This is a genomic window from Asticcacaulis sp. YBE204, from assembly GCF_000495855.1.
GTDB lineage: Bacteria > Pseudomonadota > Alphaproteobacteria > Caulobacterales > Caulobacteraceae > Asticcacaulis.
Window position 1 is genome coordinate 173,014 of record NZ_AWGF01000002.1, and the last position, 55,691, is coordinate 228,704.

Below are 55,691 nucleotides of genomic sequence, written 5' to 3' on the forward strand. Positions count from 1 at the left end.
CCAGACAGATCAAGGCGGCAACGGCGACGGCGGATTTCAAGGCAAGCTTCATGGCACGGACTTTCGCAAACGAATGCCCAATCAACCCTTTAAAGGTGACCGGATCAAGTCCAAATCCGCTACATATTGGGATAGTTCGGGCCGCCACCGCCTTCGGGCGTCGTCCAGACGATATTCTGCGTCGGGTCCTTGATATCGCAGGTCTTGCAGTGGACGCAGTTCTGGGCGTTGATCTGGAAGCGCGGTTTGCCCGCGTCCTCGACGATCTCATAGACCCCGGCCGGGCAGTAGCGCTGCGCCGGTTCGGCGTATTTCGGCAGGTTGATGGCGATCGGCACCTCCGGGTCCTTGAGGCGCAGATGGACCGGCTGATCCTCTTCGTGATTGGTGTTCGAAATGAACACCGAGGACAGCTTGTCGAAACTCAGCTTGCCGTCGGGCTTGGGATAGGCGATCGGCTTGAAATCCGCTGCCGGTTTAAGCGACTGCGCATCTGACTTGCCGTGTTTCAACGTCCCCCAAGGCGACCAACCGCCGAACAAGCCCGTCGTCATCATCTCCACCCCGCCCAACAGCGTGCCGAGCGTCGTGCCGAATTTTGTCAGCAACGGCTTGACATTGCGCACGGCATACAGTTCGCGGGCGATGTTCGACTCTTTATAGGCGGCATCATAAGTTTCCAGCGTGACAGGCGCATCGCCCGACGCAATCGCTGCATAGGCGCCATCCGCGGCCAGAATCGCCGATTTCATGGCGTTATGGCTACCCTTGATGCGCGGCACATTCATGAAACCCGCCGAACAGCCGATCAGCACGCCGCCGGGGAAGCTCAGTTTCGGCACCGACTGATAACCGCCTTCGGTAATCGCCCGCGCGCCGTAGGACACGCGCGTTCCGCCTTCCAGATGCTCGCGCACGACCGGATGCTGCTTGAAGCGCTGGAATTCGTCGAACGGCGACAGGTACGGGTTCTGATAGTTCAGGTGAACGACGAAGCCGATGGCCACGAACTCATCGCCGAAGTGATAAAGGAACGACCCGCCACCCGTCTTGTCATCCAGCGGCCAGCCGAGCGTGTGCTGGACATAACCCGGCTTGTGCTGCGCCTTGGGCACCTTCCACAATTCCTTGATACCAAGGCCGTATTTCTGATAATCGCTGTCCTTATCCAGGTCGTATTTGCGGATAACCTGCTGCGACAGCGAGCCACGAACACCCTCAGCGAAAAAGGTGTATTTCGCGCGCAGTTCCAGACCCGGCTGATAGTCGCCCTTGGGCTCGCCTTCACGATTGAGGCCGAACACGCCCGCCACGACTCCGACCACCGCGCCGTTATCGTCATACAGCACTTCGGAACACGCCATGCCGGGGTAGATTTCAACGCCCAAGGCCTCGGCCTGTTCGCCCAGCCAGCGCGTCAGATTGCCAAGCGAGGCGATATAGCAGCCGTGGTTCTTCATATAGGACGGCATGGGCAGGGCCGAGATGTCGAGCGCGCCCTGCGGCCCCAGATAGATGAAACGATCCTCGGTCACAGCGGTTTCCAGCGGCGCCCCCAGCTCTTTCCAATTGGGGAACAGTTCCGACAGGCCCGACGGATCGATCACTGCGCCCGACAATATATGGGCACCGATTTCCGAGCCCTTTTCGAGCAGGGCCACGGAGATATCACCGCCGTCGGCCTGCGCTTTTTGCTTGAGCCGGATCGCCGCCGATAGCCCCGCCGGTCCGCCGCCGACGATGACGACGTCGTATCCCATCGATTCGCGTTCAACTGCGGCGTCGGACATGTCTCTAAACCCTCGGTCGCCCCACTTGATCCAGAATGTCTGCTGCGGAGCGTTTAATTATGATGTTTGATCTTTTGGCACAGTTTCCGTAAAGACTGTAAAGACCTTCATCGGTTCTTTTTTCACAAAGTGTCCGCGCCGCCATGCCGCCAAGCCCCCAACAGATTCGGGAGTGGGAAAGCTATCTCAGCTTTCTGAGCGACCATGAGCTGGAAGACACCTTCGAGCCAGAGCCTACTAACCGTCTTTTGGCGGAAAATAAATCGCGTTTTGCGGCAGGCCTGACTAATTCAGCGCCAGCAACGGTTACGCCCCTGCCCGTCAATATACGCGTTAATGCACTGAGGCCGGAAAATCTCAAAAATTTCAACCTCGATCAGGCCGTGGCCTTTGCCAGCGCGCTGGCGTCTCAGGCGCAAACCATAGACGCCCTTTATGCGGCGATCGATGGTTTTGCCGATGCGCCCCTGCGTTACGAAGGCGGCAAGGGCGTGATCCGTGGTCGCGGCGCTAATCAGGCTGACGTACTGATCATCGGTGAAGTGCCTGATGCAGATGAAGACGAGGCACTGGAAGCGTTCGCGGGTAAGCCCGGCCGTCTGGTCGATGCGGCGTTGAAGGCATTGAGTCTGACCGAGCGCGCCACCCTGCTACCCGGTCTGTTCTGGCGTCCGGCAGGCAGCCGTCCAGCGACCGATGAAGACGTGGCCCTGACCGCGCCATTCATGACACGTCTGATCGAACTGAGCGCCCCGAAGACCGTGATCCTGCTTGGCGGCACCGCCATTCGCGTGACGCTGGGGACCAGCGACAGCGTTCAGAAATTGCGCGGCAAAGCGCAGGATATCGCCCTGCCCGGCGGCCACAAAGTGCCCGCCTACGCCACTTTCCCGGCGGCGTTTTTACTGACGCAATCCTTGGCAAAAAAGGCGTTCTGGGCCGATTTCCTCGCCGCGACGGCCCATCTCTAAAGGCCGCTCACATAAGCGTGCAAGCCGTCAGACTTGCTTTTACATTAAGATTTGATTAGGCTTTCAATCGCATCCTTGATGGGCATCATGGCCTTACGTCATCTGGGGGATGCATCTAGTACATCGTGATTTCGCGCCGCGATTTTCCGGCCTGACGGTGGACACTCTACGACTCGGATCAACAACGACGGAGAGCCCCCTTGACCAGAGACGCGATGCGCGCCCGTACTTTCCGTGCCTTGATCACGACGGCCACCGCGCTGACCGGCCTTTGCGTGGGTTCCCCCCTCCTCGCCCAGACGGGCGATAAAACCGTCGACGCCATCCTCAATGCACCGCAGAACGCCTATAAGGGCGTGGTGCAACTGGTCGCCGCCGCTGACACCCCGAAAAAACCCGTCGCCTATACCAGCCTGAAGAAAGCCGCCCCCGCCAATCCGGCGCTGGAGTCCGGCCTGTCCCCATGGGACGCCCAACTTTATCAGGCGGCGTTCGACGCCATCGAAAAAGGTGATTTCGCCACCGCCGACGCCTCGATCGAAAAGATCACCGACAAGAGCCTGATGGGCTATGTCGAGTTCAACAAGCTCTTCCACGCCGGGTATACGGCCTCCTACGAAGAGCTGATGAGCTGGCTGGAGCGCTATCCCGACCATCCTCAGGCCATGCGCGCCTGGAACCTCGCCAAGCGCAAGAAGCCCGACGGTGCCGAAGACCCGCCGTTTCCGAAGCTTGACGGCGCGCAGAAACTGTCCGGCGTCAGCTTCAATCAACCGCAAAAGTCCGAAGTCAAGGCCGCCACTGCCGGGCCCGACTCGGCCCTGACGCCCAAATCGGCGCGCTCGGCCTATAATGACGGCAAGCTGGAACAGGCGATCAAGCTGGGCGTCCAGATCGGCGACCGCTGGGTCGCGGGCCTCGCCGCCTTCCGCCTCAAGCGCTACGACGAAGCACTGAAACACTTCGATTTCGTCGTCAACGACCCCAGCCAGAGCGCGTGGAGCCAATCCGGCGGCGCCTACTGGGCCGGTCGTATCGCCACCAAGCTGGGGCGCAAGGACGACGCCGACCTCTATTTCAAATTCGCGGCGTCCTACCCCTTTACCTTCTACGGTCTGCTGGCCGAACAGCGTCTGGGCGTCGAACCCGCCGTCATGCGCGCGCAAAAAGGCCTGCCGCCGGTGTTTCAGGAAGGCACGCGCGGCAGTTATGCCGCCACGCTGAACGCCGATTTCGACTGGGTTAAGGGCAATCCGCAAGCCCGCCGCGTCTCCATGCTGGTGCAACTGAACCGCAAGGGCGAGGCCAAGACCGAACTGCAAACCGCCATCCAGCGCTCGCCCGATCAGGATACGCGCAACAACTGGCTGGCGCTGGCCTCGGCGCACGACCTGTCGGTCAATCAGGTCAAGACCTCCGACCGCCTGTTCGACGCCTCAAACTACGCCATGCCGGATTTGGCCCCGACTGAAGGCTATAAGATCGACAAGGCCCTGCTCTATGCTTTCGCCAAAAAAGAGAGCAAGTTCAACGCGAAAGCCAAGAGCTATGCCGGGGCCTATGGCCTCTTGCAACTGATGCCGGCCACCGCCTATGTGGTGACCAAGGATTCCAGCTTGATGAGCAAGCCGGATCAGTTGCTCGACCCGGCGGTCAATCTTCAGGTCGGTCAGGATTACGTCCTGAAACTGTCGTCATCGGGGATTATCGACGGCGACCTGCTGCGCGTCGTGGCCGCCTATAATGCCGGTGAAAAGTGGGTGCAGGACGCGGTGCGCTCGGTCGGCGACGATGCCGATTCGCTGCTGGTCATGGAATCCATCCCTGTGGCCCAAACCCGGCAATATGTCGAAGAGGTCGTGGCCTCTTACTGGATCTATCGTCAACTGATGGGCAAACAGAGCAAGTCGCTGGCTCAGGCCGCGTCGGATTCAAAGATTATCGACGTGCTGGCGGATCACTAAACCTTCTTCACCGGCGGTTTGGGCGGAAAACCCAGCAAATAGGCAATAAAACCGAAGAACTTCCCGAACAGCGACAGGTACCAGCTCCCCTTGCGGAAGCGCTCGCCATTGGTCGTCAGGCTGACCGGAATCGACCGCAACCGCGCCCGGCCCAGCGCCAGATCGATGCTCAGATCCTCAAACGCCACCTGATCCTTATAGCCGCCCACCGCGTCGTACAGCGCCCGTGACAGGAACAGGCCGTGGTCGCCCGACGGAATGGCCATCCAGCGCGAATTGAAGGCCACCACCTCGGCCCAGATCGTCGCGAACCACGACGGATCGTCGAAGGCCAGCCGGAAATAACCGGCGCGCAGCGGATGGTGCTTCATGTGGGCGCGAACGTGTTCCATCCAGCCATCGCCGAGCAGCGAATCCGGATGCAGGATCAGCAGCCAGTCGCCTTTGGCCTCTTTACAGCCCTGCCACAGTTGCAGACCACGGTTGGCGTCGGCGCGGATGATCGTGCAGCCGGTCGAATCGGCGATTTCCAGTGTCGAATCTTCTGACCCGGCGTCGACGATGATCACTTCCTTGATCAGGCCTTCGACCACGGCAGGTACCAGCGCGCCCAGCGTGCGCACCAGCGACGCTTCGGCATTGAGAGTCGGAATGACGACGGAAATCAAAAACGTTTACCTAGCGCGAAAAAACCCCGACCAGCTCGACATGGCCGGACCACAGGAACTGATCTATAGGCGTGACGTGGTCCAGTTTAAAGCCCGCCGCCGTCAAAATCTTCGCATCGCGGGCAAAGGTTTGCGGGTTGCAGCTTATCCCCACCACGCGCCCGGCTTTGGAGCGGGCGATCTGCTGGGTCTGGGCCTCGGCTCCGGCGCGCGGCGGATCGAAGACGATGGCGTCGAAACCGGTCATTTCCTCGGCGATGACGGGCGCGCGGAACAGGTCGCGGACCTCCGCCGTGATGGGCTTGAGGCCCGGTGTCCGCCCGATGGCCGATTTCAGCGCCTTAACCGCCCCGCCCGCCGTGTCGGCGGCATAGACCGAGGCCGTCTCGGCCAGCGGAAAGGTAAAGGTCCCCGCGCCGCAGAACAGGTCGGCGACCGATTTCGCGCCGCTGACCGCCTCTTTCAGCAGGCGCACCATATCGGCTTCGGATTTCGGCGAGGCTTGCAGGAACGATCCCGTCGGCAGTTCGACCATCGCCTTGCCGAAGCGCACAGCGGGCAAACGCGTCTGGTAGAGGATTTCATCGGACAGCGAGATGCGCGCCAGATCGGAGGTTTGGGCGATCATGGCGATTTCCATCCGCGCCTGCGCGCTCAGGCCGCCGCTTTTGGTGCGTTCGACGCCGCGGATGTCGATGTCGAGCCCGGTCTGTGACACCGTCACCGACAGGATCGGCGCGGATTTCGGATGCTCGAACAGGTGCGAAGCGATCTCTGTCAGGACGGGGATGGCCGACACGATAATCGGATCGGCGATCGGACATTCCTCGATGCGAACCTGATCCCACGACCGGCGCAGCTTGTACCCCAGCTCCGTGCGCACCACACCCTTGGCACCCTTGAACTGCTTGGCGTGCAACCCGACCCGGCGACGCGTCCCCGGCGGCGTGGTCAGGATCGACCGCACCTCGGTCTCAAGGCCCGCACGCGCGAGCATAATCTCCAGCGTCTCCTGCTTCCAATGACTATAGGGCAGCATATCCCAGTGCTGGAGGCTGCACCCGCCACAGACGGTAAAGTGCTTACACGCCGCTTCGACGCGCTCCGGCGACGGCGTCAAGACCTCCAGCAGCTTGGCGTGGTCCTTGTCCGCGCGAACCCGAACCTCCTCGCCGGGCAGAGTCAGGGGCACGAACAGGCCCTCCGCCGTCACACCGTCGCCCTGAAAGCCGACCTTCTCGATTGTACACGTCATTTCATTCATAGGCTGGCATTAGACAGTCTGTGAGAAAACCTGAACAAAAATCTGAAAAAAAGTTTCAACGGCTCAGTGGGCCTGATGCGTCTCGCATAGCCATCCCGCCCCGTAAGCATTGTTTTCTTACGGCAATTTCGCGATTTTAACCTTAATCGACGCCGTTTGAAAAAAGCCAACCTGAACGAAGATGAACGGACTTCTCAAAAACCGTTCAGGTTCGGAGGCTTATAAAGGGTGTCATCAACGGCCAAGGCGATCCCGCCGACGCTCACGAAATTGAGGAATAACCACCATGACCAAGATCAACATCACCAAGAAGATCATTCTGTCGGCCGTGGCCTCGGGTATGCTCCTGAGCGCCGGTATGGTCGGCACCGCATCCGCCCGTGATCGCTACGACGACCGTCGCTACGCTGAAAGCTGCGGCGATCAGAAAAGCAACAACAAGACCAATGGCGCCATTCTGGGCGCGGTTGCCGGTGCCACTGTCGGTAACGGCGTCTCGGCCCGCAACGCCCGCACCGAAGGCACCATTCTGGGGGCCGTGGTCGGCGGCATGATCGGTGCCAAGGTCGGCTCGGACAACACCAAGTGCCAGTATTACAGCAACAGCCGCGACCGCTATGACGACCGTTACGATCGTCGTGACCGTTACGACGACCGCTATGACCGTCGCGATCGCTACGACCGTCGTTACTAATCCTTCCTCGTGAAGGCTATCCCTCCCCAAGGGACTCCAGATAAACTTAGCCCCGCCTCCCGTCCCCCGGAGGCGGGGCTTTTTTTGATCTGAATGAAGAGCTTAAATCCCCTTCTTCTGGTTCCAGGCCAGCGCCTTCGCGCCCCAGTAGTTCCATACCCCGCTCAACAGCGCGGCAGAAATCCCGGCGGCAAACCAGTGGAAGCCGAAATAGTCCTTCAGCAGAATCGCCACGCCGAGGCTGAGGATCGCGCCGATCGAACAAGCGAAATAGAAGCCGAGAAGCCCGGTCAGCATGGGCCAGCCTTTGAGGCGCTTGTCGCGGAAGGTGAGAATATTGTTGAGCCAGAAATTCCACGTCATCGACAGCCAGATCGCCAAACCGTAATTGATGATGTCGTCCCAGCGCACCTGATAGCGATAGAGTGGCAAGGCCCCTTCGACGCGAAGCAGATAGTGGCTGATCGCCAAAACCAGCGCGTAGACAAAGGCGCCGGACACGCCGACCAGCCCGAACAGCACGAAACGCGCCGTGATGATGCCATTGGTGGCCTTTTCGACCAGCAACGCCGCCAGATCCAGAACCACGCGGATATCGAGCTTCGATTCGCCGCCCTGACGTTGACGCAGCGCCGCCTTGACCTCCCCGAAGCGCGGCTTGACCTTGGTCGAGGCCACGACATCGACCAGAATCTTGAAACCGACACCGGTCAGGTTCGGACGCGCCGTATCGTACCAGTCGCGCGTCATCATGAAACAGCCGCTCATCGGATCGGTCAGCGGCACCTTGAGCACCAGCCCTGTCGCCAGCGTCGCGGCCTTGGACCCCAGATCGCGGATAAAGCTCAACCCGGTCTCGGTCTTGCCGATATAGCGCGAGGCGCAGACCAGATCCTTATCGCCCGCCAGAATCATGTCCGCCAGAGCGCGAATCGCGACCGGGTCGTGCTGACCGTCGCCGTCCATAATGCCCAGCACCCGGCCCTTCGCGATATCCCAGCCCTTGATCGCCGCCGACGACAGGCCGCGCTCGCCCTTACGGACAAACAGGCGCACGCGCGGGTCGGACTTGCCCAGATCGAGGACTTCGGCCGCGGTGTTGTCTTTCGAATCGTCGTCGACTACGACAATTTCGTAGTCGATGCCGCTCAGGTGTTCGCCGATTTCGGTAACCACCGAGCGAATCGCCGCGCCTTCGTTCAGGGTGCAGATGATGAGGCTGAGAGCGGGGGCATTGTCAGCGGCAAATTTTGCGTCTGGCAAAAAGAACTCCTAAAACATAAGGTCGGCGCGTTGCCATGGATTGCAGGCCTCTCGCCTGCTATGGCGGCAATAAAATGTCCGTCCGCTATATCGCGGTTTACAAAGCAAAACCAGAGGGCGGTTGCCCTGAAGATGCTTTCAAGGGGTTAAGGCTTAGATGTCTCTGTTTTCGGTGCCGGTAAAGCGCGCCCTGCTCATTTTCCTGTTCGCCCTGCCATTGCTGAGCGGCGTGGTCGGCAAGGTCAGCAAGTCGAACGCCTGGTTCGGCGACTACCGCGCCGTGGCCTGCGGCGCTCAAAAGGTTATCGACGGTGGCGCCCTTTACGACATGAACCTCAAATGCGCCGGGATGGAAGGCACGACGGCAGTCTATGTCTATCTGCCCGTCGTCGCCGAAACCTTTGCCGCCGTGGTGCGCTTCGTCGGTCAGGACGGCCTGTTCTGGATCTATGCCGCACTGTACGTCCTTAGTCTGGTAGTGCTGTTTTGGGGGATATATTGCCGCCTGCCCGGTACGAAGACGGAGGATGCCGTCGCCCCTACTCTCATGCAAAAACTACCCTTCGCCGCCTTCCTGACCGGCAGTGCCATCGTGTGGGGCAATATCGCCGTCCTGTGCCACGCAGCTGTGCTGGTCTCGGCGATGGCTGCCAAACGGTTTCCATGGCTGTTCGTGGCCGTCGTTGTCTTATGCGGTGTGGTCAAACCGGTATTCCTGACCTATCTGGCCGTGGTGCTGTTCCTCGATTTCAGCCTTTGGAAGCGGCTTGGTCTGTTTATCGCAGGTGCCGTTGCAGGCGTTTTACCGACCGTCCTCTTCGCCGCGCACCACAGTGCGTTGTCCGAACAGTGGCGGCAAACCCTGTCCTATTTCGTCTATAGCCTGACTCCCGGCGAAAGCTTCTATGGCTGGTTGTCGCTGATCGGCATCCGCGCCGACAGCCCCGTCGCCTCAATCGGCTGGCTGATTTTTGCCGGCCTGATAACCCTGAGCGGGCTCGCCATCGCCGAAGGGTTGAGGCTAGGGTCGCGCGCCCGTATCTGGCTTGGGCTGAGCCTTGGCGTCCTGATGATCCCGCGCCTGATGTCACAGGACGTGTTCCTGATCGGCGTCGGTGTCGCCTATATTGCGCTATTCGCCCGCAGCCTGGTGGTCACCGCAAAACCGCTGATTTTCCTCAAGGATCGTGGCATGACGATCCTGACCGTCATCTGTGCGTTCTGCCTGATCGGCGGCGCGGTGGAACTCGGCGACTATACGACCAAGCTGGCCACGCTGGCCCTCAGCCTTTACGTTCTGGCGATCGGCGGCCTGACCTTCGCCCAGCGCCGCAACGATATCGTAGCCGCGCTCTGGCCGCGAAAGGCCTGAGCATGGATTGGCTGAGCAAACGCGCGCAAAAACCGTGGCAGGTCGGCCTTTGGGCTTTTTTCCTGACCCTGCCGGTATGGTCGAGCCTGCTCGGTCGCCTGACCAAGGGCAAGTGGTGGTTCAACGATTTCGACGCCCTGATCTGCGGCGCCGACCACCTGCGTCGCGGTCTGTCGCCCTATAGTCTGGAGCCCGTCTGCGAAGGGTTGAAACCCGCGCCCTACGTCTACGCGCCGCAAGTGGGCAAGGCGCTGGTGCCGCTGATCGAGATGTTCGGGCTTGGTGGTTTGAAGGCGGGCTATGCGGTCGTTCTGATCGCCCTGATCGCCTTCACTTTCTGGTTCGCCCTGATCAAAAAATGGCCGGGCGTCCCGCTGATCTGGCGGGTGCTCGGCTTCGGCCTGCTGACCGGCTCCTCCATCGCCAGCGGCAATATCGGCCTGTTTTTTCACGCGCTTCTGCTGATCGCCGCACTCAATATAAAGCGCTCGATCTGGCCGTTTCTCGCGCTCGTGCTGATCGGCGCCGTCATCAAACCGTTCCTGCTGACCTATCTGATCGTACCGATGCTGCTGGATCGGCCCTTATGGCAAAGATTGGCCATCAGCGTTCCCGCGGCCATTGCGGGCATCGCCGTCGTCGGCCTGACCTTTGCGACCGCCGGACCGTTGAGCGTCGAGTGGCATGCCCTGATGTCGTCGGTCGTCGTCAATGAACAAACCGGCATGAGTTGGTTCGGCTGGATGGATGCACTCGGCATCACCACCACCTCGCCGCTCAGCTTCATCGGATTGCTCGTCATTCTGATCGCGCTCAGTCTGGCGGGCATAGTTATCGCCGAACTGTCCGAGGCGTCGGACCTTGAGCGCACGGTCATGGGCGTGACTCTGGCCATCCTGCTCAGTCCCCGCGTGATGGATTACGACCTGCTGATCGTGCCGCTCGGTATGGCGTTACTGGTCATGGCCTCGCAACGCCTCAGTTCCCGCGCCTTTACTCTGACGAGCCGTTTTTATGTCGGCACGTCCCTGTTGTGGCTGATCCTGCGCATGGCCGATATCGAGGGCGTGTCACCCGATAAATTTGCCACGCTCAGCTATGTTCTGTTCTGGTTCCTGCTCGCGGTTATATGGATGCGCACGGATAAAACAAAAATCAGAGGTATTTTGAATACGGCAAATTAATTTCTTTTAATTCAATTATTTAATCGGAAAAATTAAAATTTCCCAAAGGAGAATACGGCGAAATGTAGACGCCGATTCTAAAAAACTCGACGCATTTCCCCCTTATTTCCACCCCACTGCCCTGTCTCTATCCGGCCTCATCGGAGTGTCGCAGATGGACCGCGGCCCTCTCGGATATGCAGGGGACCCGGGTGTCGCAGTTATCAGTAAGCTTCCAACAGGCGGCGTCCCGCCTGACCACGCGTAACGCTATCAACTGGCTGGAGCACCAGCCCGTCGCCGCCCACGGGCTGGGCTGGCTGATCGCCCTTTTCACCTTGCCCCTGAGCAGCGGCCTTGTCGGACGCATCATTAAGGACCGACCCTGGCTGGTTGATTACGACGCCTATGCCTGCGCCGCCGATACGGTGGGCAAGGGCCTGTCGCCCTATAGCCTGACGCCGTTTTGCGACGGCATGAACGCCACACCCTATGTCTATGCGCCGCAAATTGCGCAGGTCATGGCCCCGGTCGTCGAAACACTGGGCCACGACCTATCGAAAACCCTGTATTTGCTGATTTTGGGCGCCGCCCTGACCTTCATCGGCTGGGCCGGCATGATTCGCGCCTTCCCCAAGGCCTCGCCCCTTCTGCGTATCCCCGTCTATGCGGTTCTCACCGGCAGCAGCATCGCGTCGGGCAATATCGGCATCATCCTGCACGCCCTGATCCTGCTGACGGCCTTCGATCTCGACCGGCGGCGCTGGCCCTTCGTTGCCGCCGTCATCTTCGGCGCCCTGTTCAAACCGACCCTGCTGACCTGCCTGCTCGTCCTACTCTATCAGAACCGCCCGCTTAAGGATCGCATCCTTGGCGGTGCCGTTTCCGGGGTTCTCGGCGTCGGGGCCTATGTCCTGCTGATGAAAACCGCCGGTGGATTGTCCGACGACTGGCGCACCAGCCTGCAACAGATCGTCATGACCGATCAGCCCGGCATCGGTTTCTTCTCATGGATGGCGTGGTTCGACCTGACGGCGCAGTCCCCGGTCGCCGTGGCGCTGGCCGCCGTCCATACCGCGCTGATCGCCGGAGCCGGTTTCCTGATGGTGCAGTTCGGGCGCCTGACCAATATGGAGCGCATCATCTTCGGCCTTGGGGTCGCCCAACTCGTTAATCCGCGCCTGATGGACTATGATATCCTCTACATCGCGCCGTGTCTGGTCATCATGGTCAGCCTGTGCCGTCAGGCCGGTCGCCGCTGGTACAATGCCCTGTCCTGGGTTTTGCTGGCCCTGTGTTCCCTGATCCTGTTCATCAATCTATGGGACGCCAATGCTCTGCCGATTATCCCGATGTCGGGGCTGGCCTTCGAGATGGTCATGCTGTTCAGTTGCGGGCTGCTGCTGTGGGTCCGGCGTCACCGCTTCATGCAGACCGTGCGCGACATTCCCCTGCCCGCGTTCCGGCCACCGGTCCCGGTCACCGCTGCCGAATAAGAAAAAGCCTCCCCGGTTCGGGGAGGCTTTTTGGTTTATATGGCTGCTTTCAAGCGTTCCAGAGCGACCGATAAACGGGCTTTACCGTCTTCGGCGTCCTTCAGCCGCTCCTGATTCTCGGTAATGACCTCTTCCGGAGCTTTTTTGACGAACTCCGGATTGTCGAGCTTGCGTTTGGTGCCGTCGATCGTCTTGGTGAAGTCGGCGATCGCCTTGTCCAGACGCACAGCCTCGGCCTTGAGGTCGATAAACTCCGCCACGCTGAGATTACCGGTCGATTCGGCGATGACGAACGGCACCGAGCCCGTCGGCGCGGCCTCGGCGGTGGTGACCTCGCCCAGACGGCCGAGGAACAGGATCAGGTCGCGGTGCGTCTCCAGCCAGCCCTGCGTCTGCGCCGAAGCCCCCGTGAGGGTCAGCGGCACCTTGGCCGAACCCGGCACGTTCATTTCCGACCGGACAGAACGGACTTCCGAGATCAGGTCGATCAGCCAGTTAATTTCCGTGTCCGCCGCCGCGTCGATGGCCGCCGCGTCGTAGGTCGGCCACGACTGGACGATCAGGGCATTGGCGCGGCCGTCCGTCGCCTGCCACAGTTCCTCGGTCAGGAACGGCATGACCGGGTGCAGCAGGATCAAGCACTGATCGAGGACCCACGCCGTCGTCGCGCGGATTTCGGCCTTGGCGACCTCGTCATCGCCATTGAGGATCGGCTTCGACAATTCGACGTACCAGTCGCAGACGACGTTCCACACGAAGCGGTACAGGGCATTGGCCGCGTCGTCGAAGGCGCAGGCTTCCAGCGCTTCGGTGACGGTTTTGACGGTCTTGTGCGTCTCGCCCCGGATCCAGCGCGACAGGGTCAGCTTGACGTTGGCCGGGTCGAAACCGGCGGGCGCGGCGCATTCGTTCATCTGGGCGAAGCGGTGGGCGTTCCACAGCTTGGTGCCAAAATTGCGATAACCTTCAATGCGTTGCTTGGCCAGCTTGATGTCCCGGCCTTGCCCCGACATGGCGGTCAGGGTGAAGCGCAGGGCATCGGCACCGAACTCATCGATCAGGATGAGCGGGTCCATGACATTGCCCTTGGACTTCGACATCTTCTGCCCCTTCTCGTCGCGGACGAGGGCATTGATGACGACGCGCTGGAACGGGGCCTTGCCGGTGAAATGCAGGCCCATCATCATCATCCGGGCGACCCAGAAGAAGATTATGTCGAAACCGGTAACCAGCGTGTGGGTCGGGTAGAAGCGTTCCAGATCGCGCGTCTGTTCCGGCCAGCCCATGGTCGAGAACGGCCACAGGGCCGACGAGAACCAGGTGTCGAGAACGTCTTCGTCCTGCGTCAGTTCGACGGCCTTACCGTAATGCGTCGCGGCGGCAGCACTGGCCTCTTCGGCGGACATTTCGACGAAGATTTGGCCGTCCGGACCGAACCACGCCGGGATGCGATGCCCCCACCACAGTTGACGCGAAACACACCACGGCTCGATATTACGCAGCCATTCGAAATAGGTCTTTTCCCAGTTTTTCGGCTCGAACACCGTGCGGCCATCCTCGACGGCGGCCAGCGCTTCCTTGGCCAGTTCACCGGCATTGACGTACCACTGATCGGTCAGGAACGGCTCGATGACCACGCCCGAACGGTCGCCGTGCGGGACGATGTGCTTGGTCTTCTCGATGGCTTTAAGCCAGCCTTCGACCTCGGCGCGGGCAACGATGTCCTTGCGCGCCACGAAACGGTCCTTGCCGCGATAATCCTCCGGCACGGTCTCATCCAGCGTCGCGAACGCCGTCAGGATATTGATGACCGGCAGGTTGTGACGCTTGCCGACCTGAAAGTCGTTGAAGTCGTGCGCCGGGGTGATCTTGACCGCGCCGGACCCCTTGGTCGGGTCGGCATAGTCGTCGCCGACGATAGGGATGCGACGACCCGTGATCGGCAGGATAACCTCCTTGCCGATCAGGTCTTTGTAGCGCTCGTCTTCGGGATGAACCGCCACGGCGGTGTCGCCGAGCATGGTCTCCGGCCGCGTCGTTGCGACGACGATATAGTCGCGCGTCTCGAAGCTGTCGTTGCCCTCTTCGTCCTTGACCGGATACTGGAACGTCACCCCATCCGCCAGCGGATAGGCGAAGTGCCAATAATGTCCGTCGACCTCCTTCTGTTCGACTTCGAGGTCCGAAATCGCTGTCTGGAAATGCGGGTCCCAGTTGACCAGACGCTTGTCGCGATAGATCAGGCCTTCCTTGTGCAGGGTGACGAAGACCTTGCGCACGGCGTCCGACAGACCGTCATCCAGCGTGAAGCGCTCGCGCGACCAGTCGCACGACGCGCCCAGACGACGCAGTTGCCCGACGATGGTGCCGCCCGATTCGGCCTTCCACTGCCACACCTTCTCGACGAAGGCTTCGCGGCCCATGTCGCGGCGGCTGATATTCCCTGCGGCCAACTGACGCTCGACGACCATCTGCGTCGCGATGCCCGCGTGATCGGTGCCCGGCAGCCAAAGGGCCGCCTTGCCGCGCATCCGCTCGAAGCGCGTCAGCACGTCCTGAAGCGTATTGTTCAGCGCATGCCCGATGTGCAGCGAACCCGTTACGTTGGGCGGCGGAATAACGATCGAAAACGGCTCAGCCCCCTCGTCTTCGCTCGGCTTGAACGCGCCGGCATTTTCCCACATCTCGTACAGACGGGGCTCGGCGGATTTGGGATCGAAGGTCTTGTCTAACATGATCGCTTTTGGGGCTATTCAGATACGGAAAGAGCGGCGTCTTAGCACAAGACGCCGCTCCGGTAACAGGTAAAACCGTTTAATTTCGGTACTTAACGACGCGCCTGACGCGCGAGACGTTCGACCTCTTCGCGCACCGCCGTTTCGACGATGGCGGGCAGGTTGTCGTCGAGCCAGTTTTGCAGCATCGGACGCAGGATTTCCGTCAGCAGGTCCTCGACCGTGCGGCCTTCCTTCGGCAGCAGGCTGCCCGAGGTCAGTTGACCGAAGGCCGAGACGGCGCTGGCCACGGTGCGTTCCGACACCAGATGCTCGGTCGGGGTATATTCGACCTTCGGTGCAGGCTTGGGGGCCGTTTTCGGGGCGGGTGCCGGGGTCGGGTCAAAGGCGTCGATGTCGCCGATCGACACGGCCGGGGCCGGGGCAATATAAGGCGTGGTCAGTTCGAGAACGTCGTCGTCCTCTTCCTCGACTTCGGGTTCCGGCTCGATTTCAGGCTCCGGGGCGGCCGCTTCCACTTCGGGTTCCGGCTCAGGCTGAGCCTTTTCCGGCGCGTCATCCTCGGAAATGATCCGGCGGATCGAGGCGAGGATCTCTTCCATAGTGGGTTCGTGGGCGGTCTCGGACATGTGATGAATCGCTCGAAAGGGAAATTAGTGTGCCATAAAGACACGGCTTAGGGGTTTTTGGCAACTGTTAAGCGGTGTTTTCGCCCTGGAATTTCGCCTGACAGGTTATTTTTCCAACCCGCCGTCTGTATTCGCAACTATCCAAGCACATTTATACTTAACAAGAGATAAATCCGCCCTGAATCGCAAAGGCGGCAACGGGTTGCCCCGCCACCGCCCTGTTGTTTTCGCTCGAATTTCGGCAAATCAGCGCCCCACTCAGCGGGTCGTGATGATCTCGCCCGACGAATCGGCGGCGCCATCGAGCACGCGAATCACCGGCTCGAACGGCGTGAAGCCCTTGCGTTTGACCGAGTCGAAGTTTTTCGCGGGGTCATAGACCTCGACGCCCGGCGTCAGGGTCGTCGCATTGAGGTCACCCATCACCGCCAGAAGCTGCGCGGCCGCGACGTATTCGGCGCGCTGGGCGTCGATCAGCGCCAGCTGCGCCGACCGCAGTTCCTGCTCGGCATTGAGCACCTCGATATTGGTGCGCAGGCCGACCTGCTGCTCGTACTTCACGCCTTCGGCAGCGACCTGAGCGGCACGGACCTGCTCCTGATTGGAGCGCGTCGCCGACCGGGCCGCGGTCATATTGGCCCAGGCCGTCGATACGTCCTGCACCACATTGCGGCGCGCCAGTTCGACACTGATCTTCTGGGCATTATAGCCTTCCGAGGCCTGACGGACGCGCGACGAATTATAACCGGCGCTGAACAGCGGCACGGTGAAGCGCAGGGTCGCGGTCGCCGCGTCACGGCTGTCGAGGTCGTTGAAATCGCTGGTCGGCGCGCTGGCACCGTAACCGGCCCCCAGAGTCACGCGCGGCCCCAGACCTGACTTGGCCTGAGACACGCGCGCCTTGGCGGCGGCCTCGGCCCACTTGGCAGCGTTCAGTTGCGGGTTGTTGTTTTCGGCGCGATCAAGCGCCAGATCGAAGCTGGTCGGCAGGTTAGGCAGTTCCGGCGTGGCATCGAGCGCGACGGGCGCCTGCCCCACGATGGCGACGTATTGCGCCCGACTGACGTCCAGTTGCGCCTGTGCCCGCGCCAGAGACGCCGAGGATGCGGCCAGACGGGCTTCGGATTGCGCCACATCGGTACGGGTCAGTTCGCCGACATCGAAACGCGCCTTGGTTTCGTCCAGCTGACGCTTCAAGACGTTGTAGCTTTCCTGCCCGATGCGCAGGGCTTCCTGATCGCGGCGGACAGCGGTATAGACGCTGATCACGTCGCCCAGCACCTGGGCTTCGACCGCGCGCAAATCCTCACGACCGGCCAGCACGTCGGCCTCGGCCGCCTTGACGCCCGACGACAGACCGCCCGACGCAAACAGGGTCTGGTTGGCGCTCAGGTTCAGGCTGGTCGAGGAACGGCCCGATGCACCGGACGGAATATCGCTATAGTCGACGCTGGCCCCGGCATCGAGCGTCGGCCCCAGACCGGAACGCGCCTGCACATAGGTTTCGTCGGTGCCGCGTTGCTGGGCGCGGGCGCGTTGCAGGGTCGGGTTGCTGGCATAGGCCATGCTGATTGCGTCGGCCAGAGACTCCGCCGATACCGGCAGCGCCGTCCCCATCAGCGCGGTAAACGACAGACCGGCCAGCAGCAGGCGCGAAAGCTTAAGCATCAAAATGGTTCCCTTGAAGAAGAAGGACCGCACCCCCGCCCGGCGGCCATGCCATCGCATGACCCGTTTGCGTCGCGCCCCCTCGGAAGACTATCGCCGCACCCTGCCAGAACGCACGGGGTTTGGCGAGTTACGCTTTTTTCACATTGGAATATTTTGAAACGATTTCGCGCAAACGGTGCCTTTAAAACACGAAACTCGACGTTTTACCGAAGCCCGGCAGCAGCGACGGGTTCGAATCGAAGCTGTGGGCCTCGGAAACGCCGTGCGACAGACGGGTAAAGACCTTGGCGTGACCGACGGCGTTTTCGCGCACGACGACGCCCAGACGACCGCCCGGCTTGAGCGCGGCCAGCCACGCTTCGGGCACTTCGGCCACGGCGCCTTCGACGATAATAATGTCGTATTGCCCCTCGGCAGCGGTCTTGAGGTCCGCCGTGACGAGCTTGATGCCCAGCGATTTGAGATAGGGTTCGACCACGGTCTGTACGCGGGCATCGGCTTCCTGTGCGGTCACATCAAGACCGGCGTGTTTCAGCACCGCAGCGGCATAGGGGGCGGCGATGGCCAGAACCGACTGACCGGCGACGGGCTTAACGGCATGCAGCAGCTTGGCGATATCGCGCGCCTTCATCAGGGCCCGGTCGGGCGCGACAGACGCCTCGACCTCACCATAGGCGGCAAAACCCTGCCCCGGCGCGACCAAACGCTCGCGCTCGATATGGCGCATGGCCTTTTGCAGCGCCGGATCGGTGACGTCATTCACGCGCACCTGAGATTCAACCATGTTCTGACGCGCGGCGAAATAGTCCATTGGGGTCCGGGCCTTGATGCAATTACGGATTAAGATTCTGCGCTTATAGGCGTTTGCGCGCGCCGCTTCAATGCGATGCACAAGGGATTGGCGTCGAAATCGCCGCCTGTGGCATTTTTTCCTGTAAATAATTCGACGAACGCATTGAAGCGGCCGGAATCATCTGATAGCAGGGCTGTCTCGCGGTTTCAGGATCGCGCATCGGGATGGATAACCGCACCTGCTTCATCCCCGGTGTTTTCAGGTAAGGCCTGATGGCGGAGCGGTTACGCAGCGGATTGCAAATCCGTGTAGCCCGGTTCGACTCCGGGTCAGGCCTCCAACCGCCGCCTCCATATATAAAAGAAACGCTTTCCCATAACGGGAGTCGCAACGTTAACGCGGCATTAACCCAAATCGGGCGAAGTAGTCCTGTCTTTGCTTTTTTGAAGACACCCACCATCACCAAACTTTCAAGGCCCGGGCATCTGTTCGGGCTTTTTCTTTGCGGAGAAAAGGATGATGAGAAAACAAAAAGCCCCGAACCGAGGTTCAGGGCTTTTGTGACGGTGCTGGCTCCCCGGACAGGACTCGAACCTGTGACAAGTCGATTAACAGTCGACTGCTCTACCAACTGAGCTACCGGGGAATGTTCAGCAGCGAGGACGGGCCTATAGCAAGGGTTCCGCCGGGAGCGCAAGCCTTAAGCTGAAAATTATCCACCAATTTGAACTTTTCCCCGCATTCGTGTGGGATATCAGGTACCTTCGCAGAAATCAGAAAACGACCGTTACCTGGGTGCCGCCGCCGACCAGCGGGCGGTCGATGTACCACAGGCCGTCCTGCATCCCCACCGAAGGTACCGCATGAGGCGCCCGCAGGGTCAGCGGATGAGTCACATATTTCTGCCGCGACCGGACGCCGATCACCAGTCGCTGCCCGATCACCGAAGCCTCCAGCGGGATCAGGGCGGTATAGACGCCATCCGCGCCCGCCCGCACCTCGACGGCCTTCTGACCGTTCAGTTCGATATCGACCATGGCATCGTTCTCGGTCCGGCCCGATATGGCCAGAGCGCCGCCCGCGTCGTAATCGGCCACCGCCAGCAACGGCGCCTGCGGCCACAAAGGCAGGCCTGGCGCCCCCACCCGCATGAAGACCGCGCGCGGCGGCTCGTCTATATCGCCAGCGGGCGGCACGAACAGCCTACCCTCCGCCTTCATCAGTCGCCCCTGCTGCTCCATGGCCAGGTCGTAGAGGCTGCCGCCCGGCGATTGCGGCAGGCTGGCCTGAAAACGCCCGTCCCGGCCCGCGGTCACGCCATAGGCCTGCCCCGACAGGCTGGTCAGACGTACACGCCCTTCGGCCACGGCGGTGCCGGTGACCAGCAAATCGCCCGCTGCGGTGACGGCCACGGACGTGACCTCCGGAGTCTTTTCATAGCCTAGCGCACTGGAATCGTAGGCCGCCTCTTCTTTCTGTTCGGGGGTTTTCTGTCCGCAGCCCGACAGACCGCCTGCGGCAAGGGTCAGGCTGAGCAGGACAAGGCAGGTTTTGCGGGATATCATTGAGCCGGGCCGATCTGATAAAGCGCTTGTCGGATACGGCCTTCCGGGCTTAACCTGAAGACCGACCACAAAAAAGCACGCTTTTATTTTCATTAATTATATCGACCCTAAGATCATATCACCTTCAGGATCAAGTCCTATCCGCCGCCTCTGTTCGCGGCGACCGTAACCGAGGAATACCCGTATGCCCGACGCTTCGCCCGCCCCCCGCCGTCCCGTCCTGTCCGTCTGCATCTATTGCGGATCGTCCGACGCGGTCGATCAGCGTTATAAGGACGAAGCCTTCGCGCTGGGCAAGATTCTGGGCAGCAACGGCCTGCGTCTGGTCTATGGCGGCGGCGGGGTCGGCCTGATGGGCGAATCGGCGCGCGGCGCACACGAAGCGGGCGGCAAGGTGCTGGGCATCATGCCGCAGTTCCTGATGTCGCGCGAACGTCTCTATGACGACGTTGAAACCGTCGTCGTGCAGTCTATGCACGAACGCAAGATGATGATGTTCGAGGAATCCGACGCCTTTGTTGTGCTCCCCGGCGGCGTCGGTACGCTGGAAGAGGTTATCGAGCTTCTGTCGTGGCGACGGCTGGACCTGCACAAGAAGCCGATCATCTTCCTCAATTCGGGCGGTTTCTGGGAGCCGTTCTTCAAACTGGTCGAGGCGACCATCGACACGAACTTCACGCCGAAAAGCTTCCTCAACACCTATAAGAGCGTCGATACGGTCGAGGAAATTCTGGGCGCGATCAACGACCTTTCGACCCATGACGAGGATATCGATACGCGTAAGGTGCTGTAATTATTTCGGGCAGGTGACGTAGCTGAAATCGATCCGTTTCGCCTGTCCTTTGATCGTCCCTTCGATGGCGGCGCTCATTGTGCCGCCTTCACCGCGTTTATAGATGACGCGCTGCGGGAAATCGTGGGCGGCATTTTCGAATACCGCCTCGCCGTCTTTGTAGGTTTTCAGCGGGAAGGATGCTCCGGCCTGCCCCGACGGATACGCCGTGAACGTAAGCACCCCGTCCCGCTGTCCCAACACCATGAATTCGTAGTTGAGCACCTTGTCCGCCGAGAAGGTTCGCCCGATGCCAAACAACTGACCACCGTCGGCGGGCGTCCAGTGCTCGGTGATGTTTCGCGCGCCTTTGTCCTGCACCCAGCAGCCGGTCAGCCATGACAGATCAACCACGGTCTGTGCCTGAGCGCTGCCGCTGAGCAAAAGTCCTGCAACTATAAGATATTTCATGGCCGCCTCCGTGAACCGGTCACGTAGGTTAGGTCATTTTCGCGTCACTGACCAGTTCAGCCTTGCAGACGCCTGGCGATTGTATCGCGCCCGATCAGAAAGCTGAGCGCGCCCATGTCCGGGCCGTGCGACTGCCCCGTCAACGCCAGACGCAGCGGCATGAACAGAGCCTTGCCCTTGGCGCCGGTGGCGTCCTTGATCGCCGCCGTCCACGCGCTCCAGCTCTCGCGCGTATATTCGGCGGGCAGCAGTTCGAGCGCCTTGGCGGCAAACGCAGCGTCTTCGATGGTGGCCTCTATCTCACCGCCAACGACCTGCGCCCACAGGGTAACATCGGCGAACTTGTGCAGGTTGGCCTTGACCGTATCCCAGAAGAGCTCCCCCAGATCGGCATCTAGCGCCTTGAGACGCGGCTGCGCCTCGGCATAGGACATGGCTTGCAACACCGCCGCATTCAGACGCATCAGGTCGTCGAAGTCGTAGCGCGCCGGGGCGCGGCCCATCTTGTCGAAGTCCTGAAGTTCGGCCAGAGCATCGAGCGAGGGCGCGACCTCCAGCGGGTCCGACGTACCGATCTTGGCCAGATGCGAGGTGATGGCGATCGGCTCGATGCCGTCTTCGCGCATCTGGGAAATCGACATCGAGCCCAGACGCTTCGACAGACCCTCGCCGTCCGCCCCGACCAGCAGGGTCATGTGCGCAAAGGTCGGTAGCGGGGAACCGCCGAAAAACGCCGAAAGGGCCTCGAAAATCTCGATCTGCGTGCCCGTATTGGCGACGTGGTCTTCGCCGCGGATGACGTGGCTGATCTTCATGTCGATATCGTCGACCACGGACGGCAGGGTATAGAGAAACGCCCCGTCCTCGCGGATCAGCACGGGGTCTGACATCGAGGTCGTATCGACTTCGCAGTGCCCGCGCACCAGATCTTCCCAGGCGACGCGCTTGCCTTCCAGCTTGAAACGCCAGTGCGGGCGGCGGCCCTCGGCCTCGTAGGCGGCCTTCTCTTCGGCGGTGAGATTGAGCGCGGCGCGGTCATAGACCGGCGGCAGGCCACGCGACAACTGTACCTTGCGGCGGCGGTCGAGTTCTTCGGACGTTTCGTAACAGGCATAGAGACGCCCGTCGGCCTTCAGCGCGTCGGCGGCCTTCTGATAGATGTCGAAGCGCTTCGACTGATTGTAGCGCTCCTGCCATTCGAGGCCGAGCCATGTCAGGTCGGTCTCGATCAGGTCTTCGTTTTCCTTGGTCGAGCGTTCAAGATCGGTGTCGTCGATACGCAGCACGAAGACGCCCTGATTTTTGCGCGCGAACAGCCAGTTGATCAGCGCGGCGCGCACATTGCCGGCGTGGATGCGGCCGGTGGGCGAAGGGGCAAAACGAACCTTGACGGTCATGAGGTATCCGGAGCTTGAGACGAAACGAGCGCATTCCAAAAAGTGTGTAGCGGTTTTTGGATCAAATGCGCGACAAAGATTTCGGCTCTCATACGCCCTGTGACTTCGTTTTTAAAGCCCGGATTTAAACGGTTTCAGCCATACGCGCGAAATCGATCTCGACAGGCTGCCCCGCGTCGGTCAGGCGGCGCTGATAAGTCTCCAGTACGTGGCTCAAGCGCATACAAGCCTCCTCGAAGGCCGCGCTTTCGTGATCGAGGCTCAGGGGCCTCAGACAATGGTCGATAAGATCGGACGGCTGGTCGTAACGCTCGGTCATGGCGCGCTCCTGCGATGTCCCCGCGACGACAGTATAGCGCAGGTTGAGCCCAATTACGCGTTCAAATGTGAGCCCAGACTTCGGTTATATCCGATTGCAGCGCCCGACTTACCGTCTCGACCTGTTCGGAGGACAATAACACCACGCCGGGGTTCAGCACTTCAATGGCAAACCGTCCGAACGCCGATTGCCAGACATAGTTCAGGCGGTTGAGATCGACCTTGCCACCGCAGCAGGGCGCGGTCGTCGTCAGGTCGCGAAAACCGGATTCGCTGGCGGCCTCCATAGAATCGAAAAACCAGCTTTCGGCATCTTCACCACAGAGATTGCAGGTTACGCCTGACCAGTTACTGCCCGGATCGAAGAAGCGAACGTCATCCTCAAAGATCGCCTCGATGGCGTCTGCTTGCGGCAAGAGTTGGTTGAGACACATCAGTGCAGCTTGTGCGGCCTCAGGCTGAGGCTGCCAGTGTGGATCGCTTGGCACCAGTCTCAAAATCGTATCAGACACCTGTTCCCCCAAAACAGCAATAGGGGCGCTGTTGCCAGCGCCCCTATTCAGCTTTTAGTCGTCGCGGTGGACGCGTTCGGAGCGCTCGTGGCGTTCCTGCGCTTCGATCGACAGAGTCGCCGTGGGACGGGCCTCCAGACGACCGAGGCCGATCGGCTCACCCGTCTCTTCGCAGAAACCGTAGGAGCCGTCGTCGATACGACCGATGGCTTCGTCGATCTTCGAGATCAGCTTGCGCTGACGGTCGCGCGTGCGCAGTTCCAGCGCGCGATCGGATTCGGACGAGGCCCGGTCGACAAGATCGGGGTGGTTCTCGGTCTCTTTCTGCATGATCGAGACGGTTTCCTTCGAACCCGCCAGGATTTCATTCTTCCAGTTGACCAGTTTTTTGCGGAAATAGGCGAGCTGACGCTCGTTCATATAGTCTTCGTCGTCGCGCGGACGATAGGTATCGGTATTGGAAAGCTCGACTGCACTCATTTTAGCACCACACCCCACAGAATTTGTTCATCGGAGCCCGCGCCGCTTTTCCCTTAAGGAAACAACGACCCACCGTCATGGCTGTAACTGCAAAAGAGAGGCCATAAATGCACGGGTCCGATGGGGCGGCTTATAATGCGCTTTCCGGGAACTGTGAAGCGGTTTTAACGGCAAAAGCGCTTGGAACGCCGCCCGCAACCCCCTTATTTATAAAGGTTTTGTAAAAAAAAGAAATGGTGCGCCGCACACAAGCAAACCGCACCCGACTCTCCTGATAGGAGAATCCTACATCAGCTTGCGTTTGGCCATCTCGACATAGGCCCGCGTCTCGATTTCGTTCAGCACACCTTGCAGCCGCTCGTCCTCGATATCCTCGCGCTGGGTTTCGATCATCTTTTGCAGGGACACCAGCGCATGGTCGTCGATCACACCGCCCAACAGCGACACTTTGAGGTCTTCGAGAGCATCGAGAATATCGTTCGAGCGCTTGATCTGACGACGGCGACGGCCGGTCATCACATCGTCCTCGGCTTGCAGAGCCAAAAGCGCGTCGAGCCCGCTCAGCGACATGGCCTGAGACACCGATGCCGCGGACGCCGTGGAACGCGCCTCGCCCGATCCTTTAAGCGAGAACCCGCCCGCCGCGCGCTTGGGCGCGCTGGCGGCACCGGTCGCGGCGGTCCCCATAGGTCCGTTGATCTTCATGTTCATGGCTGCCCCGGAACTGCTAAGCGGTAATATACTCATGTGGGTCACAGCCGTTCTGGCGAAAACAACGTCAGGATTCAATAGACATCGCGTAAGCGGTCATTATTTGCCGGGTACGGTTTCCAAGCCCTTAACAGGCGGCATTTTTTTCCGCATTGCCGACATGCGGAAAAACACGCGCTCGAAACGCCTTGATTCCTATAAATAAAAGATTTTTTGTCATCTGGCACGACATTCGCATCACGGAAAACATGGTTAACGCCACTCCTGTGAGATTTCCGATTATGCGTCTGCTGACCCTTCTCCTGACCGCCCTGTCCTTGCTTCTGCCGCTGAACGCGAACGCCGCGTCGCGCATCAAGGATATCGTCAATGTCGAAGGCGTGCGCGACAACCAGCTGATCGGCTACGGCATCGTCGTCGGGCTCAACGGCACGGGCGACACGGTGCGCAACTCGCCCATGCTCAAGCAGAGCCTGGAGAGCATGATGGAGCGCATGGGCGTCAATATCCGCGACGCCAATCTCAACACCAAGAACGCCGCCGTGGTCATGGTCACCGCCAACCTGCCGCCGTTCGTCGCCGCCGGTTCCAAGATCGACGTCACGGTTTCCGCCGCGGGCGACGCCAAGAGCCTGCTGGGCGGCACCCTGCTGATCACCTCGCTGTTGGGGGCCGACGGCGAAGTCTATGCGGTCGCTCAGGGCACGGTGCAAACAGGTTCGGTCTCCGCCGGGGGAGCGTCGGGGTCTTCGATCACCAAGGGCGTGCCGACCGCCGGCCGCATCGCCTCCGGGGCCAATATCGAACGCGAGATCGGCTTCGACTTCAACAGCCAGCCGATCATTCGCCTGACGCTGAAAAACCCGGACTTCACGACGGCGCTGCGCATCGCCGATACGATCAACAAGGCCAGGCCCGGCACGGCCTATGCCGACAACCCGACCATCGTCGCCGTCCGCGCGCCGCCGGGCAGCAACATGATGAACTTCATCGCCTCGATCGAGCACCTGCCTGTCGAGGTCGACACCCCGGCCAAGGTGATCATCGACGAGGTCAACGGTGTCATCGTCATCGGCGACAATGTGCGCATCTCGCGCGTCGCCATCGCTCAGGGCAACCTGACCATTTCGGTCAACGAACGCCCCTTCGCCAGCCAGCCCGGCGCCTTCTCGCAGGGCCAGACCGCCGTCCTGCCCGACAGCCAGGTCTCGGTCGAGGAGGAAAAGGGCAAGAAGCTGTACGACCTCAAGGAAACCGCCTCGCTGAGCGATGTGATCAACGGCCTGAACGCATTGGGGGTCAGTCCGCGCGACATGATCTCCATCCTGCAAACCATCAAGGCCGCCGGTGCCCTGCAAGCCGAAATCGAGGTCATGTAATGAACGCCCCGGACATCAGCAATACCCTCAACCTGCAAGCGGCCAGTCTGAACAAGGCGACGGGCAAGGATCCGAAAAAGACCGGCGACGAGTTCGAGAGCATGGTCATTTCCCAGATGCTCAAGCCGATGTTCGAAGGGCTTGAGACCGACGGCATGTTCGGCGGTGGCGAAGGCGAAGAGGCTTTCCGTTCGTTCTATCTCGACGCCATAGCCGGTCAGGTGGTAAAATCGGGCGGGGTCGGCATTTCCGATACCGTCCAGAAGCAATTGCTCATGATGCAGGAGGCGCAAGGCTGATGGCTATTTCCGCTCACAACGCCAACGATCACGCCGCGCAACTGCTGGTCCTGACGCAACGCCTGACCGAACGTTTGACGGCGGAAATGGCCGCGCTTGAGGCCCACCGTCCGTTTGAAATTCACGCCGCCGCCGAAGAGACACGCGGCCTGTCGGCGCTCTATCGTCAGGAAACCCTGCGTCTCAAGGCCGATCCGTCGCTGCTGAGCGGCATGGACGCCAAGACCAAAACGGCGCTGCGCACCGCGACCGAGGCCTTCGTCACCGTGTCCGAACGCCATGCTCGCGCCGTCGAAGCGGCCAAAACGATCTCCGAAGGGATCATGAAGGCCGTGGCCGACGAGCTGGCCGAAACACGCAAGCCGACCCTCACCTATGGTCCCGGCGCGGGCCTCAAGGACAAGGGCGCCCATTCGCTCAACTACGGATTCAAAGCGTAACCTCCACGCTCCCTTATATTTTTTTTAATTCCGGCTTGGTACGGTGTCCCCGATTCTGGGGATATTCATGACTTTCAGCCTGCCGCGCCTGCTTCAACGCTATCGCCATCATCACAAGGGGAATGTGACGATGGTGTTTGCGCTGAGCCTGACGGCGCTGCTGGGCCTGACCGGCGGAGCCATCGACTACTATTCGGCGTGGTCGGTCAAGTCGAGCCTTCAGGACGCGATGGACGCCTCGGTTCTGGCCGGTTTGCACCGCGACACCGATCTGCGCGCCCCCGAAGCCAGCAAGGTGTTCGCCTCGAACCTCCCCGCCGATCTGAAAATCACTCCGACCTACGCCACGGACGCCACAACCCTCAGCGGTCAGGCCAGCTATGACAGCCCGACCGTGATGCTGGGTTTGGTCGGCATCAAACACCTGCCGTTACGGGTCGCCGCGACCGCGGTCGGCACCCCTGGCGGCGGTGCCTCCGGCCCGTGCATTCTGGTGCTCGACCCCACCGGCGCGCAGGCCCTGCTGGTCAATTCAGGGGCGAAAATCGTCGCCCCCGAATGCGAAATCCACGTCAAGTCGAAGGCCAGCCCTGCGGCCATCTTCAACTCGGGCTCATCGCTTGAGTTCAGGAAGCTTTGTCTCGAAGGCAGCAATGTCATCCGCAATTCGACCACGGTCAACAATCTGGTCCTGAGCTGTCCGACGGCCAGCGATAGCTGGGGGCCAACCCTGCCTGCCGTCGCCGACAGCGCCTGCACCACGTCGAACGGCAATTTCAACGACGCGACCGTGAATTTGACGCCCGGCACCTATTGCGGCTGGTTCAACTTCAACAACGGCGCGGCGAAGGTCAATTTCGCGCCCGGCCTCTATGTCATCAAGAATGGCGGCTGGAACGTCAATGGCGGCACCTGGACCGGCAAGGGCGTGACCTTCTATTTCGCCGACACATCTAAGATTCAGTTCAATTCGGGCATCGCCGCCAGCCTCAGCGCACCGACGACCGGCACCTATAAGAATGTTTTGTTTTATGAAAAGCCCGCCCTGTCGAAGTCGGACTTCATCTTTAATAATGCCAAATCCAATAAGATGACGGGTCTGATCTGGCTGCCCAGCCGCAACGTCACCTTCAACGCGCAGTCCCTGATGGACAGCGACAGCCTGACCCTGGTCATCAATCGCCTGATCGTCAATCAAACGGCGTGGAACCTTGGACCGGACAGCGCAAATGCCTCCACCAGCAGCGGTCTGACCAATATCCGGCTTGCCAAGTAATCTGGCGAAATAGCTTACGCGACGCTTACGGCTTTAGTGGTCGCATGCTGCGAAAAACCGGTTTCCACTTTTTCGCAGCATGCTCTAGTTCACAAAACGTTCTTGAACCCTCGCCGGAAATCGGGCAAGGATCGATGGCCTGTCAGACCGTGTCCAAAATTTCATACTGACACTTTCAGACAGCAGAGTTCTGCCTATATAGGCGGATTGATCCGTGCTGAATGGAATTGCGTACTATGGCCGATGCCCGACACGATAAGGACTCCCTGATGACCAGCTCGAATCTGATGCAGGGCTTCATCAAGGTACGCGGCGCGCGCGAGCATAACCTCAAGGGGGTCGATGTCGACATTCCGCGCGGCAAGCTGGTGGTGCTTACCGGTTTGTCGGGGTCGGGCAAGTCGTCTTTGGCGTTCGACACCATCTATGCCGAAGGCCAGCGTCGTTACGTCGAATCGCTGTCGGCCTATGCGCGGCAATTCCTCGAGCTGATGTCGAAGCCCGATGTCGATCTGATCGAAGGCCTGTCGCCGGCCATTTCCATCGAGCAGAAGACGACCTCGAAAAACCCGCGCTCCACCGTCGGCACGGTCACCGAAATCCACGACTATATGCGCCTCTTGTGGGCGCGCGTCGGTATCCCCTATTCGCCCGCCACCGGCCTGCCGATCGAGAGCCAGACCATTTCGCAGATGGTCGACAAGATCATGGCCCTGCCCGAAGGGACGCGCCTGCTGTTGCTGGCGCCCTTCGTGCGCGGCCGCAAGGGCGAATACAAGAAGGAAATCGCCGACCTCCAGCGTCAGGGTTTCCAGCGCCTCAAGGTCAATGGCGAATATTACCCTATCGAAGAGGCCCCCAAGCTCGACAAGAAGTACAAGCACGATATCGATGTCGTGGTCGACCGCGTCGTCGTGAAAGGCGGTCTGATGCAGCGTCTGGCCGACTCGCTTGAAACCGCCTTGCGGCTGGCCGACGGTCTGGCGATTGCCGAATTCGCCGATATCGCTGAGGGCGAGAAAGAACCCAAGCGCCTGATTTTCTCGGAAAAGTTCGCCTGTCCGGTATCGGGCTTTACGATTGCCGAAATCGAGCCGCGCCTGTTTTCGTTCAACAATCCGTTCGGGGCCTGTCCGACCTGTGACGGGCTGGGCGTCAAGCTGACCTTCGACCACAGCCTGATCGTGCCGAACGAGGCCGAAACCCTCAAAGGCGGGGCCATCGCCCCGTGGTCGAAAGGCCCCTCGCCGCTCTATGCGCAGACGCTGGAAGCCCTGGCTCTGCACTACGGCTTCAAGATGGATACCAAATGGCGCGCCCTGACGCCGGAGGCGCAGGGCATCATCCTGCACGGGTCGGGCTCGGAAAAGATCAAGTTCACCTATCAGGACGGCTCGCGCCGCTACGACGTGACCAAGCCGTTCGAGGGCGTCATCCCCAACATGGAGCGTCGCTACCGCGAGACGGATTCGTCGTGGGTGCGCGAAGATCTGGGCCGCTATCAGGCCGAAACGCCGTGCGAGGCCTGTGGCGGCAAGCGCCTCAAGCCGGAAGCCTTGGCCGTCAAGGTCGATGCCCGCGACATCGCCGAAATCTCGCAACTGTCGATCAAAAAGGCCCACGCCTGGTTCGCCGAGCTTGAGCAACATCTGACGGAAAAGCAGATGGATATCGCGCGGCGCATCCTCAAGGAAATCCTCGACCGTCTGAACTTCCTCAATGCTGTGGGTCTCGACTATCTCAACCTGTCGCGCAATTCCGGCACCCTGTCGGGCGGCGAATCGCAGCGCATCCGTCTGGCCTCGCAGATCGGGTCCGGCCTGACCGGCGTGCTCTATGTGCTCGATGAACCCTCTATCGGTCTGCATCAGCGCGACAACGATCGTCTGCTGGAGAGCCTGAAAGGTCTGCGCGACCTCGGCAATTCGGTGCTGGTGGTCGAACACGACGAAGACGCCATCCTGACCGCCGACTACGTCATCGACATGGGCCCCGCCGCCGGTATCCATGGCGGTGAGGTCGTCGCCGAAGGCACGCCCGAAGAGGTCAAGAACAACCCGAAATCTCTGACGGGTCAGTATCTTACCGGGAAACGTGAAATCCCGCTGTTCTTCTCGAAGGACACCGATCAGGAACGCCGCCCGATCGACAAGAAGCGGATGCTCAAGGTCATCGGGGCGCGCGGCAACAACCTTAAAAACGTCACCGGCGAAATCCCGGTCGGCGTCATGACCTGCATTACGGGCGTCTCAGGCGGCGGCAAGTCGTCGTTCACGCTGGAAACGCTGCATAAGGCGGCGGCGCGACGGCTGAACAACGCCTCGGCCAATGCCGCCCCGCACGACAAGATAGAGGGGCTGGAATTCTTCGACAAGGTGGTCGAAATCGATCAGTCGCCCATTGGTCGCACCCCGCGCTCGAACCCGGCGACCTATACCGGTGCCTTCGGACCGATCCGCGACTGGTACGCCGGTCTGCCGGAATCCAAGGCGCGCGGCTACGGGCCGGGGCGCTTCTCGTTCAACGTCAAGGGCGGGCGCTGCGAAGCCTGTACCGGCGACGGCCTGATCAAGATCGAGATGCACTTCCTGCCCGACGTTTACGTCACTTGCGACGTGTGCAAGGGCAAGCGCTATAACCGCGAAACGCTGGAAATCTCGTTCAAGGGCCATTCCATCGCCGACGTGCTCGACATGACGGTCGAGGAAGGCGCCGAGGCCTTCAAGGCCGTGCCGACGATCCGCGATAAGCTGGAAACGCTGAAACGCGTGGGGCTCGGCTATATCAAGATCGGCCAGCAGGCGACGACGCTTTCGGGCGGGGAGGCGCAGCGCGTCAAGCTGTCGAAGGAACTGTCCAAGCGCGCGACGGGCAAGACGCTATATATTCTGGATGAGCCGACGACGGGCCTACACTTCGAAGATACGCGCAAGCTGCTGGAAGTGCTGCACGAACTGACCGACCACGGCAATACGGTGGTGGTCATCGAGCACAATCTCGACGTCATCAAAACGGCGGACTGGCTGCTCGACTTCGGCCCCGAAGGCGGCGATGGCGGCGGCGAAATCGTCGCCTTCGGCACGCCGGAAAAGGTGTCGGACAATCCGAAATCGTGGACGGGCAAATACCTGAAAGATATTCTGGCGCGACATAAGACGCGGAAGAAAAAGTAGAAGCCCACAATCTACGAATTCGGCTATGAACCCGGCGTTAACCCTATTCGGGCATCTAATCTGAGAACGTTCCCGCTCAGATTCGGATTCCGCCATGCGCCGCCCTGCTCTCCTGTTTTCGGTCGCCCTGATCGCCCTCACCGGACTGACGGCCTGCGGCGGCAAGCCCAAGACTGAACACGGGGCCGATCACGGCGGTGGGGACGCTCACGCGGCCGCCGAAGGCCATGGCGATGCGGCGGATGCCGGACACGGCGATACCGGCCATGGCGGCGCGCAAATGGCGCAGATCGCCCACTGGAGCTACGAAGGCGACGACGGCCCGAGCCACTGGAATCAACTCGGCGGCGACAACACAACCTGCGCCAGCGGGCACCGGCAATCGCCGATCAACCTGTCCGGCATGGCCGGGGCCAAGACTGTCAATATGACGCTCGACTACACCTCGTCCGCCGCCAAGATTCAGAACCTCGGCCACGTCGTTCAGGTCTCGCCGACCGATGGCGGCGGCGTCATCATGGACAATGTGCGCTATAAGCTGATCCAGTTCCACTTCCACACCCCTTCGGAACATACGATCGACGGCCATCGCGCCGCCATCGAGGCGCACTTCGTCCATAAGAACGACAAGGGGGAATTGCTGGTCATCGGCGTCCTGTCGGATGTCGGAGTCGCCGACCCGATGCTGGCGCCGATCTGGACCTATCTGCCGACCGATCCCGGCCCGGCGGCGGTCATCCCCGACGTGCTGATCAATGCGCGCGACCTCATGCCGGCGACCGAGGAGTTTTATGCCTATTCAGGTTCGCTGACCACGCCGCCGTGCTCGGAAAACGTCACCTGGCTGGTCTATGCCTCGCCTCTGTCGATCAGTGCCGAACAGGTCGACGCCTATCAGCGCCTGACCGGCCCCAATGCCCGCCCGATCCAGACGGCCCAGGGACGCGACATTCTGCATATTATCGGTGGTTAAGAGCGCATTCCAAAACCTGTGATGCGGTTTTTGGCCTCAAATGCGCGACCTCAGACAAGCGTTTTGGCGGCCTTGAGCATCTTGTAGGCCGAGGCCACCGCGCCCACCGTGATGGCGGTCGTCAAGGGCGCGATCATGCCATTGACGAAGAGGGACAAGGCATTCAGCGGCGACAGAATATTGGCCAGTTGCGACATGTCCGGTTGAGGAATTTCCGACAGCGCCTTGATATCCTTACCTGTGATCAGCGATGCCAGAGCGGTATAAACCGAATTGATCAGGACGGCGACGACCACGGCCATGAGAAATGCCACGATAAACCCGCCAAGCAAGGACCAGAAGCGACCTTGAGTCAGTTTTAGGGAGCCCGTGATATTCAAACGACCTTCCTCGAAGCTCTGAACGCTCACCATCGACAAACGCACCATCAGCCAGATATTGAAAGCGATGGTCGCCATGACCGTTAGGGCGCCGATGATTGGAATAAGAGCTTTCATTACCGCCCCGGCTATCAACGAAAGCAAGGTGCCGAGAACCCCGATAATGACGGCGCAAATCAATCCGACGACGATAACGATGAAGGTCAGAATGAACGACAAGGCGACCTGACGCACCTCATCCTTGCCTAACCGCAAAAACCCGAACCTATCCGAATATCCCCCCAGTACGGCGCGATAGATAGCGCACGTAATGACCGCCGAAAAGACCAGAGACAGCATGACGGTCAGCAAATAGGCAGGCCCGAAATGCAGTAACAGGCCGGGAATGGCGTTCGGGTCTTTCAGAGGCAATCCCCTGAAAAACAAATCGAACTCGGAGGCTAAGACGTTCCATTCAGCACCGGCCACGGACATCAGCAGCGCGGTCGACAAAACGATCCCGGCAAGCAGTACCACACCCCACCATGCAGTCAGGATGGGGCGTTCACGGATGATGCGGAACCCTTCGAAGGCAAAATCGACGGACAGGGCCATAGGGGCGCGGCTTTCAGGAGACAAGCGAACTAAAGATACTATCCCTTAGCCCGCAACTCCATGATTTGCCTATAGGCCGAGGCTAAAAAAGCGATACTGACCGGCAGGAAGACAGCGATGCCCAGCGCCAGATTGACGATCAGGGCGGGTGTGAGTCCGGCTATATTGCCTGCATTCGGGATGACGGCGCTCACGACGATGAACGGCAGGGCCAGATAGGCATAGCCGAGGAACAGCTTGACCGTCTGTCCCGACGACAGGGTCAGCGCGTTCAGCGACACCACCCGATGTTCGGCCACCGTCGCCGCCTGATGCAGCCACAGCTTCACCGACAGGATGGTCAGGGTCAGCATGACGCCTGCAATGGCCACCAGAAGCACGATGCCCTGCGGCTGAGGCCCGTTGACCAGTTCGAGGAAGAAGCCGTGCGGCGTGCTATGGCTTTGATCCGCTAACCCCGCCGCGCCCAGGAACAGAGCCAGCATGACGCACAGGGTCGCGAACACCATCAACCAGAATAGCGCGACCAGCAGCCCCGCCCCGATCAGGCGCAATTCCGGCTTGCCGAACTGTATACCGCCAAGACCCAGTCCTTCGGCCTTCGCGTAACGTTCGCCGAACAGAGCGACACGGTACAGCCCGCCTGCGACCACAAATTGAAACAACAGGCTGGTCATGATCAGCCCGCGGCGTAATCCAATCTCGATTTGCGGCACCTGACTGATCAGCACCAGCGCGAACAATGCCGCCAGCGCCAGCCACGACTGACGCCACAGCGTCGGCAGGGTCGCGACCGCACTTTTTAAAGCCCCCACCAGATGGAACGCCGGACCGAAACTCATTGCACCCATATCCCCACACAAAGGCTCAAGCCACGTGACAGCCTTAACCATGCGACAATCTGAAACAAATCCTTTCGCTTTTAAAGCGCAAAGGTAAGCCTGCCATGATTTTGTCGTCGCCCCGTGACATCACAGCCCGCTGAGATTATAGAGCGGGCATGACACATTCTTACTCCCCTGTTCATATCATCGGCGGCGGCCTGGCCGGTTCCGAGGCCGCCTGGCAGTTGGCTCAGGCCGGTGTGCCCGTCGTTATCCACGAAATGCGCGGCTCGGAAACGACCGACGCCGAAGGTCAGGCCAGCCTGCGCGGCACCGATGCACACCAGACCGACGGTCTGGCCGAACTGGTTTGTTCCAACTCGTTCCGCTCCGACGACTGGGAATTCAATGCCGTAGGCCTGCTGCACGCCGAGATGCGCCGCGCCCACTCGCTGATCATGGCCTGCGCCGATACACACCAGGTGCCCGCCGGCGGCGCGCTGGCCGTCGATCGGGAAGGCTTTTCGCAAGCGGTGACCAAGGCCCTCACCGCGCATCCGTTGATCACGCTGGTCCGCGAGGAAGTCACCTCGCTGCGCGACAAGGACTGGGATAATGTCATCTGCGCCACCGGGCCGCTAACGTCCGAGCGCCTGTCCGATGTCATTCTGGAGCTGACCGGCGAAGGGCATTTGAGCTTCTTCGACGCCATCGCGCCGATTGTACACACCGACTCCATCGACATGAACATCGCCTGGCGTCAGTCACGCTACGACAAGGAAGGCCCCGGCGGCGACGCGGCAGCCTATATCAACTGCCCGATGACCAAGCCCGAATACGAGGCCTTTATCGACGCCCTGCTCGACGGCCCCAAGGCCGACTTCAAGGACTGGGAGCACGTCCCGTATTTCGACGGCTGCCTGCCGATCGAGGTTATGGCCGAACGCGGTCGCGAAACCCTGCGCTTCGGCCCGATGAAGCCGGTCGGCCTGACCAATCCGCGCGATCCGCTGGTCAAGCCGCACGCCATCATCCAGTTGCGTCAGGACAATGCGCTGGGCACGCTCTACAACATGGTCGGTTTCCAGACCAAGCTGAAGCACGGCGCACAGGCGGAGGTCTTCCGCATGATTCCGGGCTTGCAGAACGCGCAGTTCGCGCGTCTGGGCGGTCTGCATCGCAATACCTTCATCCAGTCGCCCAAAGTTCTGGATCGTAATCTGCGTTTGAAGTCCCTGCCCACCCTGCGGTTTGCGGGACAAATCACCGGCGTCGAAGGTTATGTCGAATCCTCGGCCATCGGTCTGCTGGCCGGACGGTTCGCCGCGGCTCAGGCGAAGGGCGAGACGCTGGACGCGCCGCCGGAAACCACGGCTCTGGGGGCGCTGATTGCGCACATCACCGGCGGGCATCTGGCGGATGAGAAGGCCTCGTTTCAACCGATGAACATCAATTACGGCCTGCTGCCGCCGCTGGAAGCCCCGAAGGTTGACGAGCATGGCGTCAAGATTCCGCTCAAGGAACGCGGCCGCGCCAAGAAGCGGCTGATGAGCCTGCGCGCCCTGCGCGATATCGACCTATGGCTGGTTGCCCAATCCGAGAGAGCCGATGCTTAAGACCTCGCTGAAAGCCTTTGTTTGTGTAAGCGTTCTGACCCTGACCGGGTGCGCCACCGACGGTCCGACGCCGACACCGTTGCCGGTCGTGATCCCATCGTCCCTGACGCCGCAGCCGGTCCTGATGTTCGACGTGCAGAAGGAAGGCCGCAAGCTCTATACGCTTAACGACGAGTTCCCCTATTGCGACCGCACGTCGGGAAAGGTCATCGTGGTGCCGAAATGGTTCCAGACCGACTTCGCCTCGGTGCCGTGGTACGGGCAAATGGCCGTCAACACCAACGGCCCGACAATCCGCGCCGCCATCATCCACGACTGGCTCTACGCCATCGGCGAACCGGGCAAGCGCAAGGATGCCGACGATATCTTCTACTACGCCATGCGCAAATGGGGCGTCAGCGAGATCGAGGCACGGATCGCCTATAATGCCGTCCGTCAGGGTGGCGAGCGAGGCTATGGACTGGCGTCGGACTGGGTGTTCATCAATCCGGCGCAACCGGGCGTACGTCTGGCTGCCCCCTTCCCAAAGCCGAAGACCGGTGTGGTAATGGTTCTGCCGCAGTGCAAGGGCTTCGAAGAGATGATCGCCAAGGGCTGGAAGGCCTATGCGCCGAAGCCGGTGATCGTGGAACAACCGAAGAAGAAGCCGCTGTTCGGGATTGGCTAAATCCGGCCCGACACGAACGCCCATAATAGACGGGCGCGTACCGAAAACGCCCCGCGCGTCCGGCCAAACCACACATCCCCCGCCAGAGCCGACGGCAGAACCAGCGGCAACAAAGCCGTTGGAACGCGTTTCAGCGCCGCGCGCGCTTCGCGGTACAGATGCCGGTACTCGGCCTCCCCCGCCTCTTCGTCCCTGAGCAGGCGCGCCGCTTTCAGCGCCGCCAGCGCCTGAAAACGGGCGGGCGCCGCAAGGGTTTCACTATCGGCCTTGGCGTCGAGCAACCGCGCGGCCTGCCGAATCAACAGGACGGCGCCGTGATCGGCTACCGTCAGCGCATCGCGCATCGACAGCTTGCCGTCCAGAAGCACGCGATGCGCTTCAATAGCCGTGCGAAACGCTTCGGCGTCGAGCCCCTGTTCACGGATAAGCGGTTCCAGCGCGGCGCTCAGGGGATGATACCGCACCTTGCCGCCCGCTGCGATTTCCTCGATCGCCTCCAGCCACCAGGTATAGCGGATATCGCCCAGCAGCGGCTCGGACACACGTGCCGGAACATCTCGCAGCAGTTCGATAAAGGCGAAAATCGCCAGCACCTGTTCGCGCTTTTGCACATCATCGATGAAGTTGGCGCTCAGGCGCACGATCTCATCGCGCGGTACGGTTTCGGTATCGATGTCGGTCATAGCTTCTCCTCCCTGTCGCGCCAGCGATGGGGAGGTGGATTTTTGAGCAACGCTCAAAAAGACGGAGGGGGATGCCTCCGCCGGAGATATCCCCCTCCACCATCCATCGCTGCGCTCGGACGGTCCCCCTCCCCATGCCTGCGGCACAGGGAGGAGAAATCATATTGCGCAAAATTAACCCTGAGGCGACTTCTTGCCCTTGAAGCCGCCCACATCGACGACCTCGGCTTCGGTCTGGTTACGGTTGACGCCCCACAGCAGGATCGCCGGCGCCGCGACGTAGATCGACGAATAGGTGCCGATGATGATACCGAAGATCAGAGCTACCGAGAAGGAAAACAGCGCCTCCCCGCCCAGCACGGCCAGACCGGTCAGGGCCATGACCGCCGTCACGCCGGTGATGATCGTCCGCGACAGGGTCTCGTTGATCGACAGATCGACGATGTCCTTGAGCGGCAGCTTTTTGTATTTACGCAGGTTTTCACGGATACGGTCGAAGACGACGACGGTGTCGTTCATCGAATAGCCGATGATGGTCAGGATCGCCGCGACCGCGGTCAGGGTGAATTCCAGCTTGAAGATGGCGAACAAACCAAACGTCAGGATCACGTCGTGGACGAGGCCGAAGACGGCGCCCAGACCGAACTGCCACTCGAAACGGAACCAGATATAGACCATCATCAGGCCGATGGCCCAAACCAGGGCCAGCACGCCACCGGTCAGCAGTTCGCCCGATACCTTCGGGCCGACCACGGTGGCAGGCTTGAAGGTCGCGTCCGGGAACTCGGCCTTGAGGCTGGCCTGCACCTTGTCGACCGCCGCGCCGGGATTGCCCGCCGGGGTTTCGAAACGGATCAGGGCCTGCTCATTATTCGTACCCGCCGTCTGAACCTGAAGGTCGTGCAGATTGAGCTTGTTGAGCGTCTCGCGCACCGCGCCGTCATCGACGCGCTGGGTACGGCTCATTTCCAGAATCGTCCCGCCCTTGAAATCGACGCCGCAGTTCAGGCCACCGCACGGCGGGGTCCCCGGCCAGATGGTGAAGAACAGCGAGGCGCAAACGAGGCCGACCGAAATCATGCCGGCCACCTTCGAAAAGCGGACGAAGTTGAAATTGGTCTTTTGCGGCAGGATCTTGATCAGCGGCCACTTGGAATGATTGACGTGATCCTCGATCGGCAGGGTCTTGGGGCGACGGGCCTGATACCACCAGGCGAGCAAAACCTGCGTGACCAGAACCGCCGAAAAGACGGAGGTCACAACACCCAGCGACAGGGTCCAGGCGAAGCCGCGGACCGGTCCCGCGCCGAAGAAGAACATGATCGCCGCGGCCCCCAGTGAGGTCAGGTTGGCATCGACGATGGTCTCGATGGCCTTGGAGAAACCGGCGTCCAGCGCCCCGATAACGTTACGCCCCGCTCGGACTTCGTCGCGCATCCGCTCATAGATCAGCACGTTGGCGTCCACGGCCACGGCAAGCGTCAGGATCAGACCGGCGATACCCGGCAGCGTCAGGGTCGCTTGCGTCACCGACATGCCGGCGATCAGCAGGACGAGGTTGACCAACAGGGCCGCGATCGAGATGCCGCCGAACAGCCAGCCATAGGCCAGCACCATGAAGATCAGAACCGAGATGAAAGCGATAATGGTCGAAAGCTGGCCCTTGGCCACCGAGTCGGCGCCCAATTCAGCCGAGACGACGCGCTGTTCCTCGATATTAAGAGGCGCAGTCAAGGCCCCGCCGTTGAGAATATTGACCATTTCCGAGGCTTCCTGAACCGTGAAGCCACCGGTGATCTGACCCGAACCACCCGTGATAGCGCTGACGATATTCGGCGCGGAAACGATCTTGCCGTCGAGGATAATGGCAAAGGGCTTGCCGATATTGGCGGCGGTCACTTCGCCGAATTTGCGCGCGCCCTGACCATCGAAGCGGAACCCGATCGCCGGACGGTTGTTCTGATCCGTGTCGACGAAGGCCTTGGTCAGGTTTTCACCCGATACGACAACGCGCTTTTTGACCACCATATAGGGGGCCAGCTTCGGATCGGAGGTCGGCAGCAGTTCCGAGCCCGGCGGAATACGACCTGCCGCGAGGTCGGACGGGCTCACCGACTGATCGACCATCTGGAAGGTCAGCTTCGCCGTCGTGCCGATCACGCGCTTCAACTGCTCCGGATCGCTTTCGCCGGGGGCCTGCACCATGATGCGGTTGGCACCCTGACGGATAATCGTCGGTTCCTTGGTCCCCAGATTGTCGATACGGCGGCGCACGGTTTCGATCGAGGCATCCACCGCGCCGGTCGAGGCAGCAGCCTTGCCTTCGGGGGTGTAGGTCAGGCGGATCGTCTGGCCGTCACGGTTCAGGTTGAACTCGCGCGCCGACGGATTGTTGGCCAGCGGCGTCGCCAGCGCGTTGAGGGTGGTCTGGGCCTGTGCGACCTGAGCCGCGTCGTTAATGGTAACACGTACCGTGTCGCCCTGCGCCGTCAGACCGGTAAAGGCGATATTGGCCGTCCGCAGGCGCTCGCGCACCTCTTCGGTCAGGTTCTTCACCCGCTCCGCCGCCAGGGCATCGGTATCGACCTCCAGCAGCAGTTGCGAGCCGCCTTGCAGGTCGAGACCCAGATTCAGCCCGTTCTGCGGCAGGAATTTCAGATTGTCCTTGACGCTGTGCGGCAGGACGTTCGGCAGGGAAAACCAGATACCGGCGAGGGTGGCGATGACCACCAGCGCGATTTTCCAGCGTGAAATTTGCATCATGGGCGGGTAGACCTAAACATTATAAACGCAAAAAGCCTGCCCGCAGGATATGCGAACAGGCCGGGTAGCTCATTGGAGTATTAAGCGGCCTTATCGTTGGCGGCGGCCGGTTCACCCTTGGTGCGAACCTCGGTGACCATCGCCTTGACGACGCGGACATTGACGCCCGAAGCGATTTCGACCATCACCTCGGCGTCCTCGACGCGGGTGATCTTGCCGATCATGCCGTTCGACAGGACGACCGTGTCGTTGCGCTTGATGCCGGAAATCTGGGCCTGATGCTCCTTGGCGCGCTTTTGCTGCGGGCGGATGATCAGGAAGTACATCAGGGCGAAAATCGCCACGAAGGGCAGAAGCTGAAGCAGGGCGGCTTGATCCAAGACAGGGTCTCCGTCAGTCGGTGAGGCGCCCGAAAACAGGCGCAATTAGAGATGCGCCATACATAGGCGCAGAAACAAAAAGGTCAATGCGCTTTTTATAGGTCCCTTATGAGGTCGGCATCTGCAATCGTTTACGGCAGGACCAGCGTTGGATCGAAGGGCTTGGCGATTTCCGACGATGGCGTGTAGCGTATCTCGAAGTGCAATTGCGCCCGGTCGACCGCACCGGTCTTGCCCAGCGTCCCCAGAGCCTGCCCCTGCTCTATCTTCTGGTTGGCCTTCACGCTGACCTTGCCCAGATGCGAATAGCCGGTGTAGAAGCCGTTGGCGTGCTTGATATAGACAGTATTGCCTAGTTCCTTCACCTGATCGCCGACATAGACGACCGTGCCTTCGTCGGCGGCGACGACCTCGGCACCTTCCGGCCCGCCGATATTGATGCCGTCATTGCGCACGTTCGGGCCGAGTTGACCGTAACGGACCAGCACATTGCCCTTGTACGGCCACACAAAGCGGCCCTTGCCGAGCTTCGCGATGCCCGTCTGATCGGGGAAGGCTTTGGAAATGACCGGCGGCGTGGGCTTGATCGGCTCGACCTTTTCGGCCTCCTTGACGACCGGCTTCGGAGTCGGCGGCACAACGACGGGCTTGGGCGCAGGCGTAACGACCGTGGCGTCGGCCACCTTGACCGGCGGCTTTTCGACCGGTTTCACAGCGGGGGCCTTATCGGCTTGCGCGACGACGGTCTTGACCTTTTCCGGTGCCGGACCGTTGGCGTAGGCCTCGATACCCTTGTCTTTCGCGGTTTCCGGCAGCAGCACCTTCTGCCCGATGCGCGTCACCGACGACGCCGTCAGGCCGTTCAATTGATACAAGGTCTGGATCGGCACGCCGAACCGGCGCGACACGCCGTACAGCGTATCCTGCGCCTGCAAGGTATAGACGTAACCGGCGGTCAGGGTTTTGACAGAGGGCGTCACGGCGGGCTTCGCCGCAGCCGGTTTCGGCTCGGGCGTTTTCACCGCAAGCACCTTATCGGCAGGCGGCGGCGGCGGAGGAGGGGGCGGCGGCAATTCGTTGGTCGTGATCTGCCCTTTCGTCCCCAGCCCCTGCACCCCGGCATTTTCGTCGACCGGCGGCTCAGGCGTCAGGGCCTTTTCAGGCGACGGCGCCTCGGCGACCGGCTTGTCCTGCATATAGATCGGATATTTGGGAGCCTGAGGCGCGACCGTACAGCCGGCCAGACCGACACCGGCTGCCAGAAGTGTGGAGAAAAGAAACTGGACGCGCATGATCGTCTCCCGGCACATTTCAGGACATCTTTATCCTCCCTTTATGAGGGAATTATGGATAACGAAAGATTACCGAAGACGCCTCTCGGTCACGTTTTAAAAAGGATTCGGGGGATCAATTTAAAAAAATAACGCACCCCTGCATCCAAATCCCGGTCCGGCGGACATTCAGTCGCATAAGGCGATCGCTGGGGTCGTCCAAACCAAGGAAATCAATCATGGACTATTTCGATCAATACTGGTGGCTGATCTTCCCGATCCTCGGTATGGGAATGGGCTTTTTCGGCATGTACAGTGCCCACCGCACGCGCGCCGAAAAGATCAAACTGATCCGCTTCTATGTCGAACAGGGCAAGGAGCCGCCGCCCGCCCTGCTTGATGCCCTTAACGAAAACGGCACCGATGACGGCGGCTGCGGCGGTTCGCGGTCGGGTCGCATCACCAGCATTATCTCGTCCTTTACCGTATTCGCCGCCCTCGCACTGGCCTTCGGCTATACCGGCTGGCGCACGGGCGAGACCGTGTTCATCGCTCTGGGGCTGGGTTTTGCACCCGCCGCCCTCGTCATGCTGATCCTGCTCATCTATCGCCTGCGTTCGGACCGCAAGAACTGACGTGCATCACGCGGGGGACGAGCTACGCCTGTTGCAGGCGAAACAGGGATCGGATCAAGCCTTCGCGGCTCTGGTCGGCGCGCATCAGCAAGCGGTGCGCGCCTTCCTGCGTCGCCTGACGGCCTCCCCCGCCGATGCCGACGATCTGGCGCAGGAGGCTTTTGTCACGGCGTGGTCTCGGCTCGATCGCCTCGCGCCGGGCGTCTCGTTCCGCACCTTCGTCTGCGGCATCGCCTACCGCAAGGCGCTCAACGACCGTCGCCGGTCGAAACGCCGCGGCGAACGCGACGGCGCGTGGCTGTCCCTGCATGACGATATCGAGACCCCGTCGCACGAGACGCGCCTGACGCTGGAAGCCGCGCTGCAAACCCTTCCGATCGAACAGCGCGCAGCGGTATCGCTCTGTGTGGCTGAAGACTATAGCCATGCCGAGGCCGCCGCGATTCTAGGGCTTCCCCTCGGCACTGTAAAATCGCATATTCAACGCGGCCGTGCGCGGCTGTGTGCTCTGTTAGGAGTGAAGGATGAGTGACGCTTTAAAAGCGATCTTCGCCGCCGAACCGGTCGTGTCCACGCGCGACTGGGCGTTCGAACTGCGCGTTATGGCCGCCGTCGAGCGCCGACGCTTTCGTCGCAATGTCGTTCAGATGACCGTCGTTGCCTTGGCCGTCATCATGGCCGCCATTGCTCTGACACCCGCCCTGGCGCCGGTGCTGGACGGCCTGTATGCCCTGCCCGTCTTCGGGGTGATGATCAGCGTCATCCCCGCCGTCTTCGTGATATTGCGTCAGGCGCGGTTCAGCCGTCCTTAGCGACGCCCTCGATCAGCGGCACGAAACGCACCTCGCCCAGATCCTCGACCTCATACGCTTCCGCCGTCCGCGTATAGCGCAGCAGACGCTGCACCGAGCCTCGGCCCTGCGGCGCGACCATGATCCCCTTGACCTTGAGCTGCGACAGCAGCGGCATCGGCTCGTCCGGCAAGGCGGCGGTGACCAGTATCCGGTCGAACGGCGCCTGTTCCGGCCAGCCGGCCCAGCCGTCGGCAAAACGGTAGATGATATTTTCCAACATCAGCCGCTTGTGACGGATTTCCGCCTCCAGCATCAGCGAGCGGTAGCGCTCGATCGTATAGACATAGCGCACTAGCCGCGACAGGATCGCTGTCTGATAACCCGACCCCGTGCCGATTTCCAGCACCCGGTGACGGCCTTCGAGTTTCAGCGCCTGCGTCATCAGCGCCACGATATAGGGCTGCGAAATGGTCTGACCCGCCGCGATGGGAATGGCCGAATCTTCCCACGACCGGTCGAGGAACAGCTCCGGCACGAACAGGTCGCGCGGTGTATATTCCATCGCATGCAGCAGCTTATCGTCACTAATGCCCTGACTTTTCAGGCTGTCCAGCAGGCGCTCGATCCGGGTCTGGCCTTTTTCCGCATCGTCCATCATTGATCGGCCTCCAGAACGACCTCGGTCGCGGCAACTTTTTTCGGCACAGCCCCGCCCAATACACCTTTGAAACTATTCAGAGTTTCATAGTGCGTCAGGTCCAGATGCAACGGCGTCACCGAAATACGATTTTCCGCCACGGCCTTCAGGTCCGTACCCTCAAGCAGGGTATGTTCATGGGCGTGGAAATCAAGCCAGTAATAGTTCCGACCGCGCGGATCGACGCGTTTCACCGCGTGCAGATCGTGCAGATCGCGGAACCCTTGCCGCGTCATTTCCACCCCTGCCACCGCCGCGTCGTCGCAATCGGGAAAATTGATATTGAAGATCAGGTTCTTTGCCCAGCCCTTTGACAACAAAGCGCTAATCACGGGCGCGCCGTGGATGCGCGACGCCTCCCATTGCGCTTCGATGTCCATGTCGAAATCGAGGCACTGCGACAAAGCGATCGACGGAATGCCCAGGCTCATCCCCTGCAAGGCCCCCGCCACCGTCCCCGACAGCGTCACGTCCTGCGCCAGATTGAAACCGCGATTGACGCCCGACAGCACAAGGTCCGGCGGTTCCGGCAGCAGATCATTGACCGCGATCTGCACGCAGTCGGTCGGCGTCCCGCTCACCGCAAAGCTCTTTTCGTCCCGGCGATGCGCCCGGATGGGATCGTGTAGCGTGATGCCCCGCCCCTTGCCGGACTGCTCAGTGAGCGGCGCGCAAACCCACACATCGTCGCTCAGTTGCGCGGCGATTTCCCGCAGCACGGCCATGCCGTAGGCGTCGATACCGTCGTCATTGGTCAGGAGGATACGCATGAAACCGTACTACTGCGATTTCGCGTAAATCCGCAAGCGGGGTTGCATTGCAGAGAAGAAGTTATGCAGGGTCACGGACCCTGCACCCGTCACTTGGAGCGGATGATGCCGTCTTCCCCTCGCCCCTGCGGGGAGAGGGTGGCACGAAGTGCCGGGTGAGGGGGAAAGTTCCAAGTGCCGGAGTACCCCCCTCACCCCAGCCCTCTCCCCACAGGGCGAGGGAATTATCCGATATGCGTCAGACCGCCCATATAGCCCTGCAACACGTCAGGAATGGCGATCCGGCCGCCTTCATCCTGATAGTTCTCCATGATCGCCACCAAGGTCCGGCCGACCGCCAGACCCGACCCGTTCAGCGTATGGACGAACCGCGTACCCTTTTCGCCGGCCTTGCGTGTGCGGGCGTCCATGCGGCGGGCCTGGAAATCCCCGCAGTTAGAGCAGGAGGAAATCTCACGATAGGTATTTTGCGACGGCAGCCATACCTCCAGATCATAGGTCTTGCGCGCGCCGAAGCCCATATCGCCCGTACACAGCAACATGGTGCGGAAGCTCAGGCCCAGCTTTTTGAGGATCGCCTCGGCACATTCGGTCATGCGCTCGTGTTCCGCCGCCGACTCTTCCGGTGTGGTAATCGAGACCAGTTCGACCTTCTGGAACTGATGCTGGCGGATCATGCCCTTGGTGTCGCGCCCCGCTGATCCGGCCTCAGCACGGAAACAGTTGGTCAGGGCCGTCAGGCGCAGCGGCAGTTCTTCCTCGGCGGTGATCGCTTCACGCACGAGGTTGGTCAGGGACACTTCGGCGGTGGGGATGAGGTAGCGAGTGCCATCCGCTTCCAACAATTCAGCCAATCGATTTCGCCCAGCTTCATTTCTCTCTAAAAAAATAGAGTTTGGTTGTGGCGAGAGATAAGGATTTTTGCCAGTTTTATCTTTTATTTGTTCACCTTCTTCGATTAACTGAAACCAAATGTCAGCTTTTCGAATACGTTCTGCCGCAACGGAAGTTTTAAACAAATCCTCTTCAAACTTTGGCAGCTGTCCCGTACCGAACAGCGCGTGGTCCTTGACCAGCACCGGCGGATTGACCTCCAGATAGCCGTGCTCGGTCGTCTGGGTGTCGAGCATCCACTGACCGATAGCGCGTTCCAACCGGGCCAGTTGCCCCTTGAGCACCACGAAGCGCGAACCGGACATCTTGGCCGCGGCCTCGAAGTCCATCAGTCCGCCCAACGGCCCTTTCAGAGCCTCACCCAGATCGGCGTGATCCTTGGCCGGGAAGCTCAGAATGTTCGGCGCACCGTGTTTGCGGATTTCGACATTACCCGCCTCGTCCTCGCCTTCCGGCACGTCGTCAAACGGGATATTCGGCAGCGAGGCCAGCAGATCGCGCAGTTCCGCGTCCTTGAGGCGCTCCTGTTCCTGAGCCTCGGCAATCGCGTCTTTAAGGCCCTCAACCTCGGTCATCAGTTCAACGGCGCGCGCCTCGTCCTTCTGAGCCTTGGCCTTGCCGATTTCACCGGACAGCTTTTTCAGTTGCGCCTGATTGGTCTCGAACGCCGTCTTGGCGGCGCGGAGATCCTTGTCCAGCGCCAGAAGCTGATCGACGTCGGCCTGTGCCGATTCGCGCCCCCGCGACGTCCAGCCCTTGAGGTAAATGTCCGGGGTTTCTCGCAGGGCTTTGATATCGTGCATTTTAAAAATTCCAAGATCGAGTCTGGGGCACAACCCCACCCGGCCCTTCGGGCCACCCTCCCCTGATATCAGGGGAGGCGCTTATAAATAAGGTCCTCCCCTAATTTTAGGGGAGGTGGATTTTTAGCGATAGCTAAAAAGACGGTGGGGTTAATGCCACGCGCGCCGTCGGCTGTCAAAATCAGCTTACGGGGGAAGGTTCTTTCCGACGCCATTCGATTATGCGGACGCAGATAATCGAAATCTCGTACAGAAGCACGATCGGGATCGCCAACATAAGCTGAGAAATCGGGTCCGGCGGTGTCACGATGGCCGCGACGACGACGATAGCCAGAATGGCGTAGCGCCGCCCCTGCCCCAGCATTTTCGCCGACACAATCCCCGTCAGCCCCAGCAAAGTCAGAACGATCGGTAACTGAAAACACAGCCCGAAGGCCAGCATCAACGTCGTCACCAGCGAAAGATATTCCGACACCTTGGGCATCAGCTGTACGGTCACGGCCCCAGCACCCAAAATCTGCTGGCTCAAGCTAAACCACAGCACCATCGGCAGGATGATGAAATAGACCAGCAGCGCCCCAAGTATAAACAGCACCGGCGCGGCGATCAGGAACGGCAGAAACGCCATGCGCTCGCGCTTGTACAGGCCCGGCGCGACGAAGCGATAGACCTGAAAAGCGATTATCGGGAACGACAGTATAACCGCGCCGAAGCCGGCCATCTTCATCTTGGTGAACAGGAATTCCAGCGGCGCCGTGGTGATCAGGGCGACGCTGTTTTTCGCCTGCGGGACGTCTTTAAGGCCCAGAATGACCTCGATCAGGTCGAACGGTCCTGCCCCGTGCCCGCCATTAGCGCGCGAGGCTTCGAACATGCGATTGGCCATCTCATAGGGATGGGTCAGGAAGATGTAGATCGGCTCGGCGAAGGCAAAACAGAGGATAAACGCCGCCGCAAAGGCGAGCACCATCCAGATCAGGCGCGAGCGCAGCTCAATCAGATGGTCCATCAAGGGGGCGCGCGACGATTCGATCTCGTGATCGTCGGGGCTGCCGTCGGAGGTCACGATGTCGTTCATGTCGCCACCTTCTTCGCGCGGGTGCGCTTGGGCTTGGGTGCGACGTCCTCAACGATCGACGGCACTTCGGCGGCCTGAACTTCTGCATTTAACGACTTGGCGCGTCTGGGTTTTTTGACCGGCAGCACGACCTCTTCAGCCTCGACCGGGGCCTCAACAATCGCCGGGGCCTCGTTGAAATCAGCGGAATCGGGCGACGCTATGTCGTCCGAACCGCTGTAATAATGGCCTTTGGGATGCAGGTTCTCGTCGATTTCGTTCTCAAGTCGACGCATATCCTCACGGATATCATCGATGATCGGCGTATCGACCTTGCCGGAGCGCAGGGCCTCGACCTCCTTGCGCAGGTCGTCCAGTTCCGATTGCCGCGCCATGTCGTCGAAAGACGTGCGGAATTCGTCGGCCATCGACCGCATCTTCGCGACGAACTTGCCCAATTGGCGCAGAAGTTTCGGCAAATCCTTGGGCCCGACCACGATCAGGGCCACGACCGCGATCAATATGAGCTCGGAGCCCCCAATACCGGGCAGCATCAGTCAGCCTTTGTCTTGATATTTATACACTACGCCCGTTGAGGCGTGAAAAGGCGCTTAGTTGCCGTCTTTGTCGGTAACGGTCTTGGCCGACTCGTCTTTCTTGGGCGCGTCTTCGTCCTTGAGGCCTTCCTTGAACGCCTTGATGCCCTTGGCCGCGTCACCCATGATGCCCGACAGTTTGCCGCGACCGCCGAACAGCAGCAGCGCCACAACCGCGATGATGGCCCAATGCCAGATGCTGAAACTACCCATGATAAACCTCCACACGCGCGGCATCGCTTCCGGAGCGCGCCGAACCATACAATTTCCCCTCTTATAGGCGGATTGTAGCGCCACATCAAAGCGAAAATAAGCCCTGTTGCAAAAGCTTATCGGTCGCCGTTTTCCGCGCTCTCGAAGAAGTCCTGCGCGAATTCGACCTGATCCATCTCGTCCGTGTCGATGGGATCTTCGCTCGGGCGCGCGCCTGCCGGGTCAGGGATGACGAAATCCGCCGGGACATTGAGGTCGAGCAGCCCCGCCGCCCGCATGTCCGCCGCACCGGGCAGGTCGTGCAGACTGGGCAGGGAGAAGGTTTCAAGGAAGTGTTCCGTCGTGCCATAGGTCACCGGACGGCCCGGCGTCCGCCTGCGTCCGCGCAACCGGATCAGATTCATTTCGTGCAGCACGTCCAGCGTCCCGCGCGACAGGCCGACGCCGCGGATCGTCTCGATCTCGGCGCGCGTCACCGGCTGGTGGTAGGCGATGATGGCCAGCGTCTCCAGGGCGGCCTTGGACAGTTTGCGCGGCTCTTCGCGTTCCTCGACCATCAGATAGCCGAGGTCGACCGCCGTGCGGAACTGCCACTTGTCGGCCACGACCTCAAGCGTCACGCCGCGATCAGCATAGCGCGCCCGTAGCGCCGCCAGCGCCTTACCGACATCGGCGCCTTCGGGCAGACGGCGCGCCAGATCGGCGGCGGACATGGGCCCTGCGGCGGCGAACAACAAAGCTTCGAGCGCACGTTCGGTGTCGATGCGAGGAAAAGATTCGTCGGTCATCGTCCCTCCACCAGCGGCGGACGTTGCCGCATATACAGCGTCTCGAACGTCCCTAGTTGCTGGACCTGCATCAGGCCTTCCTTGGTCAGTTCCAGACTGGCCGACAGGGTCGAGGCCACATAGGAGGCGCGTTTCGGACCGCCCTCGCCGACCGGTCGCGGGGCAATTTCGTCCAAGGCCGTCCACTCTTTCAGTTCCGGCAAGACGTCGCGCAGGTGGTCGCGGGCGTCCTCCAGCGGATAGGCTTCGACGCGCATCGACGGGTCGTAATGACGGGCGATTTCGCGCTGCCTCTGGGTGACATAGGCCCCCATCAGATCGAACAGCGACACGTCGAGCCGTGACGACGGCAGGATAACGCGCGCTTCGGGGTCCCCACGCGCAAAGACATCGCGCTTCAACTGAGGCCGCGAGGTGATCGCCTCGACCGCCTTGCGGATGGCTTCGAGCTTTTTCAGGCGAAAGGCCAGAGCCGCGGCCAGTTCTTCGGGCTCCGGCTCGTCGGTCGGCTTGCGCTCCGGCACCGGCAGCAGCAGGCGCGACTTCAGATAAGCCAGCCAAGACGCCATGACAAGGTAATCCGCCGCCAGCGAAAAGCGCAGCTTGCGCGCCTGCTGGATGAAGCCGAGATACTGCTCGGCCAGACGAGTAATCGAGATTTTGAGCAGGTCGACCTTCTGCTGGCGCGCCAGAACCAGCAGCACGTGCAGCGGTCCTTCGTAGCCATCGAGATCGAGGACCAGCGCGTCGTCGGCCTCGATTTCGGTGTCGGGGACGGCGTCGGACGAGAAGTCGAGGCGGTGTTGACGCACCTCGTTTTCCAGCCGAACATTATCCCCGCCCCTTGTGACCATGCTTAACCGACCTGATAGACGGTCGGGTCGGCATAGCCCTCGTAGTCTTCACGCACGGTGGCGACCTTGCGACGCAGAGCGACGCTCAGGCGCGTGCGCGCGGCGTTGACGTCGAGCGGTTCGACGATGTGTTTCAGGCGCGCGACAGCAGACATAGCCCGCTCCAGCGCCTTGCCCTTGAGGACCGGTGTGGCGGCGGCGACCTGTTGCATCTCGTCCATATTGCCGTTGCAGTGCAAGACCACGTCGCACCCTGCACGCAGCGACGACTTCGTGCGGTGCGCGAAGGTGCCTTTCAGCGCCCCCATCGACAGGTCGTCGCACATCAGAAGCCCGTCGAAGCCGATATCTTCGCGGATGACCTTGATGACCTTTTTCGAGGTCGTCGCAGGGTTGCGGCGATCGATGGCCGCGTAGACCACGTGCGCGGTCATGGCCAACGGCATGTCCGCATTGACGGCGAACGGATAAAAGTCGGTTGTGTCCAGTTCGTCGCGCTTCGCCTTCACCACCGGCAGGTCATGGTGCGAATCTGCCAGAGCCCGGCCATGCCCCGGTATATGCTTGATCACCGGCAAAACGCCCCCGGCCAGCAGGCCTTCGCAGGCGGCGCGGCCCATGGTGGCGACGGCTTCCGCCGTGTCGCCATAGGCGCGGTCGCCGATAATGTCATGAGCGTTGGGCTGCGGCACATCAAGAACCGGTACGCAGTCGACATTGATCCCCAATGCCGCCAGATCATGCGCCATCAGGCGCGCGCCCAAGCGGACCAGTTCACGATGCTCGAACACCGATTCGGTCACGTCGCCAAAAGTCGCCGCCGCCGGATAGGTCGGCCAGTGGGGGGCTTTCAGACGTTGAACGCGCCCGCCTTCCTGATCGATCAGGATCAGGACGTGCGGGTGACCCGCGGCGGCCTTGAGCGCCGAGACCAGCGCCTTGACCTGCTCCGGCGTGTCGATATTGCGCTTGAAGAGGATGAAACCGAGCGGCTTTTTGGCAGCAAAGAAGGCCACCTCCGCCTTGCTCAGTTCCAACCCCTCGCAGCCGAAAATGGCGGCGGTGATCTTACCCTTGAATGTCGTCTTAAGCACGTCGTTACAGATCCCTGTATTACTTGACGAAACAGCTCTTGCCCGCCGCTTTCAGCGCGTCGCAGAACTGCTTCGCCTTTTCCTTCGAAGCGAAACCGCTAAAAGACGTCCTGTAAAAAGTCGATCCGTTGACTTCGACCTTCTGGACCACCTTCGACGTACCACCGACAAACAGGCCGTAGGTTGAGGCCGCCTGCGCATATTCGCGGTCGGCGATGGCCTGCGACGAGAAGGCACCGATCTGAACCGAGGCGGAACCGCCAGACACAGCGACGGGCTTTTCCACTGGCTTCGGCGTTTCGACCGGCTTGGCGACCGGCGGCGGGACGGGTTTGGCATCCGCCGCGACTACAGGCTTCTCGGCCGGGGGTTCTGCCGGTTTAATGACGGTCTTGGCCGGTGGCAGAATATTCTCGGCGCTGTCAGCGGGCTTGACCGGCGCCGCGGCGCTTGAGGCGTCACGGTTTTGCGGTGCCTCGGTATCGTTGGCGAACTTCGGCGCCGTGGCCGAGGTGTCGGTAGCGGAGTCGATCAGATCGTCGTCGCCCAGAGGCCGCGCTTCCTCGATCGATCCGTCCTTGTAACCGGCCAGCGGCTCGCCGACATCGCCGACCTTGCGCGAATTGAGGCCCGAATTATAGAACAGAACCACCGCCAGAAGCAGAACGACCAGAACGATGCCCGACGCGATCAGGGTGATCGGCGTCTGATCGCGTGACGGCGCCGGGCGGCGCGTCTCGTAACTCAGATGATCCTCCGTCGGCGGCGAATAGGTTCCGCGTTCGTTATCTTCCACCATGCCCGTCGTCCTTATCCAAATCGCAATCCGAAAACCGGCTTTACGCCACCGTTCGGAAAACGCCTATCACACAAATGCCCGCCTGAACTCAAGCCTCAAAAGCCTTAACCGCTGCGCAGGGCTTTTATCTGACGAATCATCTGCACCCAAGCCGATGATTTTGTCACTGCCGGGGCCGAAGGAAAAGGGCCACCGACACTTTCCCTAAAGTCAACCAATACCGTTCCCCTGTATTATTTTCGCCTCACCTTGTTGAAAATGCGTCGAAAAGACGACTCGTACGATAAAAAACGGTCACAGAACGTGTTTTCAATTGGACGCCTGTAATAACTTATTTTACGCTCATGAGACGAGTAAGGTGAGTATTGCAAGGGGCTTGCATGCTGTTTTCAGCGTCTGGCTACATGTTCGAGGATTTTGTCCAGGACACCTCCGAAATCACCTCGCGGGAAAAGCTCTATGAGGTTTTCCGCGAGGCCATGGGGGAGCTGGGCTATGACCGTGTGAATTTTTCGATCGGTCGCGATCAGGACATCCCTGCCAGCGATATGGGCTTCGGCCTATTGAGCAACTACCCGGTCGACTGGCAAAACTATTACACCGAAAAGAACTTCGTGAAGATCGATCCGGTCTTCCGTTGCGCCGTCAGTCAGTACGGCCCGTTCCGCTGGTCCGACCTCGAACGCAAGCTACGCCTGAGCGACAAGCAGATCCGTTTCCTGCGCATGGGCGAAGAGGCCGGGCTCAACAACGGCATCGGCATTCCCTTCAACGGTCCGCGCCTGCAAATCGCCGGGGTCGGCCTGGCGACATCGGCCAAACAGATCAAGCCCTATGCCAAGCTCGACCTGATCAGCGCCTACTGCAATCAATTCTACACCGTCTATAAGCGGATCGTGGCCAAGTCGCATGGCCTGACGCCGGAAATGGCCGTTCTGTCTTCGCGCGAACGGGAAATCCTGACCTGGGTGGCACACGGCAAGACCGATGACGACATCGGCTGTATTCTCGGTATCAGCTCGAACACCGTCGACTATCATATCCGCAATATCTACGGAAAGCTGGGCGTCAACAACCGCGTCGTCGCCGCTATCAAGGGCATTTCCAACGGCTTTATCGAGCTGTAAACCCTTTCCGTCAAACCCGTCTTCCGAAACCGCAGCCGTCGGGTCTGCGGTTTTTGTTTTGGCCATGCCTGGTGAGAAACGACTCGCCGCCATCGACGCACAGCACGCGCTTCCACAATGACGTGTGTGCGCACCCGCCAGACGGGTAAAAAAGGATAAGTTTCATTACCTTCCCGCGCAAACCCCACGCCTTCGCGTGGTGTTTTTTCCCCATTACCGACCGCATCATATCCCTACCACCACACAGGGAGGCTGATATGATCAAGCTGTTGAGTTACAAAAACATTTCTCAAAATGCCGAGCTGTATTTCGATCAGTTCCGATTACGCCACCGTGAATTCATCGACCGACAGGACTACGACGTCAAGGCGCACGACGGCATGGAGTTCGACGAATACGACACCTTGGCGGCGCAGTACCTCGTCTATAGCGAAGACGGCCGCACAGCGCTCGGCGCCAGTCGCCTGACGCCGGTCGTCATGGGCTGCATGCTCAAGGACCACTTCCCGCATCTGGTCGACGACCACGCCCTCCTGTCCCAGACCGACGTCTGGGAAGGCACGCGATTCTGCATCGACAGTAGCCTGCCGCCGGAGCAACGCCGCCACATCTGTCAAAGCCTTGCCCTGGCCTATGTCGAAGCAGGCCTGAATATAGGTGCCACCCACATCATCGGGTTGATGCCGACCCTCATCCTGCGCTCGGTCTTCGAGCGTTCGGGTATCCAGCTTGACCGTTTGGGTGCGCCGCACGCCATCGGCGCTCATTCCCGCATTCAGGCCGCCTCGATCGAGGTCTGTATCGAACAAATTACCCGCGCCGCCGCCACCAGCGGCCTGTCAAACGTTATGAACGGAGATATCCCCCACCATGCTGCGTAACCGCGACGCTTCCATCGAGCAACTGCTCGACGCTCTCGACTTCATGCGCAAGGATCTGCGCGCCAATGATCTCGGTGGTTTCGCCGAGATCATCGACAAGGCCTTCGAGACCTGCGCCGACAAATATGTCGAAGACAAGATGCGGGGACTCTACACCTCGCTCGAAACCCGCCAGATCAATACGCGCCCGATCTGAAGTTCTAAAGCTTGAACCAGACGTCCGGCCTCCTGCGTCCATTCCTGAACCGGATGTCTGCCACCTGAGGCGTGCCTTTGCCCCAAGGCGCGCCTTCTTTTTATTTCCCGTCGGTATATTTCGGCTCGTCGTGCGACATGGCCTTGACCAGCGCCAGCACGCTACGGCGCTTGGTGGCGTTGATGCGGACGAAATAGCGGGCCAGTTCCGCACCTTCGGCGCTGGCCAGAAACCGTGCGACGCTCATGCCCGATTCGAGACCGAAATCGGGGCCCGCCACCTTGCCGTCGACACCGTCTGACGCAGGCGCGGCGACCGGATCTATCCCGTCGAAAAAACGCGCCACGGGGATGCCCAGAAAGCGCGAAATCTCGAACAGTTTGGATGAACTGATACGGTTGGCACCGCTCTCGTATTTCTGCACCTGCTGAAAGGTCAGGCCGATGGCGTCCGCCAGAGTTTCCTGCGTGATCCCCAGTCGTTTGCGGTTCAGGCGGACGATCTGTCCTACATGCACGTCAACCGGGTGCTTCTCGCCTTCGAGCACGGATTACTCCTGTTATGAAATCCCCCCAAACCAACGCATAGCAGCGTTCCGCCCCGTCGGTCAATCCGGCGACTTTATAAACCAGAGGTGGCAAAAAAGTATTGGTAGGCCCGGAGGGACTCGAACCCCCAACCAGACCGTTATGAGCGGTCGGCTCTAACCATTGAGCTACAGGCCCCCATCCGAGGGAAGGCAGCGTGCCTAACATGGCCGCTTTCCGATTTAAAGCCCACACCCGCGTTTTTCAACAGGCCACAACCTAACATGCGGGTTCAGGTCCGGTTCAGATGTCCGGATCGATAATTGATTTCAGCTTCGGTAATCGATCACAAATCGATCACACGGGCGACGTAAAGCCGACGCATTACGGCATATATCTAATCCTGATGGCACGGCCTTACCGTCCCGCAACTCAAAGAGACCCCGATTATGAAAAAGACCCTGTCCCTGTCCGCCGCCGTCCTGATCCTGGGTTTCGCCGCCGCCCCCGTATTGGCGCAATCTACCCCCGTACCCGTGGAGAAAACCATGATCCAAGAGGGCACGATCCTCAACTTGTCCGAGACCGCCGAGGTCAAGAGCGCGCCCGACGTCGCCTTCATCACTTTCGGCGTCGTCACCGAAGGCAAGACGGCACAAGAGGCGATGGCCGCCAACGCCGCCCAGATGAACGCTGTCTTTGCCGCCGTGAAAAAGCAGGGCATCGCCGACAAGAACGTCCAGACCTCCGGTCTCAACCTCAACGCGGTATACGACTATCCGCAAAATTCGACGCCGGTCCTGCGCGGCTATCAGGCCTCTAACCAGATCAGCGTTCGCGTCGAAGATCTGTCGAAGTTGGGCGTCTCAATCGACGCCGTCGTCAAGGCCGGCATCAACCAGATCAACGGCATTTCGTTCGGGTTGAAAGATTCGTCGAAGGCCGCCGATCAGGCGCGTCTGGACGCGACCAAGACCCTGCGCGCCCGCGCTGACCTTTATGCGAAGTCGCTGGGCCTCACGGTCAAGCGCATCAAGGTGCTTACCGAAAACGCCGACACCTCCGGTCCGCGCCCGGTGCCGATGTACAAGGCCATGGCCATGGACCGCGCCGAAGCCACGCCGATCGCCGGCGGCGAGGTCTCGACCAGCCTGACCCTTAACGCGGTGTTCGAATTGGAGTAGACGCAAGGCCTTATCTGACAAAGGGCGGGCAGCAATGCCCGCCCTTTTTTTCATGCCCGCTCACAGGAGTGTGATGACAAAGTCAAATATCGGTGTTAACTTTTTATTAAGGATGTTTTTCGGGGGAACGGGCGGATGTCATCACGTGTGAAAATGGCCAGCGCCATCGTCATCGGCGGCGTGCTTGCCATAACGGTTGCGGTGGGCTTTGCTCAGGCGCAGGACGCCAAAAACAACGCCTCGGCCAGCCGCACGACGACGCTGAAACCCACCGCCGTCAGCACCGCCAAGATCAACCCCGCCCTGCTGAGGAAGCCCGAAGCGCCCGCCCGCGTCGACTGGTCCGCCGCCGTCATGCAGTCACG

56 protein-coding genes and 3 tRNA genes (2 of these 59 only partly in view) are annotated in these 55,691 nt (G+C 60.6%); 24 read left to right on the forward strand and 35 right to left on the reverse strand.

Features of this window, described 5'->3' with window-relative positions:
* Both AEYBE204_RS24840 and AEYBE204_RS24845 read right to left on the reverse strand, forming a co-directional pair.
* A protein-coding gene (locus tag AEYBE204_RS24840) for a tetratricopeptide repeat protein (protein WP_023461120.1) crosses the window boundary here: on the reverse strand, window positions 1-52 show its beginning. It extends 1,730 nt beyond the left edge of the window; only the first 52 of its 1,782 coding nucleotides appear in the window; the start codon lies at window positions 50-52; its stop codon lies off the left edge, out of view.
* Between the two features lie 67 nt (window positions 53-119).
* Entirely contained in the window at window positions 120-1,790 is a 1,671-nt protein-coding gene (locus AEYBE204_RS24845; protein WP_023461121.1) for an electron transfer flavoprotein-ubiquinone oxidoreductase, read from the reverse strand.
* 143 nt (window positions 1,791-1,933) lie between these two features.
* Between AEYBE204_RS24845 and AEYBE204_RS24850 the strand changes: the two genes are divergently transcribed.
* Together AEYBE204_RS24850 and AEYBE204_RS24855 are read left to right on the forward strand one after the other, a co-directional pair.
* Window positions 1,934-2,761, forward strand: a complete 828-nt coding sequence (locus tag AEYBE204_RS24850; RefSeq protein ID WP_031229858.1) for a uracil-DNA glycosylase — start codon at window positions 1,934-1,936, stop codon at window positions 2,759-2,761.
* A gap of 200 nt (window positions 2,762-2,961) precedes the next feature.
* Window positions 2,962-4,725 carry a lytic transglycosylase domain-containing protein gene (locus tag AEYBE204_RS24855; protein WP_031229860.1) on the forward strand — a complete coding sequence of 588 codons (1,764 nt, stop codon included), beginning with the start codon at window positions 2,962-2,964 and terminating at the stop codon, window positions 4,723-4,725.
* Here the strand turns inward: AEYBE204_RS24855 and AEYBE204_RS24860 are convergent.
* Together AEYBE204_RS24860 and AEYBE204_RS24865 are read right to left on the reverse strand one after the other, a co-directional pair.
* Window positions 4,722-5,393 carry a glycosyltransferase gene (locus AEYBE204_RS24860; protein ID WP_023461124.1) on the reverse strand — a complete coding sequence of 224 codons (672 nt, stop codon included), beginning with the start codon at window positions 5,391-5,393 and terminating at the stop codon, window positions 4,722-4,724. The two genes, AEYBE204_RS24855 and AEYBE204_RS24860, sit on opposite strands and share 4 nt — an antisense overlap.
* 10 nt (window positions 5,394-5,403) lie before the next feature.
* Window positions 5,404-6,657, reverse strand: a complete 1,254-nt coding sequence (locus AEYBE204_RS24865) for a class I SAM-dependent RNA methyltransferase (RefSeq protein ID WP_023461125.1) — start codon at window positions 6,655-6,657, stop codon at window positions 5,404-5,406.
* Window positions 6,658-6,943: 286 nt separating this feature from the next.
* Here AEYBE204_RS24865 and AEYBE204_RS24870 point away from each other — a divergent pair, with 286 nt between their 5' ends.
* Entirely contained in the window at window positions 6,944-7,351 is a 408-nt protein-coding gene (locus AEYBE204_RS24870; RefSeq protein WP_023461126.1) for a glycine zipper 2TM domain-containing protein, read from the forward strand.
* A 102-nt stretch (window positions 7,352-7,453) separates the two neighbouring features.
* On the opposite strand, the gene AEYBE204_RS24875 is transcribed toward AEYBE204_RS24870, so the two are convergent.
* Complete coding sequence (locus AEYBE204_RS24875) at window positions 7,454-8,614, reverse strand: glycosyltransferase (RefSeq protein ID WP_023461127.1); 1,161 nt, start codon at window positions 8,612-8,614, stop codon at window positions 7,454-7,456.
* A 157-nt stretch (window positions 8,615-8,771) separates the two neighbouring features.
* On the opposite strand from AEYBE204_RS24875, the gene AEYBE204_RS24880 reads away from it, so the two are divergent.
* The 3 genes from AEYBE204_RS24880 (at window position 8,772) to AEYBE204_RS24890 (ending at window position 12,645) form a co-directional block, all read left to right on the forward strand.
* Window positions 8,772-9,986 (forward strand): hypothetical protein, encoded by a 1,215-nt coding sequence (locus tag AEYBE204_RS24880; RefSeq protein WP_023461128.1) that lies wholly within the window; start codon window positions 8,772-8,774, stop codon window positions 9,984-9,986.
* A 2-nt stretch (window positions 9,987-9,988) separates the two neighbouring features.
* Entirely contained in the window at window positions 9,989-11,170 is a 1,182-nt protein-coding gene (locus AEYBE204_RS24885) for a hypothetical protein (RefSeq protein ID WP_023461129.1), read from the forward strand.
* A 191-nt stretch (window positions 11,171-11,361) separates the two neighbouring features.
* The gene (locus tag AEYBE204_RS24890; RefSeq protein ID WP_023461130.1) at window positions 11,362-12,645 is read left to right on the forward strand and encodes a hypothetical protein; all 1,284 of its coding nucleotides are present in this window, start codon (window positions 11,362-11,364) and stop codon (window positions 12,643-12,645) included.
* A 35-nt stretch (window positions 12,646-12,680) separates the two neighbouring features.
* Here the strand turns inward: AEYBE204_RS24890 and AEYBE204_RS24895 are convergent, their stop codons facing one another.
* From AEYBE204_RS24895 to AEYBE204_RS24910, 4 genes are all read right to left on the reverse strand, one after another.
* Complete coding sequence (locus AEYBE204_RS24895) at window positions 12,681-15,380, reverse strand: valine--tRNA ligase (RefSeq protein ID WP_023461131.1); 2,700 nt, start codon at window positions 15,378-15,380, stop codon at window positions 12,681-12,683.
* Between the two features lie 92 nt (window positions 15,381-15,472).
* The gene (locus AEYBE204_RS24900; RefSeq protein WP_031229868.1) at window positions 15,473-16,009 is read right to left on the reverse strand and encodes a PopZ family protein; all 537 of its coding nucleotides are present in this window, start codon (window positions 16,007-16,009) and stop codon (window positions 15,473-15,475) included.
* A gap of 258 nt (window positions 16,010-16,267) precedes the next feature.
* Window positions 16,268-17,677: a TolC family outer membrane protein gene (locus AEYBE204_RS24905; protein ID WP_023461133.1), complete on the reverse strand. Its 1,410-nt coding sequence runs from the start codon at window positions 17,675-17,677 to the stop codon at window positions 16,268-16,270.
* Between the two features lie 184 nt (window positions 17,678-17,861).
* Window positions 17,862-18,491, reverse strand: coding sequence for a protein-L-isoaspartate O-methyltransferase (locus AEYBE204_RS24910; RefSeq protein WP_023461134.1), 630 nt, complete (start codon window positions 18,489-18,491; stop codon window positions 17,862-17,864).
* 248 nt (window positions 18,492-18,739) lie between these two features.
* On the opposite strand from AEYBE204_RS24910, the gene AEYBE204_RS24915 reads away from it, so the two are divergent.
* A tRNA-Cys gene (locus tag AEYBE204_RS24915) sits at window positions 18,740-18,813 on the forward strand.
* Between the two features lie 230 nt (window positions 18,814-19,043).
* On the opposite strand, the gene AEYBE204_RS24920 is transcribed toward AEYBE204_RS24915, so the two are convergent.
* Together AEYBE204_RS24920 and AEYBE204_RS24925 are read right to left on the reverse strand one after the other, a co-directional pair.
* Window positions 19,044-19,119: transfer RNA gene (locus AEYBE204_RS24920), tRNA-Asn, on the reverse strand.
* 127 nt (window positions 19,120-19,246) lie between these two features.
* Complete coding sequence (locus AEYBE204_RS24925) at window positions 19,247-20,038, reverse strand: hypothetical protein (protein WP_023461135.1); 792 nt, start codon at window positions 20,036-20,038, stop codon at window positions 19,247-19,249.
* 184 nt (window positions 20,039-20,222) lie between these two features.
* On the opposite strand from AEYBE204_RS24925, the gene AEYBE204_RS24930 reads away from it, so the two are divergent.
* The gene (locus AEYBE204_RS24930; RefSeq protein ID WP_023461136.1) at window positions 20,223-20,831 is read left to right on the forward strand and encodes a TIGR00730 family Rossman fold protein; all 609 of its coding nucleotides are present in this window, start codon (window positions 20,223-20,225) and stop codon (window positions 20,829-20,831) included.
* Here AEYBE204_RS24930 and AEYBE204_RS39345 read toward each other — a convergent pair whose 3' ends face one another.
* The 6 genes from AEYBE204_RS39345 to AEYBE204_RS24960 all read right to left on the reverse strand — a co-directional run bounded on the left by AEYBE204_RS39345 (window position 20,832) and on the right by AEYBE204_RS24960 (window position 24,699).
* Window positions 20,832-21,281 (reverse strand): DUF6265 family protein, encoded by a 450-nt coding sequence (locus AEYBE204_RS39345; RefSeq protein ID WP_023461137.1) that lies wholly within the window; start codon window positions 21,279-21,281, stop codon window positions 20,832-20,834.
* A 56-nt stretch (window positions 21,282-21,337) separates the two neighbouring features.
* Window positions 21,338-22,678 carry a glutamate--tRNA ligase gene (gene gltX / locus AEYBE204_RS24940; RefSeq protein WP_023461138.1) on the reverse strand — a complete coding sequence of 447 codons (1,341 nt, stop codon included), beginning with the start codon at window positions 22,676-22,678 and terminating at the stop codon, window positions 21,338-21,340.
* A 124-nt stretch (window positions 22,679-22,802) separates the two neighbouring features.
* Window positions 22,803-22,997 (reverse strand): hypothetical protein, encoded by a 195-nt coding sequence (locus tag AEYBE204_RS24945; protein WP_023461139.1) that lies wholly within the window; start codon window positions 22,995-22,997, stop codon window positions 22,803-22,805.
* A gap of 61 nt (window positions 22,998-23,058) precedes the next feature.
* Entirely contained in the window at window positions 23,059-23,430 is a 372-nt protein-coding gene (locus AEYBE204_RS24950) for a hypothetical protein (protein ID WP_023461140.1), read from the reverse strand.
* Window positions 23,431-23,562: 132 nt separating this feature from the next.
* Window positions 23,563-23,988 carry an RNA polymerase-binding protein DksA gene (gene dksA, locus AEYBE204_RS24955; protein ID WP_023461141.1) on the reverse strand — a complete coding sequence of 142 codons (426 nt, stop codon included), beginning with the start codon at window positions 23,986-23,988 and terminating at the stop codon, window positions 23,563-23,565.
* 285 nt (window positions 23,989-24,273) lie between these two features.
* The gene (locus AEYBE204_RS24960) at window positions 24,274-24,699 is read right to left on the reverse strand and encodes a flagellar assembly protein FliX (RefSeq protein WP_023461142.1); all 426 of its coding nucleotides are present in this window, start codon (window positions 24,697-24,699) and stop codon (window positions 24,274-24,276) included.
* 281 nt (window positions 24,700-24,980) lie between these two features.
* Between AEYBE204_RS24960 and AEYBE204_RS24965 the strand changes: the two genes are divergently transcribed.
* The 6 genes from AEYBE204_RS24965 (at window position 24,981) to AEYBE204_RS24990 (ending at window position 32,239) form a co-directional block, all read left to right on the forward strand.
* Window positions 24,981-26,078, forward strand: coding sequence for a flagellar basal body P-ring protein FlgI (locus AEYBE204_RS24965; protein ID WP_023461143.1), 1,098 nt, complete (start codon window positions 24,981-24,983; stop codon window positions 26,076-26,078).
* Window positions 26,078-26,377, forward strand: a complete 300-nt coding sequence (locus AEYBE204_RS24970; protein ID WP_023461144.1) for a rod-binding protein — start codon at window positions 26,078-26,080, stop codon at window positions 26,375-26,377. The genes AEYBE204_RS24965 and AEYBE204_RS24970 overlap by 1 nt, the downstream gene beginning before the upstream one ends.
* A complete protein-coding gene (locus tag AEYBE204_RS24975; protein WP_023461145.1) occupies window positions 26,377-26,817 on the forward strand; it encodes a hypothetical protein in 441 nt (146 codons plus the stop codon). Before AEYBE204_RS24970 ends, AEYBE204_RS24975 begins: the two co-directional genes overlap by 1 nt.
* Window positions 26,818-26,884: 67 nt before the next feature.
* Window positions 26,885-28,093, forward strand: a complete 1,209-nt coding sequence (locus AEYBE204_RS24980) for a TadE/TadG family type IV pilus assembly protein (protein WP_023461146.1) — start codon at window positions 26,885-26,887, stop codon at window positions 28,091-28,093.
* A gap of 287 nt (window positions 28,094-28,380) precedes the next feature.
* Window positions 28,381-31,266: an excinuclease ABC subunit UvrA gene (gene uvrA / locus AEYBE204_RS24985; RefSeq protein ID WP_155908268.1), complete on the forward strand. Its 2,886-nt coding sequence runs from the start codon at window positions 28,381-28,383 to the stop codon at window positions 31,264-31,266.
* A gap of 94 nt (window positions 31,267-31,360) precedes the next feature.
* Complete coding sequence (locus AEYBE204_RS24990; RefSeq protein WP_023461148.1) at window positions 31,361-32,239, forward strand: carbonic anhydrase; 879 nt, start codon at window positions 31,361-31,363, stop codon at window positions 32,237-32,239.
* Between the two features lie 50 nt (window positions 32,240-32,289).
* Here the strand turns inward: AEYBE204_RS24990 and AEYBE204_RS24995 are convergent, their stop codons facing one another.
* Window positions 32,290-33,213: a hypothetical protein gene (locus AEYBE204_RS24995; RefSeq protein ID WP_023461149.1), complete on the reverse strand. Its 924-nt coding sequence runs from the start codon at window positions 33,211-33,213 to the stop codon at window positions 32,290-32,292.
* Between the two features lie 38 nt (window positions 33,214-33,251).
* Window positions 33,252-34,106 carry a hypothetical protein gene (locus AEYBE204_RS25000; RefSeq protein ID WP_155908240.1) on the reverse strand — a complete coding sequence of 285 codons (855 nt, stop codon included), beginning with the start codon at window positions 34,104-34,106 and terminating at the stop codon, window positions 33,252-33,254.
* A 107-nt stretch (window positions 34,107-34,213) separates the two neighbouring features.
* On the opposite strand from AEYBE204_RS25000, the gene trmFO reads away from it, so the two are divergent.
* Window positions 34,214-35,653 (forward strand): methylenetetrahydrofolate--tRNA-(uracil(54)-C(5))-methyltransferase (FADH(2)-oxidizing) TrmFO, encoded by a 1,440-nt coding sequence (gene trmFO / locus AEYBE204_RS25005; RefSeq protein ID WP_023461151.1) that lies wholly within the window; start codon window positions 34,214-34,216, stop codon window positions 35,651-35,653.
* Entirely contained in the window at window positions 35,646-36,320 is a 675-nt protein-coding gene (locus AEYBE204_RS25010; RefSeq protein ID WP_023461152.1) for a DUF1353 domain-containing protein, read from the forward strand. Before trmFO ends, AEYBE204_RS25010 begins: the two co-directional genes overlap by 8 nt.
* On the opposite strand, the gene AEYBE204_RS39350 is transcribed toward AEYBE204_RS25010, so the two are convergent.
* The 4 genes from AEYBE204_RS39350 to AEYBE204_RS25030 form a co-directional block, all read right to left on the reverse strand.
* A complete protein-coding gene (locus tag AEYBE204_RS39350; protein WP_023461153.1) occupies window positions 36,317-37,003 on the reverse strand; it encodes a squalene/phytoene synthase family protein in 687 nt (228 codons plus the stop codon). The two genes, AEYBE204_RS25010 and AEYBE204_RS39350, sit on opposite strands and share 4 nt — an antisense overlap.
* Before the next feature lie 174 nt (window positions 37,004-37,177).
* Window positions 37,178-39,766, reverse strand: a complete 2,589-nt coding sequence (gene secD, locus AEYBE204_RS25020) for a protein translocase subunit SecD (protein ID WP_023461154.1) — start codon at window positions 39,764-39,766, stop codon at window positions 37,178-37,180.
* An 80-nt stretch (window positions 39,767-39,846) separates the two neighbouring features.
* Window positions 39,847-40,146, reverse strand: a complete 300-nt coding sequence (gene yajC, locus AEYBE204_RS25025) for a preprotein translocase subunit YajC (protein WP_023461155.1) — start codon at window positions 40,144-40,146, stop codon at window positions 39,847-39,849.
* A 131-nt stretch (window positions 40,147-40,277) separates the two neighbouring features.
* Window positions 40,278-41,438 carry a M23 family metallopeptidase gene (locus tag AEYBE204_RS25030; protein WP_162148391.1) on the reverse strand — a complete coding sequence of 387 codons (1,161 nt, stop codon included), beginning with the start codon at window positions 41,436-41,438 and terminating at the stop codon, window positions 40,278-40,280.
* Between the two features lie 218 nt (window positions 41,439-41,656).
* Here AEYBE204_RS25030 and AEYBE204_RS25035 point away from each other — a divergent pair, with 218 nt between their 5' ends.
* From AEYBE204_RS25035 to AEYBE204_RS25045, 3 genes are read left to right on the forward strand one after another with little or no spacing between them, the layout of a single operon-like run.
* On the forward strand, window positions 41,657-42,052 hold the full coding sequence (locus AEYBE204_RS25035) for a hypothetical protein (RefSeq protein ID WP_023461157.1): 396 nt from the start codon (window positions 41,657-41,659) through the stop codon (window positions 42,050-42,052).
* Window position 42,053: 1 nt separating this feature from the next.
* On the forward strand, window positions 42,054-42,584 hold the full coding sequence (locus tag AEYBE204_RS25040) for an RNA polymerase sigma factor (RefSeq protein WP_023461158.1): 531 nt from the start codon (window positions 42,054-42,056) through the stop codon (window positions 42,582-42,584).
* On the forward strand, window positions 42,577-42,864 hold the full coding sequence (locus AEYBE204_RS25045) for a hypothetical protein (RefSeq protein WP_023461159.1): 288 nt from the start codon (window positions 42,577-42,579) through the stop codon (window positions 42,862-42,864). The genes AEYBE204_RS25040 and AEYBE204_RS25045 overlap by 8 nt, the downstream gene beginning before the upstream one ends.
* On the opposite strand, the gene AEYBE204_RS25050 is transcribed toward AEYBE204_RS25045, so the two are convergent.
* The 10 genes from AEYBE204_RS25050 to AEYBE204_RS25095 all read right to left on the reverse strand — a co-directional run bounded on the left by AEYBE204_RS25050 (window position 42,851) and on the right by AEYBE204_RS25095 (window position 51,411).
* Window positions 42,851-43,504: a protein-L-isoaspartate(D-aspartate) O-methyltransferase gene (locus AEYBE204_RS25050; RefSeq protein WP_369751795.1), complete on the reverse strand. Its 654-nt coding sequence runs from the start codon at window positions 43,502-43,504 to the stop codon at window positions 42,851-42,853. The genes AEYBE204_RS25045 and AEYBE204_RS25050 overlap by 14 nt on opposite strands.
* The gene (gene surE, locus AEYBE204_RS25055; protein WP_023461161.1) at window positions 43,501-44,313 is read right to left on the reverse strand and encodes a 5'/3'-nucleotidase SurE; all 813 of its coding nucleotides are present in this window, start codon (window positions 44,311-44,313) and stop codon (window positions 43,501-43,503) included. Before surE ends, AEYBE204_RS25050 begins: the two co-directional genes overlap by 4 nt.
* A gap of 224 nt (window positions 44,314-44,537) precedes the next feature.
* Window positions 44,538-46,010 (reverse strand): serine--tRNA ligase, encoded by a 1,473-nt coding sequence (serS, locus tag AEYBE204_RS25060; RefSeq protein ID WP_023461162.1) that lies wholly within the window; start codon window positions 46,008-46,010, stop codon window positions 44,538-44,540.
* Between the two features lie 181 nt (window positions 46,011-46,191).
* Complete coding sequence (tatC, locus tag AEYBE204_RS25065; protein WP_023461163.1) at window positions 46,192-47,088, reverse strand: twin-arginine translocase subunit TatC; 897 nt, start codon at window positions 47,086-47,088, stop codon at window positions 46,192-46,194.
* The gene (tatB, locus tag AEYBE204_RS25070; protein WP_023461164.1) at window positions 47,085-47,621 is read right to left on the reverse strand and encodes a Sec-independent protein translocase protein TatB; all 537 of its coding nucleotides are present in this window, start codon (window positions 47,619-47,621) and stop codon (window positions 47,085-47,087) included. The genes tatC and tatB overlap by 4 nt, the downstream gene beginning before the upstream one ends.
* Window positions 47,622-47,678: 57 nt before the next feature.
* Window positions 47,679-47,876, reverse strand: a complete 198-nt coding sequence (locus AEYBE204_RS25075) for a twin-arginine translocase TatA/TatE family subunit (protein ID WP_031229883.1) — start codon at window positions 47,874-47,876, stop codon at window positions 47,679-47,681.
* A gap of 116 nt (window positions 47,877-47,992) precedes the next feature.
* Window positions 47,993-48,664: an SMC-Scp complex subunit ScpB gene (gene scpB, locus AEYBE204_RS25080; RefSeq protein ID WP_023461166.1), complete on the reverse strand. Its 672-nt coding sequence runs from the start codon at window positions 48,662-48,664 to the stop codon at window positions 47,993-47,995.
* Window positions 48,661-49,518 carry a ScpA family protein gene (locus tag AEYBE204_RS25085; protein WP_023461167.1) on the reverse strand — a complete coding sequence of 286 codons (858 nt, stop codon included), beginning with the start codon at window positions 49,516-49,518 and terminating at the stop codon, window positions 48,661-48,663. Before AEYBE204_RS25085 ends, scpB begins: the two co-directional genes overlap by 4 nt.
* 2 nt (window positions 49,519-49,520) lie before the next feature.
* A complete protein-coding gene (nagZ, locus tag AEYBE204_RS25090; protein WP_023461168.1) occupies window positions 49,521-50,612 on the reverse strand; it encodes a beta-N-acetylhexosaminidase in 1,092 nt (363 codons plus the stop codon).
* A gap of 19 nt (window positions 50,613-50,631) precedes the next feature.
* Window positions 50,632-51,411, reverse strand: coding sequence for an SPOR domain-containing protein (locus AEYBE204_RS25095; RefSeq protein WP_023461169.1), 780 nt, complete (start codon window positions 51,409-51,411; stop codon window positions 50,632-50,634).
* 380 nt (window positions 51,412-51,791) lie between these two features.
* On the opposite strand from AEYBE204_RS25095, the gene AEYBE204_RS25100 reads away from it, so the two are divergent.
* The 3 genes from AEYBE204_RS25100 to AEYBE204_RS25110 all read left to right on the forward strand — a co-directional run bounded on the left by AEYBE204_RS25100 (window position 51,792) and on the right by AEYBE204_RS25110 (window position 53,615).
* The gene (locus tag AEYBE204_RS25100; protein WP_023461170.1) at window positions 51,792-52,538 is read left to right on the forward strand and encodes a LuxR family transcriptional regulator; all 747 of its coding nucleotides are present in this window, start codon (window positions 51,792-51,794) and stop codon (window positions 52,536-52,538) included.
* 257 nt (window positions 52,539-52,795) lie between these two features.
* Complete coding sequence (locus tag AEYBE204_RS25105; protein WP_023461171.1) at window positions 52,796-53,419, forward strand: acyl-homoserine-lactone synthase; 624 nt, start codon at window positions 52,796-52,798, stop codon at window positions 53,417-53,419.
* Complete coding sequence (locus tag AEYBE204_RS25110; protein WP_023461172.1) at window positions 53,409-53,615, forward strand: hypothetical protein; 207 nt, start codon at window positions 53,409-53,411, stop codon at window positions 53,613-53,615. The genes AEYBE204_RS25105 and AEYBE204_RS25110 overlap by 11 nt, the downstream gene beginning before the upstream one ends.
* Before the next feature lie 100 nt (window positions 53,616-53,715).
* Here the strand turns inward: AEYBE204_RS25110 and AEYBE204_RS0119915 are convergent, their stop codons facing one another.
* Both AEYBE204_RS0119915 and AEYBE204_RS25115 read right to left on the reverse strand, forming a co-directional pair.
* A complete protein-coding gene (locus tag AEYBE204_RS0119915) occupies window positions 53,716-54,162 on the reverse strand; it encodes a helix-turn-helix domain-containing protein (protein ID WP_031229889.1) in 447 nt (148 codons plus the stop codon).
* A gap of 102 nt (window positions 54,163-54,264) precedes the next feature.
* Window positions 54,265-54,340 (reverse strand) — tRNA-Ile (locus AEYBE204_RS25115).
* 251 nt (window positions 54,341-54,591) lie between these two features.
* Here AEYBE204_RS25115 and AEYBE204_RS25120 point away from each other — a divergent pair.
* Window positions 54,592-55,326 carry an SIMPL domain-containing protein gene (locus AEYBE204_RS25120; RefSeq protein ID WP_023461173.1) on the forward strand — a complete coding sequence of 245 codons (735 nt, stop codon included), beginning with the start codon at window positions 54,592-54,594 and terminating at the stop codon, window positions 55,324-55,326.
* A gap of 135 nt (window positions 55,327-55,461) precedes the next feature.
* On the forward strand, window positions 55,462-55,691 hold the 5' portion of the coding sequence (locus AEYBE204_RS25125; RefSeq protein WP_155908242.1) for a hypothetical protein. The gene runs 517 nt beyond the window's last position; 230 of the gene's 747 nt are visible here — the first part of the coding sequence; the start codon lies at window positions 55,462-55,464; its stop codon lies off the right edge, out of view.

Coding starts and splice junctions, on each gene's coding strand:
- AEYBE204_RS24925 (WP_023461135.1), bottom strand. CDS start 20,038: ATGATATCCCGCAAAACCTGCCTTGTCCTGCTCAGCCTGACCCTTGCC.
- trmFO (WP_023461151.1), top strand. CDS start 34,214: ATGACACATTCTTACTCCCCTGTTCATATCATCGGCGGCGGCCTGGCC.
- uvrA (WP_155908268.1), top strand. CDS start 28,381: ATGCAGGGCTTCATCAAGGTACGCGGCGCGCGCGAGCATAACCTCAAG.
- AEYBE204_RS24980 (WP_023461146.1), top strand. CDS start 26,885: ATGACTTTCAGCCTGCCGCGCCTGCTTCAACGCTATCGCCATCATCAC.
- serS (WP_023461162.1), bottom strand. CDS start 46,010: ATGCACGATATCAAAGCCCTGCGAGAAACCCCGGACATTTACCTCAAG.
- AEYBE204_RS24995 (WP_023461149.1), bottom strand. CDS start 33,213: ATGGCCCTGTCCGTCGATTTTGCCTTCGAAGGGTTCCGCATCATCCGT.
- scpB (WP_023461166.1), bottom strand. CDS start 48,664: ATGACCGACGAATCTTTTCCTCGCATCGACACCGAACGTGCGCTCGAA.
- AEYBE204_RS24900 (WP_031229868.1), bottom strand. CDS start 16,009: ATGTCCGAGACCGCCCACGAACCCACTATGGAAGAGATCCTCGCCTCG.
- AEYBE204_RS24960 (WP_023461142.1), bottom strand. CDS start 24,699: ATGAACATGAAGATCAACGGACCTATGGGGACCGCCGCGACCGGTGCC.
- AEYBE204_RS39345 (WP_023461137.1), bottom strand. CDS start 21,281: ATGAAATATCTTATAGTTGCAGGACTTTTGCTCAGCGGCAGCGCTCAG.
- AEYBE204_RS25050 (WP_369751795.1), bottom strand. CDS start 43,504: ATGATGGACGATGCGGAAAAAGGCCAGACCCGGATCGAGCGCCTGCTG.
- AEYBE204_RS25120 (WP_023461173.1), top strand. CDS start 54,592: ATGAAAAAGACCCTGTCCCTGTCCGCCGCCGTCCTGATCCTGGGTTTC.
- AEYBE204_RS24950 (WP_023461140.1), bottom strand. CDS start 23,430: ATGTGTCTCAACCAACTCTTGCCGCAAGCAGACGCCATCGAGGCGATC.
- tatC (WP_023461163.1), bottom strand. CDS start 47,088: ATGAACGACATCGTGACCTCCGACGGCAGCCCCGACGATCACGAGATC.
- AEYBE204_RS24845 (WP_023461121.1), bottom strand. CDS start 1,790: ATGTCCGACGCCGCAGTTGAACGCGAATCGATGGGATACGACGTCGTC.
- AEYBE204_RS25000 (WP_155908240.1), bottom strand. CDS start 34,106: ATGGTTAAGGCTGTCACGTGGCTTGAGCCTTTGTGTGGGGATATGGGT.
- AEYBE204_RS25030 (WP_162148391.1), bottom strand. CDS start 41,438: ATGCGCGTCCAGTTTCTTTTCTCCACACTTCTGGCAGCCGGTGTCGGT.
- surE (WP_023461161.1), bottom strand. CDS start 44,313: ATGCGTATCCTCCTGACCAATGACGACGGTATCGACGCCTACGGCATG.
- dksA (WP_023461141.1), bottom strand. CDS start 23,988: ATGAGTGCAGTCGAGCTTTCCAATACCGATACCTATCGTCCGCGCGAC.
- gltX (WP_023461138.1), bottom strand. CDS start 22,678: ATGACCGTCAAGGTTCGTTTTGCCCCTTCGCCCACCGGCCGCATCCAC.
- AEYBE204_RS25075 (WP_031229883.1), bottom strand. CDS start 47,876: ATGGGTAGTTTCAGCATCTGGCATTGGGCCATCATCGCGGTTGTGGCG.
- AEYBE204_RS25105 (WP_023461171.1), top strand. CDS start 52,796: ATGATCAAGCTGTTGAGTTACAAAAACATTTCTCAAAATGCCGAGCTG.
- AEYBE204_RS24865 (WP_023461125.1), bottom strand. CDS start 6,657: ATGAATGAAATGACGTGTACAATCGAGAAGGTCGGCTTTCAGGGCGAC.
- AEYBE204_RS25010 (WP_023461152.1), top strand. CDS start 35,646: ATGCTTAAGACCTCGCTGAAAGCCTTTGTTTGTGTAAGCGTTCTGACC.
- AEYBE204_RS24880 (WP_023461128.1), top strand. CDS start 8,772: ATGTCTCTGTTTTCGGTGCCGGTAAAGCGCGCCCTGCTCATTTTCCTG.
- secD (WP_023461154.1), bottom strand. CDS start 39,766: ATGATGCAAATTTCACGCTGGAAAATCGCGCTGGTGGTCATCGCCACC.
- AEYBE204_RS24910 (WP_023461134.1), bottom strand. CDS start 18,491: ATGGACTATTTCGCCGCGCGTCAGAACATGGTTGAATCTCAGGTGCGC.
- AEYBE204_RS25085 (WP_023461167.1), bottom strand. CDS start 49,518: ATGGTCACAAGGGGCGGGGATAATGTTCGGCTGGAAAACGAGGTGCGT.
- AEYBE204_RS24885 (WP_023461129.1), top strand. CDS start 9,989: ATGGATTGGCTGAGCAAACGCGCGCAAAAACCGTGGCAGGTCGGCCTT.
- AEYBE204_RS24990 (WP_023461148.1), top strand. CDS start 31,361: ATGCGCCGCCCTGCTCTCCTGTTTTCGGTCGCCCTGATCGCCCTCACC.
- AEYBE204_RS24945 (WP_023461139.1), bottom strand. CDS start 22,997: ATGACCGAGCGTTACGACCAGCCGTCCGATCTTATCGACCATTGTCTG.
- AEYBE204_RS25095 (WP_023461169.1), bottom strand. CDS start 51,411: ATGGTGGAAGATAACGAACGCGGAACCTATTCGCCGCCGACGGAGGAT.
- AEYBE204_RS39350 (WP_023461153.1), bottom strand. CDS start 37,003: ATGACCGACATCGATACCGAAACCGTACCGCGCGATGAGATCGTGCGC.
- AEYBE204_RS25100 (WP_023461170.1), top strand. CDS start 51,792: ATGCTGTTTTCAGCGTCTGGCTACATGTTCGAGGATTTTGTCCAGGAC.
- tatB (WP_023461164.1), bottom strand. CDS start 47,621: ATGCTGCCCGGTATTGGGGGCTCCGAGCTCATATTGATCGCGGTCGTG.
- AEYBE204_RS24895 (WP_023461131.1), bottom strand. CDS start 15,380: ATGTTAGACAAGACCTTCGATCCCAAATCCGCCGAGCCCCGTCTGTAC.
- AEYBE204_RS25035 (WP_023461157.1), top strand. CDS start 41,657: ATGGACTATTTCGATCAATACTGGTGGCTGATCTTCCCGATCCTCGGT.
- AEYBE204_RS24930 (WP_023461136.1), top strand. CDS start 20,223: ATGCCCGACGCTTCGCCCGCCCCCCGCCGTCCCGTCCTGTCCGTCTGC.
- AEYBE204_RS25110 (WP_023461172.1), top strand. CDS start 53,409: ATGCTGCGTAACCGCGACGCTTCCATCGAGCAACTGCTCGACGCTCTC.
- AEYBE204_RS24905 (WP_023461133.1), bottom strand. CDS start 17,677: ATGCTTAAGCTTTCGCGCCTGCTGCTGGCCGGTCTGTCGTTTACCGCG.
- AEYBE204_RS24975 (WP_023461145.1), top strand. CDS start 26,377: ATGGCTATTTCCGCTCACAACGCCAACGATCACGCCGCGCAACTGCTG.
- AEYBE204_RS24965 (WP_023461143.1), top strand. CDS start 24,981: ATGCGTCTGCTGACCCTTCTCCTGACCGCCCTGTCCTTGCTTCTGCCG.
- AEYBE204_RS24850 (WP_031229858.1), top strand. CDS start 1,934: ATGCCGCCAAGCCCCCAACAGATTCGGGAGTGGGAAAGCTATCTCAGC.
- AEYBE204_RS25045 (WP_023461159.1), top strand. CDS start 42,577: ATGAGTGACGCTTTAAAAGCGATCTTCGCCGCCGAACCGGTCGTGTCC.
- AEYBE204_RS24870 (WP_023461126.1), top strand. CDS start 6,944: ATGACCAAGATCAACATCACCAAGAAGATCATTCTGTCGGCCGTGGCC.
- AEYBE204_RS24970 (WP_023461144.1), top strand. CDS start 26,078: ATGAACGCCCCGGACATCAGCAATACCCTCAACCTGCAAGCGGCCAGT.